This is a genomic window from Collinsella sp. LCP21S3_A9 (genome assembly GCF_052118785.1).
Lineage (GTDB): Bacteria > Actinomycetota > Coriobacteriia > Coriobacteriales > Coriobacteriaceae > Collinsella.
The window spans coordinates 1-54,514 of record NZ_JBQKGN010000014.1; the positions used below are offsets into that span (position 1 = coordinate 1).

The following is a 54,514-nucleotide window of genomic DNA, read 5'->3' on the forward strand; positions in this document are numbered from 1 at the left end:
GGACATGTCGAAGCTGGAGGAGATGGACGAGCTGAGGGGAAAGGCGGAGGGCTAGAAGAGGACGGGGCGGGAGACGACTAAATCAATTTGCGAAAGAATCTTGACGGTACCGATGCCCCTTTTTCAGCCGTATAAATTCCGTGCCCGCTTTTAACCGCTCGGACAGAATGTGTGTCCGGTTGCCTATCGTTCCCGCAGGCAGATAACCTTTTCCGGAACCGTTAAAAACCCTTTCGGAAGAGGTGCCCATGAAGACCGTCTATTGCTCCTACTGCGGCGGGCGGGGGCTCAGGCGCAGGACGGCACAGTTCTGGGAGGTCTGGCCCATGCTCGAGTGCGTCGACGAGGTCCACAGGGTCGTCTTCGTCGACGGCATATACCTCGCCAGGGACCTCGTCGTCCTCATCGCGCGGTTGCGGAGGTGTGGCCGCAAACCATGGTCCAGCGCTGCCTTTGGCATGCTTTCTCCCAGGTGAACAGGCACATGACTAGCAGGCCGAGGCTGAGGGCGGGGATGCTTCGTGGTCTTGATGGGGTGGGTGCCTAATTCGCAGGAGGCAGAATCTGGTTTGATGGTGCTGAAAAGTAACAAATATTGTTTTATTAGAGGGGTAATTGCATTCAAACGACGCATAGCCAACAAAGGCTCGGTTATTATTCACCATATGGAAATAGAGTTTGTAGGTTCTCAGACCGATTGTGGCACATCGAAAAATGCGATTCGTGTAACGCTCGACCCGTCTATTGCCGAATACTACAACATCGTGAAGAACGAAGGTAAATTGACGGTCGAAAAGCGTCCGGTCACCCTGACCTCCGCGAGTGGTTCCAAGGAGTACGACGGCAAGCCCCTGACCAATCACAAGGTCACCGTTGGGGAGGCTGCCCGGGATACTGGTTGGGCCGATGGCCAAGGTGCCACCTATTCTTTCACCGGCTCGCAGAAGATCGTCGGCTCCTCCGAGAATGCATTCGAATGCATCCCCAACGAGGGAACCAATCTGGACAACTATCAGATCAAGAAGACGTACGGAACCCTGACCGTTACCGATCGTAGCGAGAAGTACCAGATCACCCTCACTCCCAATTCCAAGTCCGTGACCTACGACGGCACCGAGAAGTCCGTATCCGGTTTCGAGACCCTGGAGTTCCAGATCAATGGTCAGACCTTCTACGTTTCCGGCGTTGAGGCTTCTGCAACGGGCACCGATGCAGGCGAGTACCCTGTCAAGGTTTCCGGCCAAGCTGTCGTCATCGATTCCGACGGCAACGATGTGACCGACCAGTTCATCGTGAACATCGACGATGCCAAGCTGACCATCGTCGGGGTCGACTCCGATAAGTCTGTATCCAATCTCCCTCACACCGGCTGCGGCCGCCCCCTACGGGATCAGCCGTCTTCGGCCGTTCTTCATCCCTTCCAGAACAGCTGGGTGAGTTCTTGGCGGGTGGTGGTGCCGGTTTTCTTCAGAATGTTGTGCACATGGGCCTGCACGGTGCCCAGGGCCAGTTGCGGCGAACTGGCGATGTTCTGGTTGTCCTTGCCCTGCAGCACCTCTTTCAAGATGACGCGCTCGCGCGCGGTCAGGTGACAGTGCTCGCAGAGGGCGAGGAGCAGCTCGTCTACGTATTCTTGGGCGTCGGGCGCGTCGGTTCCTTAGAACGGAGGCGCAAGGTGTTGACAGCGGCGCACAGGGCGAAGAAACCAGTTCAATATCAATCCGTCTAGGCGTTAGGACTAGTTAGGATTAGTTAGGATTAGTTAGGATTAGCCAGGGTAAGGTGTGCGGTGAGCTAATGTAATCTGAAAATAATCCTGGTTATTTCTTCTCAAAACTACGGGTGCGCCCCATGCTGTGTGGCGCAAGGGAGCGTCTCGCTCATTTCGGGGCGCTTCATGGGGGGCGCGGTCCGCAAGGGGCGGTCCGGCCAACGAATTTTGAAGGAGATTTCAATGGTCAAAGATTACATCGACACCAACGACTTCACAAAAGAAGAGCTGCTCGGCATGGTAGATCTGGCCATCGCCATGAAGGGGCTCATCAAGGAGGGCGGCGAGTACCCGCACCTGCTGAAGGACAAGACCCTCGGCATGATCTTCCAGCAGGTGTCCACCCGTACCCGCATCTCCTTCGAGACGGCCATGAGCGACCTCGGCGGTCACGCCCAGTTCTTCGGCCCCGGCTCCATCCAGCTGGGTGGCCATGAGTCCATCGAGGACTCCGGCCGCGTTATGGGAAGCCTCGTCGACATCCTCATGGCCCGCGTCGATCGTCATAAGGATGTAGTGAGCTTGGCGAAGTACTCCGCGGCCCCCGTCATCAACGGCATGAGCGAGTACAACCATCCCACCCAGGAGCTCGGCGACCTCATGACCATGATCGAGAACTTGCCCGCCGGTAAGAAGATCGAGGACTGCAAGTTTGCCTGGATCGGCGATGCCACCCAGACCTGCGCGTCGCTCATGTTCATCTGCACGAAGATGGGCATGGACTTCGTGCAGTTCGGACCGAAGGGGCATCAGATTCCCGACGGCTGCCTGCATATTGGCACCGATGAGGAGCGCGCCGAGTTCGGCAAGCATCTCATGGCTATCGGCGAGGAGAACTGCAAGGTCTCCGGCGGCACCATCACCATTTCCGACGACATTTCCTGCATCGAGGGCGCCGACTTCGTGTACACCGATGTGTGGTACGGCCTCTACGACAGCGAAGTCTCCAGCTCCAGCTACATGGATGTGTTCTATCCGAAGTACCAGGTGACCTGGGATATGATGAACGTTGCCGGTCCGAACAGCATGTTCATGCACTGCCTGCCCGCCAACCGTGGCGAGGAAGTCGTCGACGAGGTCATGGACGATCCCGAGCGCTCCCTGTGCTGGGTCGAGGCCGAGAACCGCAAGCACTCCATTCGCGCCATCCTGGCCACTCTGTGCCCCCAGAGCGAGCCCGACGAGCAGAAGGCTGCGGCATACCGCGCCACCATCAATGAGCGCATGGCCGCTCTCGGTAAGCACGGTCTGTAAGACGTACCAGGTCGGGCGAGCTACGGCTCGCCCGCCTTCGCAGGAGATGGGCGACCTCATGGCCATCGGCGAGGAGAACTGCAAAGTCTCCGATGACAACCGAGTGCATCAAGGGCGCCGACTTCATCTACACCGACGTGTGGTATGGCCTGTACGATGCTTTCTGATGGGCGGCAGCAGATGCTTGTCTCTTGCTGCCCATCATCTGCGCCACTGCGCGTAAGCACTGGCGCCCTGTCTGAAAACGACTGAGCAAAGGATTAAATATGAGTGACGGAAAGAAAAAGCTTTCCTTCCTGACGGTCATTTCGACCATCATCTGCGTCGTCTTCGTTTGCGAGGCCGCCGCTCCTGCTGCTGCCATTGGCAACCAGCAGTTCTTCTGGTGGATCTTCCTGATCCTGACCTTCCTGCTCCCTTACGGCATGGTCGTCGCCGAGCTCGGCACCACCTATGACGGCGAGGGCGGCATTTACGACTGGGTACGCGATGGCCTGGGCGACAAGTGGGGCGCCCGCATTTCGTACTACTACTGGGTCAACTACCCGCTGTGGATCGCCTCGCTGGCGACCATGTTCCCCGACATCCTGGGCATGGTCTTTGGCGTCGAGTTCAACCTGATCGCCAAGATGGGCATCGAGCTCGCCTTCGTGTGGATCGTCTACCTCATGGGCCGCTCCAAGGCGGCCGACTCCGAGTGGGTCCTCAACGGTGGCGCCCTGATCAAGGTCGCCGTTGCCGTCATCGTCGGCGCCCTGGGCATCTGGTATGCCATGGAGAACGGTTTCGCGAGCGACATGTCCGCCGCCACCTTCCTGCCCGAGCTCACCAACACCAACGCCCTGGGCTACCTGTCCATCATCATCTTCAACTTCATGGGCTTCGAGGTTATCTGCACCATGACCGATGATATGGCCGATCCCGCTCGCGATATCCCCAAGGCTATCGTCGTCGGTGGCGTGGCTATTGCCGTCATCTACCTGTTCGCTGGCTTCGGCATCGGCGCCGCCATCCCGGCCGACTCCATCGACCCCGACTACGGCATGATCTTCGCAGTCCAGACCATGGTGGGCGATTCCGTGCTCTTCAAGGTCATCTGCATCGCCTTCCTGATCACCCTGTTCGCCAACATGGCCGCCTGGTCCTTCGGCGTCAACTCCGTCGCCCGCTACGCCGCCGAGCACGGCAACATGCCCAAGGTCTTCGCCTCGATGATCTCCGAGGACGACATGCCCAACGGCGCCAACCTGGTCAACGCCGTCGTCGCCTCCCTGGTCCTCTGCCTGCAGCTCGTTCCCGTCGACGCCATCTCCAACGGCGTCTTCTGGATGCTCTTCGGCACCTCCGTCGTCTTCCTGCTGCTCACCTACATCCCGATGTTCCCGGCGTTCCTCAACCTCCGCAAGAACGACCCCAACCGCGAGCGCATCTTCACGTTCCCGTTCAAGGGCGCGATGATGAAGGTCATGCTGGCCATCCCCTGCATCGAGCTGATCCTGGCCATCGTCGCGACGCTGGCGCCGTTCTCCGCCGCCGAGATCGGCGAGAAGGTCCCGATGATCATCATCTTCATCGTGCTCATGCTCATCGGCGAGGTCGTCCGCGTCGTCAGCGCCAAGGGCCGCGAGACCGAGTACAAGGGCCTCACCCCCGAGCTGGCCGCCCAGCGCCTCGCCGAGGAGGCCGAGGAGAACTAGGGCACCCGGTTCCGGGCACCCCGGCCTCCTCGGAGGTGTGCCCGGGCGACGGGTCCGCCAACCATTCCCCGGGGCGGGTGCAGGCGATAGCTCCGGCAGCCGCCGACCGCCCCGACCCCTCTCCCGTATCCCTCGTGCGCCCTGTCTCCGCGCACCTGGCTACGTCGTCGCCCGCCGGTGCGACCCCGTGAAAACCGGCGCCGGGCGCCCCGACCTCTGCCGGGGGACGGGCGCCCGCCATCTCTTGGTCCTAGGCCGCGGGCAGCCCGCCCGCGGCAGACGATCGTCCGGTTTGGAGGAAATCTTATGCGTACGATCACCGAGTCCGAGTCCACCCCTAGGGCCGACGGCTTCTTCATGCCCGCCGAGTTCGCCCCCCAGGACCGCGTGTGGATGGGCTGGCCCCACCGCACCGACACCTGGGCCCACGGCGCCAAGCCCGCCCAGAGGCAGTATGCCGCCATCGCCCGCGCCATCTCCGAGTTCACCCCGGTCTACATGTGCGCCAACCAGGTCGACTACGCCAACTGCAAGGCCGTCTTCGAGAACGACGAGAACGTCACCGTCGTCGAGATGACCACCGACGACGCCTGGTTCCGCGACACCGGCGCCACCTACGTCATCAACGGCAAGGGCGAGAAGCGCGCCAACCACTGGCACTTCAACGGCTACGGCGGCCTCATCGACGGCCTCTACTTCCCGTGGGACAAGGACGAGCAGATCGCCCTCAAGATGGCCGAGCTCTCCGGCTGCCGCCGCTACCGTCCCGACGACATGATCCTCGAGGGCGGCTCCATCACCGTCGACGGCGAGGGCACCCTCGTCGTCACCGACCAGTGCCTCCTGTCCCCCGGCCGCACCTGCTCCGCGGTGCTCGAGGAGGAGGACCCCGAGTCCATCTGGCCCAAGTACCGCAAGAAGTTCGAGCCCTGGAGCGAGGAGCTTCGCGGGTACATGACCGAGCACCTCAAGGACTACCTCGGCGTCGAGAAGGTCATCTGGGTCAAGGAGGGCATCGACCCCGAGGAGACCAACGGCCACATCGACGACGTCGCCACCTTCATCGCCCCGGGCGTCATGGTCTGCATCTGGACCGACGACCCCGAGTACCCGTTCTACGAGCAGTGCCACGCCGCCTACGAGACCCTCTCCAACGCGGTTGACGCCAAGGGCCGCAAGCTGAAGGTCTACAAGCTCTGCATGCCCGTGAAGCCGCTGTACATGGACCAGGCCTCCTGCGACACCATCGACGCCGACGAGAACGCCGAGCCGCGCGTCCCCGACGAGCCGCTGATCGCCTCCTACATGAACTACCTCGTGACCAACCACGGCGTCATCGTCCCGCAGTACGGCGACGAGAACGACCGGCTGGCCGTCGACACGCTCCAGGAGATCTACGACGAGGTCTGGGGCGAGGGCGTCTACAAGTGCGTGGGCGTCCAGTCCGACCAGGTCGTCTACGGCGGCGGCAACATCCACTGCATCACGCAGCAGGAGCCGTCCGCCTAATGGCCCGGCCTGCCGGGGCGCGGCGCCCCTCTTTCACGGGGATCCGCCGCACCCCGGAGGCCTGGCCGGCCGGGCGAACGGGGCCGCCTGGCCGGCCGGGCTTTCCCCCGGCGCTCCGCTGCCTCCGCACCGGAGCGCCCTTCCCCTTCGATTGGATACCCGCCTGGCCTGGGACCTATCGCGGGTTAGGCCAATTGTTCGCTTGGATATCCCAGGTCAGGCGCGTATCCAATTGCCGAAAGTTCCCGGTCGTATACGCGGCCGTCTTGATCGGAGTATCTATGTACCAGCGTATTTAATTACTGCGCTGGAATAGAACACATGCTTGATAAATTAATTTAGCATCAGACAGCGGGCGCAGTTTCAGCCGAATCCGTGCCCGCTGCTGTATGTGTGAACAGTGCGAATAGGGGACGTAGCCCTGTTCACACCTGGACCCATGTCGGCACCGGTCAATGCCCACGATGCTTCTGCTTACGCTTCAACTTCCGCTGCTCGAAGCGCGCCGCTTGGGGCTCGGGTCGCTTCTGTCCATCAGGGATGCATTCACGAAGGTCCTCATCGCCCGCGCGGGAGTTCGAACGCGCGCAAATCGATCCGGACGCAAGCGAAGCCCCAGTCAGCTCCATGACTTATGGGAAAGCCGCCCTTTGCAGGCTTCTTACCCTTGTTGTGGCGGTTGTTGTTACCAGTGCTGTTTGCATTCGCATTGGCAGAGGAGCTGTCGCCGTTGCCCCCCGTATTCGTCAGTACCGGGCTGGGTGGTTGCCTTTCAGTCTGCATGCAAGGTGAGCTCGGGCCCAGCGCCGTCTTTTTATAAGCGCTTTGGCGAAAACGTCTTGCTTATCAGGAGGATTTAAGTCCCAATTAAGAAAGGAGCGGAAAGAGAGCCATATGCAATAGCAATGATTTCGCTATTGCATCTATTACTTGCATTTGCCTTAATAAACCCTATATTAGAATAAGGCGCAATCGTATCCTTTTACCAAATCTGAGCAAGCGCATGTATGCCCCAGCTCAGATTCAAAAGACTTTGAAAGCGAGATGCCCTGAGCAAATGCTCATGTACGGTAAAGAAGCAAGCAACCGAAAACAATAGATAGACCGCCAGCACTACACTATTCCGAACCAAAGACCAAAAGATAAGCATTTTGAGAAAATCTAAACTTTTGGATTTTCCTACAATGCCGACTACGGCGGAATCCCTCCCACTCCTTATATATTTCTTTCTGTATACATTGAATTTGTATTTAGTAAAATGCAGACAACACCACGGATCGGCTTTTGGCTGGACAATTCCAACCAAAAGCCGCAGCAGACAGTAGAAACCATTCTGAACGTTAGGAAGCCGGTATGATTGTTACATATAAGGGGAAGAAAAATTTCTTTTAGATACTTGTTTTCCTAAAACTGATGTGATATAATAATTCAAGTCCAGAAAAGGAGTAAAAAATATGCGGCAAGGTATTCTTAAATAAAACTATAATCAAATAGTGGGAACAAAGGATTATGATAGTCCCTTTTGTAGGGGCTTAGTTTTTTGTACCCAATTTAAGAATACTTTTGCCTTATCAATTTTGACATATCCCCAAAAACAGCACTCACAAACAGGTGTATGCTGTATACGTGTATGTCCGCAATTATCATCCCCAGTGGTAAAAGTATTTTACTGCTGGGGATTTTTATGCCCTTCGGGGCAGTAAAGGGAGGACAATCACATGAAAATAATCAATATCGGGATTCTTGCCCATGTAGACGCTGGAAAGACAACCTTGACGGAGAGCCTGCTATATGCCAGCGGAGCCATTTCAGAACCGGGGAGCGTCGAAAAAGGGACAACGAGGACGGACACCATGCTTTTGGAGCGGCAGCGTGGGATTACCATTCAAGCGGCAGTCACTTCCTTCCAGTGGAACAGATGTAAAGTCAACATTGTGGATACGCCCGGCCACATGGATTTTTTGGCGGAGGTGTACCGCTCTTTGGCTGTTTTAGATGGGGCCATCTTGGTGATCTCCGCTAAAGATGGTGTGCAGGCCCAGACCCGTATTCTGTTCCATGCCCTGCGGAAAATGGACATTCCCACCGTTATCTTTATCAACAAGATCGACCAGACTGGCGTTGATTTGCAAGGCGTGTATCAGTCTGTTCGGGATAAGCTCTCCGCCGATATTATCATCAAGCAGACGGTGTCGCTGTCCCCGGAAATAGTCCTGGAGGAAAATACCGACATAGAAGCATGGGATGCGGTCATTGAAAATAACGATGAATTATTGGAAAAGTATATCGCAGGAGAACCAATCAGCCGGGAAGAACTTGCGCAGGAGGAACAGCGGCGGGTTCAAGACGCCTCCCTGTTCCCGGTCTATCATGGCAGCGCCAAAAAGGGCCTTGGCATTCAACCGTTGATGGATGCGGTGACAGGGCTGTTCCAACCGATTGGGGAACAGGGGAGCGACGCCCTATGCGGCAGCGTTTTCAAGGTGGAGTATACAGATTGTGGCCAGCGGCTCATCTATTTGCGGCTATACAGCGGAACGCTGCGCCTGCGGGATACGGTGGCTCTGGCCGGGAGAGAAAAGCTGAAAATCACAGAGATGCGTATTCCATCCAAAGGGGAGATTGTTCGGACAGACACCGCCCACAAGGGCGAAATTGTCATTCTTCCCAGCGACAGCGTGGGATTAAACGACGTATTGGGGGACAACACCCGGCTCCCTCGTAAAAGGTGGCGTGAGGACCCCCTCCCCATGCTGCGGACGTCGATTGCGCCGAAAACGGCAGCGCAAAGAGAACGGCTGCTGGACGCTCTTACGCAACTTGCGGATACTGACCCGCTTTTGCGCTGCGAGGTGGATTCCATCACCCATGAGATCATTCTTTCTTTTTTGGGCCGGGTGCAGTTGGAGGTTGTTTCCGCTTTGCTGTCGGAAAAATACAAGCTTGAAACAGTGGTAAAGGAACCCACCGTCATTTATATGGAGCGGCCGCTCAAAGCAGCCAGCCACACCATCCATATCGAGGTGCCGCCCAACCCGTTTTGGGCATCCATCGGACTGTCTGTTACACCACTCCCGCTTGGCTCCGGTGTACAATACGAGAGCCGGGTTTCGCTGGGATACTTGAACCAGAGTTTTCAAAACGCTGTCAGGGATGGTATCCGTTACGGGCTGGAGCAGGGCTTGTTCGGCTGGAACGTAACGGACTGTAAGATTTGCTTTGAATACGGGCTTTATTACAGTCCGGTCAGCACGCCGGCGGACTTCCGCTCATTGGCCCCGATTGTATTGGAACAGGCATTGAAGGAATCGGGGACGCAGCTGCTGGAACCTTATCTCTCCTTCATCCTCTATGCGCCCCAGGAATACCTTTCCAGGGCTTATCATGATGCACCGAAATACTGTGCCACCATCGAAACGGCCCAGGTAAAAAAGGATGAAGTTGTCATTACTGGCGAGATTCCCGCCCGCTGTATACAGGCATACCGTACTGATCTGGCCTTTTACACCAACGGGCGGAGCGTATGCCTTACAGAGCTGAAAGGATATCAGGCCGCTGTCGGTCAGCCGGTCATCCAGCCCCGCCGTCCAAACAGCCGCCTGGACAAGGTGCGCCATATGTTTCAGAAGGTAATGTAAAGATACATAATCGTCAAGACGGCAACAATCAGAAGTTATGGAGGGTAACGGGCGATCATACGGCAACAGTGCTTGGCGCTGCTCTGACCGGAACGGATGTGCTTGCATTGGCAGCTGCAATCTGCGCGCGCAAAAGAAAGCGCATCTGATAAAACTAGGCGCTCTCATTTCGCTTGCCACAAGAAGTCGGTACCGCGCGGATGCGAACTGCGGCCCAAACTTAGACGGCTCAATAAATAAATAAGCTGCAAGGGACTGGCCCCGGATTTTCTCCGGGGCCAGTCCCTTCAATTTGACCCGACCCCTCCGAGCGTTTCAGTGGGTTGCGTAGGCGTCGAGGTCAGTCATCCCTAAAGGGTCCGAAGTCGAATCACGTCCGCTCCGATCCCGTCCTTGATATAGCCGAAGGCCTGTTCGGCCGGCTCGCTATCCAGGCGGCTGTCCTTGACACCTATTCCGAAGGAGGCATGCGAGCGATATCAAGTCGTCGCGATTCCCAATGCTCATCTTGACCGCGTGCCATCTGGGCAGGCGGCGCAACCATGGCTCCCTTGTTGGTTTTCGACGTTGTATAAGGCAATCGCAATCGTCTTGAGCTTCTTTAGGGAACTTGAACAAGAGATATGGCCTGCTGGCGATTGATTAAGTCCATTCGTTTTGGTTACAAGAAAACACACTGCGCGCCTGCAGCATGAAGAAGAGGGAATCCATATGAATATCGTTGTATTGAGTGGTAGCCCGCGCAAGGGTGCCAATACCGACATTATGGTCGAGGCGTTTGCCGAGACCGCGCGTGAGGGCGGCCATACGGTCGAGGTCATCCGCGTTGCCAGCAAGAAGATCGCCGGCTGCCTGGGATGCCAGTGCTGCTTTACCCATGAGGGCACTTGCGTGCAGAAGGATGACATGGCCAACGTGATCGAGTCGCTGCAAGACGCCGACATGGTCGTCTTCGCTTCGCCTATCTACTGGTTCGATATCACCGCGCAGGAGAAGGCTGCCATCGACCGCCTGTACGCCTTCGGTGCTACGGGCTTCCCGTTCACCAAGACGGCCCTTTTGCTCGATAGCCACAGCGAGGGCGTCTATGATGCGGCGATCGCTATGTACAAGTCAACCTGCGCGTACTGCAAGTGGGAGGACCAGGGCATTGTCACCATCAGCGGTATGACCGAGCGCGACAGCATGGCATCGTCGCCCAAGTTGGAAGAGGTCCGAGAGCTCGCTCGCAAGCTCGCCTAAGGCAAGAAGAGCGCATGGCAATCGGTGTTATTTGAACTGCTTGCCGTCCTTGCCAGGTGAATCGTTGATTGCCATGCGCCGTTGCCCTTGCGGACAATCTCGGCGTGCTAGGAGGCCTTCTCACTCAGGAACTCCCTGAATGCGGGGATGTCAAAGCCAACGAGACCACGCCCGCGCTCTCCGATGACGCCGTCCTCGAGGAGACGGCGTTTATATTGGCTTGCATAGTTGCCGGCAACGCCCATGCGTTTGGCTATCTCCGAGACCCTGCTGGGGCCAGAGTCGGGCAGCATCGCGAGCAAAAACTCAATGTCTTTATCGGAAAGCTCCCGATAGGTCGTTTCGAGAATTCGATCGCGCAGCTCCATACGGGCAAGCAGAGAACCTTGCTGGACATCAGGTGCGCTGATTTTGGGCGAGTTCTCCGAAACATCCCATGTGCGATATCCGACGAGCTGCATCATGTAGGGGAATCCGTCGACGGCCTTCACAGCATCCTCGAGCGCTTCTGGTGTGATTGAACGTCCTCCGGCCTCAACAGTTTTGCGAAACGCGTTTGCAATTTCAACGTCAGTGATTCGTCCTAACTGATGATATTGGGAACGCCTGAGGAACGAGACGGAATCGTTACGCAGCAACGCCGATACTTTGTAGGGCAGTCCTGCCATGAGTAGGGCAACTTTTTTACCTTCGCGTACAAAGTGCTGGTAAATAGAGGCAAATTGAAGCATTTCTTCGAGATCGACGGTGACTTCATCGATGGTGATGAGAAGTCCGATGTCATGTTTTTCGAGTTGCTTAAAGATACCATTCATGCGTGTGCGCCAGTTGCCCTGGGCCTCTTGAGCATATGTCCAATCGATGCCCACTGGACCAATTTGAACGCCGTTTATGCGCGCGTGAGGCTGTGAGAGATAGCTATCTGCGGCTTCTTTGGTTCGCTCGATAATATCTTCGAGCATGCCTGGCATGGCGGAGACATTTGCTGCGATCCAGCCGTGTTCAAGCGCCGTTTCTGAAAGGAGCGAGAGAAGCGCCGTCTTGCCCGTTCCCCTTGCGCCCGTAAAAATAGTCGACAGGTTGGGATCTCCCGGGCCGTTGATAAAGCCACGGTTGATGTCGCGCAGGATATGCTCGCGACCCGCTAGAAAGGGAGGGACGCTTCCAAATGTTGGGGTAAAAGGGTTCTTGCTGTACTCCATGGTAGCTCCTTTGCAAGTTTTGCTAATTTTTGCAAGTTTTGCTAACTTTTGCAAGTTTTGCTAACGACAGACCAAAGGGCATCGAAGCAGTGGCGCTGACATGTTTTACGCAGAAAAATAAGCAGAAATCAATTTATCTGCGTTAAAAAATAGTTGAGAAGAAAAACGACGAGTCCCGGGCGCAATGCCGTTGCGTTCCGGGCCTCGTCGCTTTGCGAAGTGTCTAACGATCTCGTTGCCGTTGTCCTAGTCAAACAAACTCGGCATGTCGTTTTCCTTCATGAGGGCACCGGCGGAGGGGAGGCTCTGCGCGGTGAACTTCTCGGCCGAGACGCCGGCGCCAAGAATCCCCTCGGTCGTGCCGACGGTGGTGACCGAGCGACCCTTCTTGGCGGTAAAGGCCTGGACGCCCTGCGTGTTGGTGGTCGTCTTGGTCTTGAGCAGCGACGTGTTGAAGTTCATCAGGCGGTAGTCGCTCGAGACCAGCGCGAGGTCGCGATCCTCCTTGAGCACCTGTGCATACAGCAGTTTGCTGCCGCCGTAGATGGCGTTCTTGAGGCGCTTGCGGTTGGTCTTGGTGACGTATCCAGAAAGCGCGACGCGCACCACACGACCGTTCTCAAAGACGAACAGCACGTCGGCCTTGTAGTCCTCGGGGTCGATGACCCAGATGACGCTCTCGTCGGGTTCCATCTCGAGGTCGGTGGGCAAGTACGAGCCCAGCTGGGCCGACTTGGTGTCCTCAAACGCTGCGACCTTGCACTTGTACACCTGGCTCTTGTTGGTAAACACGAGCAGCTCGTGCGTATTGGAGGACGGGAACTCGATAAAGGGCTTATCGCCGTCCTTGTACTTGAGCGTCGCAGCCTTCTTGAGTACGCGGTCCGTCATCTTCTTAAGGTAGCCCTCGCGCGAGAGCATGATGGTAACCGGATATTCCTCGACCTCGGGCTCCAGGCTTACCTCGATGACCTCGTGAGGCTCAATCCTGCCCGTGCGGCGCGGCATCACGTACTTCTTGTTGACCGCAGCCAGCTCGTCGCTGATGACCTTCTTGATGTTCTCCTCGCTGGAGAGGATCTCCTCTAGCTCGGCAATCTCACCCTCAAGCTTAGCGATGTCCTTGGTGCGGTTGAGGATGTACTCCTCGTTGATGTTGCGGAGCTTAAGCTCGGCAACAAACTCGGCCTGGGTCTCGTCGATGTCGAAACCCTTCATAAGGTTGGGCACGACCTCAGCCTCGAGCTTGGTGCCACGGATGATGGCGATGGCCTTGTCGATGTCGAGCAGAATCGCCTCGAGGCCGTGCAGCAGGTGCAGGCGCTCGGACTTTTTGCCCAAGTCAAAGTTAATGCGACGACGCGTGGACTCAATACGCCACTTGACCCACTCGTGCAGGATCTGGCGTACGCCCATAACGCGGGGGTAACCATCGACCAACACGTTAAAGTTGCACGAGAACGAATCCTGCAGCGTAGTCGAGCGATAGAGCTTGGCCATGAGCTTATCGGGGTCGACACCGCGCTTAAGGTCGATGGCGATACGCAGGCCCGAGAGGTCAGTCTCGTCGCGGATGTCAGCGATCTCCTTGACCTTGCCCTCTTTGGAGAGCTTGACGATGCGATCGATGATGACATCGGTCTTGGTGGTGTAGGGGATCTCGTAGACCTCGATGATGCGCTCTTCGGGAATCCAGCGCCAGCGGGAGCGGATCTGGAAGCTGCCAAGGCCGGTCTCGATAATCTTTTCCATCTCCTCGCGGCGGTAGATAATCTCACCGCCGGTCGAGAAGTCGGGCATGGGCATGTACTCGAGCAGATCGCAGTTGGGATCCTGCAGATAGTGCATGGTGGCGGTGCAGACCTCGTTGAGGTTGAAGCCGCAGATGTCGGACGCCATGGCGACGCCGATGCCCTTGTTGGCCGAGACAAGGATGTTGGGGAACGTGGTGGGCAACAGACGCGGCTCCTTCATGGCGCCGTCGTAGCTGTCGACGAAGTCGACCGGGTCTTTGTCGATGTCCTTGAAGATCTCGGCACTGATGGGGGCGAGCTTGGCCTCGGTGTAACGTGAGGCGGCGTAGCTCAGGTCGCCCGAATAGTACTTGCCAAAGTTGCCCTTCGACTCCACGAAGGGGGCGAGCAGCGCCTCGTTGCCGGTGGCCAAGCGCACCATCGTCTCGTAGATCGCGGCGTCGCCGTGCGGGTTGAGCTTCATGGTTTGGCCCACGATGTTAGCGCTCTTCTGGCGCTCACCTTTGAGCAAGCCCATCTTGTACATGGTGTAGAGCAGCTTGCGGTGCGAGGGCTTAAAACCGTCGATCTCGGGGAACGCACGCGAGACGTTGACGCTCATGGCGTAGGGCATGTAGTTGACCTCGAGCGTCTGCGTGATCGGCTGATTGGTGACCTCGGAGTGCAGGCCGATGACGTTCTCGGCGTTGACCTGCTTTTTCTTTGGCTGGTTCTTCGTCTTCTTCTTTGCCACGATTTCCTCTTGAACTTCTTATGGGCCGTCGTTATCGATTTGCTGCTACTGCAGGTCCAGCTGGTCCAGGTATTCCTTGCCGTGCTCCGAGATATGGCGCTTGCGGCCCGCCTCGTCGCTGCCCAGCAGAAGGTTGAACATGGTCTCCATCTTGGTGACGTCTTCGGACTCGACCTTGATCAGACGACGCGTCTCGGGGTTCATGGTGGTGAGCCACATCATGTCCGGGTCGTTCTCACCAAGACCCTTGGAGCGGTTGATGGAGCACTTCTGGTCGCCGATCTCCTTAAGAATGCCGTTCTTCTCGAGCTCGGTGTAGGCAAAGTAGGTCTTTTCTTTGCAGTTGATCTCGTAGAGCGGCGACTCGGCGATATACACGTAGCCTTCGTCGATAAGCGTGGGCACCAGGCGATAGAGCATGGTGAGCACGAGCGTACGGATGTGATAGCCGTCGACGTCGGCGTCCGTACAGATGATGACCTTGTTCCAGTTGAGGTTGTCCAGGTCAAAGGCGCCCAGGTTCTTGATGCGCTTGTCCTTGATCTCCACGCCGCAGCCCAGCACGCGCATGAGGTCCATGATGATGTCGGACTTAAAGATGCGCGGATAGTCCTCCTTTAGGCAGTTGAGGATCTTGCCGCGGACGGGCATAACGCCCTGGAACTCGGCATCGCGCGAGGTGCGAATGGCGCCTGCTGCCGAGTCGCCCTCTACGATGTAGATCTCGCGACGGCTCTTGTCCTTGGAGCGGCAGTCGATGAATTTCTGCACGCGGTTGGCCATGTCGGTCTTCTGCTGCAGGTTGGTCTTGATGCTCTGGCGCGTCTTCTCGGCATTCTCGCGCGAGCGCTTGTTGATGAGCACCTGCTCCATGATCTTGTTGGCGGCATCTTTGTTCTCGATCAAGTAGGTCGAGAGGCGCTCCTTAAAGAATGCCGTCATGGCCTGCTGGATAAAGCGGTTGTTGATGGCCTTCTTAGTCTGGTTTTCGTAGGACGTTTGGGTGGAGAAGCAGTTGGTTACCAGCACCAGACAGTCCTGGACATCTTGCCACTTAATGCCGCTCTCGTTTTTGTTGTACTTGCCCTGTTGCTTGATGTAGGCATCGATGGCGCTGGTCAGGGCGCTACGGGCCGCCTTTTCGGGTGAGCCGCCGTTCTCGAGCCAGGAGGAGTTGTGGTAGTACTCCTGCATCGTGAAAGTGCGCGAGAAGCACATGCAAGCAGTGATTTTTACGTTGTAATCGGGCAGATCCTCGCGATCGCGACCGCGACGGTCGGCCTCGATAAAGAAGGGATCGGTAAGGTAGTCGGCACCGACCTTCTCGAGCACGTAGTCCTCGATGCCCTTGGGATAGCAGAAGTCCTCTTGGGAAAACTCGCCGTCGTCGCCCTCGATGCGCAGCCGGAAGGTCACGTTGGCGTTGACCACGGCCTGGCGGCGCATGGTCTCGCGATACCAATCGTGGGGGATGCTGATGGAGGTAAAGACCTCAAGATCGGGGCGCCACTTGATGGTGGTACCGGTGCGGTCCTCGTCGCTGGGCTCAACCTCGAGTGCTTTCTTTTTGGCGCCGACGACCTTGCCCTTCTTAAAGTGCAGGGAGTACTTGTTGCCGTCGCGCCAAACCGTGACGTCCATGTATTCGGAGGCGTACTGGGTTGCGCACGAGCCCAGGCCGTTGGTGCCGAGCGAGAAGTCGTAGTCGCCGCCCTGGTTGTTGTTGTACTTACCGCCGGCGTAAAGCTCGCAAAAGACGAGTTCCCAGTTAAAGCGCTTCTCGGAGGGGTTCCAGTCAAGCGGGCAGCCGCGGCCGTTGTCCTCTACCTGAATGGAGCCATCGCGAAAGGCGGTAAGGGTGATGAGCTTGCCGTAGCCCTGGCGCGCCTCGTCAACGGCGTTGGACAGGATCTCGAAGGCGGCATGCGCGCAACCGTCGAGCCCGTCCGAGCCAAAGATGACGGCGGGGCGCAGGCGTACGCGCTCCTCGTCCTTGAGCTGGCGGATACTGTCGTTACCATAGTTTGCGGTGTTTTTTGCCATACTCGCTCTCTCGGTGCTCCTTTGCTGCGTTTAAGTCATATAGATAGTCAAGGTAGCATAGCCCAGCCCACAGACGATTCCAACCAACACGAAATCCATCGAACAATCGTTCGGAGTTCGATGAGGTTTCGTTTACTCGCACAAAACCGAGTCGGTATTGTGCGAGTAAGTTTGAATTGCGAACCGAAGTTGTAATGTCCGCATAGCGATGACGAATGAGCCGAGTCGGCGTCTCTCATAAAAGTAACTAGGAGCTAGCGGGGCCTATCCGAATTGACCTCATTGGCGGTATCGGCTTCGAGCGCCGTGCGGCGGGTGCTGTAGGCGACGAGGCCGGCGCCTGCCGCGGCGAGTGCTGCAGCGGCTGCCGTAAGGGGAGCGCATGTATCGCCCGTGCCCGCAAGCGCGCCCGCTTTTCCGGGGCGCTTGCTATTGTTGTGGTCCTTGCCGCTGCTGGAGCTGCTTCCGCCGGAGCCGCCGCCCTTGTCAGTACCGCCGCCACTCGAGCCGCCACCGTCGTCCGCCGTCATCGGTGCATCGTGAAGTCCCGTCGTATCCGCGCTGTCGCATACGCCGACCTGAACTTCGGAGCGTTCGCATGCCGCGTCGGGCACATGAAGCTCGTGCAGTACGGCACCCAGCGCCGAGTTTGCACCCGGTCGAATTTCCTCGAGCGTTACGGGATCGAGCGCCACCAGATTATGCGCCTTCGCATACAGCGTTACGCGTTTGCCCACATCGTCGCTCCAACTCTCGGGGATGGCGAAGCTCATGCGGAACTGTGCCGTGCAACCCGGTGCCAGCACGGCGTTGCCGTTGTCGGCTACCAGCGGGTGCGTTGCAAAACGTGCGCCCAGCGTCTCGAGCGCGTACTTCACGTGTGCCATGTCTTTGGCCGAAGCATCCTCGGCAAGCTCTGGATCGTAGATCGAAACCATGCGTGCGTTCAGTCCGAATCCGATGGATGCGCTGGAGAACGGCTGGCTGGAGCCCTCTCGGTACAGATCGATCGTGCCGGCGGTCAGCAAGGTGTTGCCGTCGTTTCGCACCGTGACCATGAAGGATTCGCCTGCTGCTCCGGGTACCACCGCGCCCGAGGTAGCGACCGCGCCCGTCGGAGTGGCACACGCCACCAAGGGCACTTCGATGCCGTGCAGCTCTGCCTCGCTCTTCTCCGCGCTCACAATGTGCGTGGCGAGTGCGGAGAGTATGCCTCCCGACGTCAAAAATGTCGTTATCTGATCGACGGGATGGTCCAGCTCGCACATCACGAACGGCTCCGTGAACAGATCGCCTGCCAAGGTGCTGGCGAAGATGCGGAAGTGCTTGCCCATCACTGCTACCGGGTTGCCTTCTTCGTCGTAGGTTTGTCCCACCTTGCCATCGGTGTTCTCTACATAGAGCACGCACCTGCCGTTGTTGCTTACGCTAAACGATGCCGGGCCACAGCCTGCGGCACCCACGGGCTGCGTTGCAAATGCCGATGCGCCTCGCGTCCAAGTAATATGCTGCAGTTGCTCGTTGACGGTTGCCAAAAAGCCCGAATGTTGTGGCCATGGCACCGCATGAGGTACCGTGGCGTCTGGTGACATAACGTCCCAGCACGCAATGGACTGGCCGATCACGGCGTACGATGCGCAGCCGCAACCGTCTGCGGTCTCGTACGCAACGGACACCACCATTTTGCCGTTGATATTCTCGGGCTTGCCCAGCTCGATACTCGACGGTGCTTGCGGAAAGCGGAGGATCTGACGGAACGTGAGACTGTCGCCCAAATCATCCGACCACAAGGTAAAGCATTCCAGCGCAACCTCGGCCTCGCTGCCGAGCGCCTTTTCTGCGGTGGTTCCGCGGCGGTGGAGGTAGGCACCCGACAGGCGCCCGTCGACGAGCGTCTTGCCCACCGTGATACGCGGGCACTGCAGACAATGGTAGCCATCCTCCTGAAGGCGGCCGCGCGAGATGCTGCGCCACGACGTATACGACACCACGCGAACTTCGCTATTACTTATGCGCAGGCGCACGACGGACAGTATGCCGGCTGTGCTTGCCGTATCGAAAAGGGTGTTGTCACCGGCGGGGCGCTCGCCCGAGATCAGCAGCACGTAGGCGTCCTGGTTTCCTCTTCCGTCCGTATATTCCACCACGTCGAAGTCGTAATCGAATATGCCGTCGCGCTCCACGTCGCCCTCGCCAAACCCAAGGGGAAAGTCCACGGGAGTGGGAGCGGACCACGTGCCGTTTGCCTTTGTGTGCACCACCAGGCGCGAGCGGCCATTGTCGCCGTAGCGCACCGAGGCGATACGGAACAGACATTCTACGCCGGCAATCATTGCCAGCTTCATGTGAGCTTCGCTGAGCACGCCAGCAAACAGCACGTTGTCGCTCGAGGGTTTTATGCCGCCACGCTCGTCCTCCGATACACCAGCAGAATTGGCGTTGGGGTCCGCAACGGCGTTCGTCGCCTGCCCGATATAGGTGTACTCATACATCGGCGCGGCGTTTTCTATCAGTGTATGGACGAAATGCTCGATCTGTCCCGTGTCGTCGCTTTCTGCATCCGCCTCGAGCTTAATGCGCGTGACCGCTTGATCCCAATCGCGCACGACAGGCGCGACGTTTACGGCAGTGGCCTTAACCTCGGCGCGTGCGAGCAGCTCGGCGTTGGTGACGATGGTGGCCGATGCGATAAATTGCGGCACGCCGCCTGCCTCGGCGTTGCCGGCCGTGCCGAAGCGGGCATCCAACGTGTAAGGCGTATCTCCACCCAATGCGAGCTCAGAGCGCTGGAGCACATACTGGTTGCCATTGTTCACCGACATATTCCACGAATCGAGGAGTGTGGGCCACGACCCCGACCAAGCCTTGGTGGTCCACTTGAACATTACGAACTGGAGTATCACATCGACATCGACGTCTGCACCTACGCGCAGTCGCGGAAGCTGGTGTCCATCTGCCTTCTCGTACCCAATGAACAGCGTGAGGGATGCGGCGCCGCGCACGGCAGACGAAGCGACGCCTGCAACGCCGGCGCCAAAGGTGACGGCAAGCCCGATCTGGATGGTGAACGAGCCCGAGGTGTTTGAATAGTCGAGCGAAATGTTTTTAAAAAACGCCGCGCCGCTGCCGTGCGTGTGGGCACCCACGGCGAGCGCCAGCTTCGCCAGCACCCAGGGGTTGACGTTTAGGAAAAACGGCACCGGTCCTAGGGTAAACTGCTCGGTCCAATTGAGGTCGGTTCTTACCTGGAAGAGGGCCTTAATATTGCCAAATGCGGGGTCGTTGTTGTCACCCCAGGTTTTGCCCACCCAGTCGTAGGCGAGCGATCCGTACAGCTGTGTGGCGATATCCATCGTAAAACGCGGCGTGCAGTGGTGACGAAGCAGCTTAGTGTTCCTTGGATCGGTGCCCGAACCGGCGCTCATACTTTTGTACTGATTCCACTTCCCCTCCATCTCGTCGAGGTAGCGGTTTGCCTGCTTGGCGCCCGACTCGCGCGGTGACTTCTTCCAGTACTCCGGATCCGGATTGCCCGAATCGTTCATGTAGCCGATCGGTTTGTATCCTCCGCCAAACAGCACGTATCCGGCAAAAGAGAAATCGAACAAAATGGGGAACGAGGGCATCCAGCACGTGAACTTATTGCCGCCGATGCCGGGAAACGCCGCCGGGAAATCAAACGGAGTAATCTCTTGGTCCATGGTGGTGGGGACGATAGTGGTCGAGCCCGATTCTGCCTTTGCGGCCGGCGCGGTAACAACGGCCATGGGGGAGGAGAGTGTATAGGTCTTGCCCTGATAGTCGAGGACAAAGCGCAGCTTGCATCCTTCCTCCAGAAGGCCCGAAGCTGCATCGAGGAACGTGTCTTCGAGTGTGAACGTTGCCAGATTATCCGAACCCGATGCACTGGCCTTGACTTGGCCAATTTGCGTGACGGTTTCGGATGAGCTGCTCGTGGCGGGCATTACCTTGTTGATGCACAGCGTTGCCTGTCCACCCTGTGGCAGATGTGCCTGCACGGTAAAGGCGTGCGTGTCGGGTTGGTCGTTTCCGGCGTCGTCCTTCGGCAGTGCCATGAACGTGGCGTCGGCGTACTGGATGTCCCACTCGTCGAACGTAAGCTGGCGAAAGTACGGCTCACCGTCGGAAAGCGGACGTGTGGGCGCGGTAATGGCGGTGCCGCCCTGGATGCGCGTGAGGGGGATCTCGACATCACGGTAGCCCGCCATGCTGATGGAGATGCCACCGTTAAAGTCGTACGCGTCGAGAAGCGTTGCCTGGTCCACGTAGCCTTCCGAAAGCGGCGCGACCTCAAAGATGGCCGTGCCCTCGTCGTCGGTAGTGGCGGAGAGCTGCTTGCCCGCGGCATAACGTGACGCGAGCGTGACCTGGGCTCCCTTGATGGGCATATTCTTGTTGGCGACGTCGACCACGACCACACCAAACATGGTGCGCGAGAGAACGAGCACCTTGAAGGGGTCTTCTTCGTCGGCATAGGCCTCGGTGGGGGCGAATGGCAGTATGAAGGCGTTTGCGCTGCTCGACACGCGAGGCAGCATGATGCCTGCCAGCGAGGATGCTCCGGCGACAAGTAGCGAACGACGATCAAGCATTTTGGGCTCCCATCCCGCAAATAACGGAGGAAATAATCCTATTTTGCGAGAAGGTGCCCCGTGGCGGTAGTGCCGTTCAAGGGTCAAAATGTCCAAATTGATCGAGCGAAGCGCCGGGTTCCGGAATGCGTTCGATGCGCTTGGCAGCCCGGTCGCTAACGCAACATATGCGCGACCAGCTCGGCGCGAGTTCCGATACCAAGCTTGGCATACACTCCTGATAGGCGGTTTTTAACAGTGCCCGGCGATACTTCCATGTGGCGTGCGATTTCGGCGTTGGTCCATCCGCGGCAGGCGAGCATGGCCATGGTGAACTCCGTGGTCGTTAAATCGTCGGCCACGTCCTCGCCCGAATCGGGGTTGTGGATGCGCCGCCAGCCGTAGCTGAATCGATACGTAATCTCGATGATGCGTGCGAAATCGTCAGGGTATTGAGCTTTTAGGCACGCCTCTATGAGCCCCTGTAAAAGGCCGTGGTGCTCGCCAATGAGCTCGATAAGGCCGTCGGGGCGCGCAATGTCCCAAGCGGCTCCGAAATGTGCCTTTGCGGCGTCGATGTCCTTGAGGCTCATGCATGCCATGGAAGCCGCCAGGTGCAGGAACAGTTCCGAGATGGGATAGCTTCCCTGTTTCATGATCAGGGCATTTTCCACCATGCCCAGGCTGCGGCCGTATTCGCCGCACAGATACAAGGCGTGCGCCATCACGTAGCTGGCGAACAGGCGCAGGCCTTCGGGCAAATGCGCCGCAAGCGGATAAAACTCTTCGGCGGAATACGGGGAAGGCAAGTGCAGCAGGACGCTCGCGGCCGAGGCGAACAGGATATGCACGGCGTGGACGGCAGGCGATTCCTCGTCGGCCGGCGTATCGAGGATGCCAGTAAGGCACCGGCGGGCATCGGCGATACGGTTGAGCGACAGACTGGCGTATCCGCAGATAAAGCATGCGGAATAGCGCAGTGCGGGGTCGGTGGCGTCAAGATAGGGGCGCGCCGTCTTGGCAGCGAGGGTGGCCTGTCCGCGAAAGTACAGCGCTTCTGCTGTGGCAATGGCGCGCGAATCGGGGTCGGAAATGCCTGCAACCGCAGCGTCAATCTGCCCCGGCACAAAGGCGGTGCACATCAACGGCATGGGAACGCATGGGTAGCCATCGCAGTCCATCTTCCATCTCCCAACAGCTGGCAACAATAGCAGCAATTGTACTCCTGTTGCTCGGGACTGGAATTTGCGGGTATGGCATACGATTACGCAGAACGTATAAAGGAAGAGTCTATTGGCGATGCTGCCAAGGTGGCTACCGAAGCCTAGCTGGCCTCGACAATAGGAAAAATTGCCACCCCTGCAAAAAGCTTTGTCGCAGCGATGGGAAACACATCTTGTTCTGCATATAATGAGGTCATATGACGGTGCGTTTGCATACGTGTGACGCATTCCCATCGAACCGAAAAGGAGGCCCGCAAGGTTGGCGACGAGGTCAGCTTCCTCGCCCAGGGAACCATCTACCCCGACATCCTGGAGTCCCAGGATGGCGTGAAGGCCCACCACAACGTGGGTGGCCTGCCCGAGGACCTGCAGTTTGAGCTTTGCGAGCCCGTCAAGCTGCTGTACAAGGACGAGGTCCGCGTCGTGGGCCGCGAGCTCGGTCTGCCCGAGAACATGGTCGAGCGTCAGCCGTTCCCCGGTCCCGGCCTGGGCGTCCGCTGCCTTGGTGCCATCACCCGCGACCGTCTTGAGGCGCTGCGCGAAGCCGACGCCATCGTGCGCGAGGAGATCGACAAGGCAGGTCTGACCATCTGGCAGTACTTCGCCGTGGTGCCCGACTTCCGTGCCACCGGCGTGCGCGAGGGCAAGCGCGCCTACGACTGGCCCTGCATCATCCGCTGCATCAACACCGTCGACGTGATGACCGCCGAGGTGCCTGAGCTCGACTGGGCACTGCTCAAGCGTATTACCGCTCGCGTCACAGCCGAGGTTCCCGGCATCTGCCGTGTGTGCTACGACCTCACGCCCAAGCCCGTCGGCACCGTTGAGTGGGAATAAGCTTTTTGGGCTGCTTTGATCATAGTTCCATGAATGGGGAGGCCTCGCGCGATTGCGCGGGGCCTTCTTTTTCGAAAAGAGCTGCCGTCGTGGTGTTGCCACTGTCCATCGTGCTTGCCATCGCCTCTGGTGTTGCTCCTGAGCAGGGCTGGTTTGCGACGAGAACTGGCAGGGCTTGTTAGTGGCACGAGTGAAGCAGGTTGTTTCGCATTGAGCGCTCCGGGCAGAAGAAGGCCATAATGGAGTGCGCGCACAATTTGTTTTAGAGGAGGATGCCGCATGGCAAAAGACGAACAAACAGGCTGGATTGTTGAGATGCTCATGGCCAGTACGTCGGTGGCGCCCGCGGCTCTTTTGGAAGAGGTTATGGCAGATGAGCGCTGCGTGGCTTTTGGCCCCATCCACCATTTTATTGTGGGCGCGGTGCTGCTTGCGTGCTGGCGCAACGCCGAAGCATCTGGGGAGCGAGATGCGATGCTCAAAGACGATCTTGCCGATTTGATGTCTCGTTCGGATTGCGTGCCGGGGGCGACGTGTGCCCGCTGGGGCATGTGCGGGGCAGCTGCGTCTGCGGGCATGGCATATGCAATCGTGCGCGGCAATGCGCCGCTGCGCAGTGAAGGCTGGCAGGAGGGGCAGCTTATGGTTTCGGAGCTGCTTGCCGCCATCGCGCGCTCGGGAAGCCCACGGTGCTGCAAGCGAGATGCGCGCGTGGCGATTCGTGAGGCCGTTTCGTTTTTTAACGCGCTCGGCGGACCACAGCTTAAAGCATGGGAGAAGACGCCAACCTGCGATAGCTATGCGGTCAATACAGTGTGCATGGGCGAAAAGTGTCCGTATCATCCGTCCTTTATCATCCAATAGGGAATCGGGTGCCCCAATAAGGGTTGGGCAGATGTGACAAAGTAACAGTTCCTTTGTCACATTATCGACGGTATGCGCGGGATGGTGCGCCACGCGGCGTGCCGTCCCGTTCGTTTTTTGGTGCGGTTTGTTACATTCCTCACTGGCGCCGGTAAAAAATGGGGATAGAGTAGGACAAACGCGTCGAATACGAACGGCGGGGGAGAGCGGGCAAGGTGCCTGCGCAGGAGAGGTTGCCGTCCATGCTGGAGCTCAAAGGAATTTGCAAAAGGTACGTTACGCAGTCGTTTACGCAGGTGGCGCTCGACAGCGTGAGCCTGTCTTTTCGGGATAACGAGTTCGTGGCCATTCTGGGGCCCTCGGGTTCGGGTAAGACCACGATGCTCAACGTTATCGGCGGACTCGACCACTTTGACTCGGGTGACCTGCTGATCGACGGTATTTCGACCAAGGACTTTCACGATCGCGATTGGGATGCCTATCGCAACAACCGCATCGGTTTTGTGTTCCAAAGCTATAACCTCATTCCGCATCAGACCATTTTGGAAAACGTGGAGCTGGCGCTTGCGCTCACGGGCGTGGGGCACGCCGAGCGCCGCCAGCGTGCGCACAAGGCGCTCGAGGCCGTTGGTCTGGGCGAGCACGTGAACAAGCGCCCGAGTCAGCTTTCGGGTGGACAGATGCAGCGCGTGGCCATCGCCCGCGCCCTGATTAATGATCCCGAGATTGTGCTGGCAGACGAGCCGACTGGCGCCTTGGATTCCACAACGTCCGTGCAGGTCATGGACTTGCTCAAGGACGTCGCGCGCGACCGTCTGGTTATCATGGTCACGCATAATCCCGATCTGGCGTACGAGTACGCCACGCGCATCGTCAACCTGGCGGACGGCAAGATTACCGACGATTCTGATCCTTTCGATGTCGCTGACGCCACGCGCCGCGAGGCCAAGCCTACGCGCAAAACCTCGATGAGCTTTGTGACGGCGCTGGGGCTTTCTGCCCGAAACCTTATGACCAAGAAGGGCCGTACGGCCATGACGGCCTTTGCGGGCTCGATTGGCATTATTGGCATCGCGGCGATTTTGGCGCTGTCCAATGGCGTAAACGGCTACATCAAAAAGGTCGAGGAGGATACGCTTTCGAGCTACCCGCTTACCATTTCCAAGCAGGATTACGACCTGTCGTCCATGATGGGCGAACAGGGGGCCACGGATGACGATACGTCCAAGAACGAGGGTTCGTCCGACGACGGCACCGACGGCAAGGCTCAGGGAACCAAAAAGATTCCCGTGGTCACGGCCGTAAAGGATATGTTTGCAAGTGTTAAGTCCAACGATATGACGAGCTTTAAGGCATGGCTTGACGGCGGCGGCGACGGTATCGACAAAGAGGTCAACGCCATCCAGTACGGTTACGGCGTGACGCCGGTTATCTATCGTGCCGGCAAGGGCGATGAGAAGCCTGTCCGGCTGGTGCCCAACGCTATGACCGAGGCCATGAGCGGTGGTGCGAGCTCGGCGGCAACGGTGAGCATGGACTCCATGGGGACCTCGGTCTTTAACGAGATGATCGACGATCAGAGTCTGCTCGACAGCCAGTACGATGTCGTCGCCGGCCATTGGCCTACGTCTGCTCACGAAGCCGTAATGGTGCTTTCGAGCCGTGGAACGGTGGGCGACTATACGCTTTACAGCATCGGTGCGCTGGATATCGATGAGCTCAACGACCTGGTGAACAGTGCCATGGCCGCCGACGGTAAAATTGAGACGCCTGAGAGCGGCGCCGACTTTACTTACGACGATGCGCTGTCCACGACGTTTAAGGTGTTGTCGCCGGCCGATGCTTATCGCAAAAACGAAGAGACCGGCATGTGGACTGACATGTCCGGCGACGCCGACTTTATGACGGCCAAGGTTGCCGACGGTATTGACGTGCACATTGTGGGCGTGGTGCGACCTAACGAGACGGCCAATGCGAGCGCGTTGTCTCCGGGCATTGCCTATACGCATGCGTTGACTCGCCAGCTTATGGAGCGCGCCGCCGATTCGCAGATCGTGCAAGAGCAACTTGCCCATCCCGAGACGGATGTCTTTACGGGCAAAACTTTCGACGAACTGCAAGGCGAGGCCAAGCAAGGCGTGGATCTGGGCAGTATGTTCAGTGTGGACGAGGCGGCGCTCAAGAGCGCGTTCTCGTTCGATGCGTCTGCACTCTCGGGTGCTGCCGGTGGCATGGATTTTTCGGGCATCGATTTGTCGGGCCTGGATATTGACCTTTCGGGCGTTGGCAAAGACATCGACTTAAGCGACATCATGGCCAAAGCGCCGACCCCCGATTTCTCGGGCATCTTTGACGGTCTGGAGCTCACGCCCGAGCAAATGCAACAGGTGGGAACGCTTGCCAACCAACTATTTGAGGGCTTTTTGCAGTCTGATCAGTTTAGGGCGCTGTCACCCGAAGATCTCAAAGACGCGTCAAAGCTTGCTGCCGCATTCTCGGCGTATCTCGAGAACGATGTTGTGGCGCAGCAGTGCCTGGCGCAGCTCAAGGCGCTCGGCGGCGATGCCCTGGCCGAGCGCCTGCAACGGGCGATGACCGACTATGTCCAAAATCAGTTGGCTCCGTATCTGCAGCAGGCTATGGATCAGGTGATGAAGGCGATCAGCGAGCAGGTGGCAACGACCGTGTCGACCCAGCTCAAGGCCGGCGCGGCAGGGCTCATGGACCAGATGGTGACGCAGATGTCTTCGAGTTTTGCCAACCTGGCGAGCGCCATGCGCGTGGATGCGAGCGCCTTTGCTCGTGCGATCCACTTCAACATGGACGCCGAGGACCTGAGCTCGCTCATGATGAGCTATGCCAAGGCGTCGAAGCTCACCTACGACAACAATCTGACCACGTTGGGCTACGCGGATGAAGCGGACCCCATCTCGGTCAAGATTTTCCCGCGCGACTTTGAGGCCAAGGAGCGCGTACTCGACCATATCGATGCGTACAACAAGCAGGTCAAAGCCGCCGGCCACGACGAGCAGGCAATCTCGTACACCGACTACATGGGCATCATCATGGGCTCGGTGACTGATATCGTGAATACCATCAGCTTGGTGCTCATCGCGTTCGTGAGCATCAGCCTGGTCGTGAGCTCCATCATGATCGGCATCATCACCTACATCAGCGTGCTGGAGCGCAAAAAGGAGATTGGCATCCTGCGCGCGATCGGCGCGTCGAAGCGCAACGTGGCCAACGTATTCAATGCCGAGACCTTTATCGAGGGCCTCATTGCCGGTGTCTTTGCCATTGTCGTTGTGGTGCTCGTGAGTTTTCCGGTTAATGCCTGGGCGCTTGCTGCCAAACAGGTACCCAATCTGATGAGCTTGCCCGTGCAGGATGCGCTGGCGCTCATTGCAATTTCGGTGCTGCTGACGGTCGTTGCCGGCCTGCTGCCGGCCCGCAGCGCATCCAAAAAAGACCCCGTGGAAGCCCTGCGCTCCGAATAATGTGACAAAGGGACTGTCCCTTTGTCACATTGAGTGACATGTAAATCGAGGTCTAATACTTTTCCCGAGAAGTGAACGAGTCAAAATGGACCCCCGAAGCATCGACACTTATTGAAGGCGGTTTCCTGCGGTTTTGCCAGCCAAATCCTGCGGGTTTGGCGTCTAAAAATGTCGATGCTTCGGGGGTCCAAATATAGCCGTTCACTTCTCGGGAAAAGTATTAAACCTTGAGATATAGACGGCGTTTGCGAGCGTCAATTAGAGCGTAAGTTGCTAGTCCTCCTTTGCGGAGAGCATGAGGCTAATTTCCGGATGGGTGTACTTGTCGAACTCTTCTTTGGGCTCGGTGTCAAAGGTGTAGTACGACTTGATAGATTCGTCCTCCGTCTTGATGCTGATTTGTTCAGACATGGCGGTCAGCAGCGTGCTGTTGGTGATCGCTTGATCGCGAACGTCCTCTTTTGGACAAGGAAAAAGTGGCGAGTGAGGGAGCTGCTGTGGGGCGGCCCTGCTTGCTGTTTGTGGGCGCCATTCACCTTCGTTGCACAGGGATGGTCGGAGGGCTGGCTGACATCAAGTAGCCGCCTCCGCCTTGTGGGCCGCCTCGGGGACAAGGCATAATGCATGTGACAAAGGGGCGGTTCCTTTGCCGCATTGATTTGAGAGTAGATGTTGATGATTCTATCGTTGGCCCCCATGGAGGGGATTACCGGGCATGTGTTCCGTCGCGTGCATGCGGAGTGCTTCGGTGCGCTCGACTGCTATTACACGCCGTTTTTGCCGCCGCCGCGGATGGGCAACCGCTTTGGCGGCAAGGCGTTTAAGGAAATCGATCCGGCTAACAACCAAGGGCTTAACGTGGTGCCCCAGCTCATGTCCAAGAACGCGGATGAGTTTGTGTGGGCGGCGCGCGTGCTCGCCGACATGGGCTACCGCGAGGTTAATCTCAACCTTGGCTGCCCCTCGGGTACGGTCGTTGCCAAGGGTAAAGGATCGGGCTTCTTGCGCAACCTCGATGGGCTCGAGGTGTTCTTGCTTGATGTGTGCGAGCGATCGCCCTTGCCGGTGTCGGTAAAAACCAGGCTGGGGCTGGAGAGCGACGACGAATACGAGCGCGTGCTCGACCTGTACTGTCGCATGCCGCTGGCAGAGTTGATCGTGCATCCGCGCGTACAGAAGGATCGCTATACGGGCTCGCCGCGCAAAGGGTTTTATGGCGAGACGTTGGAGCGGGCACCGTTTCCGGTGGCATACAACGGCGATATTTTTGATCTTGAGGACATGGAGGCGCTGGTGGAGGCCTATCCCGGTACACGCCATGTGATGCTGGGGCGTGGCTTGCTTGCGAACCCCGCGCTGGCTCGCATGGTCAAGGGCGGCCCTGCTGCCACGGCAGCCGAACTGCAGCGCTTCCACGACACGCTGTTTGCGGCATATGCAGAAGAGATTGGCGGCAACGCGGTCTTTCGCATGAAGGAGTGGTGGTTCTACGCTAAATGCGCCTTCGCCGATCCTGCTACCGTTCACAAACTCGTACGCAAGACTAAAAAGGTCGACGAATACCGTGCCGCCGTCGAGCGCGTCTTTCGCGAGCAGCCACTTGCGCCCATAGCCCGCTTCCACGGTTAGCTAGTCATTGGGGACGTTCTTTAACGGCTAGTCATTTAAGAACGTCCCCAATGACTATGTTGCAAAAGCTGTACGTCAGCATCCAAAGATATCGAAAAATGTCGACTTTGGATGCTGGCGTACATGTTTGGATTCGGTGGGGGACTAGGCAATCATTGCGTCAAGGGTAATGAGTTCTCTGAGTCGCTCTGTGCGTGTTTGCCCATGGCGCTTTGCCTTCTCGTCAAACGCTTCAAGAACCGATTCACCCACACGTGCCGATAAAACAACGCTTGGCTCATCAGAGATCGACGGCCTTCCCAGCTTGATGGTGCGACCCTTCGGCCACTCATCTTTTTCGTATGCCTCCGCGGCTTTCTCCAACTCTCCGGGGGCAAATCCGATCATCTTTTCGAGTTGCTTAGCGTCCATAGCGCCTCCTATCGATCGATCCCGATTTCCCTGAGCACCTTGCGCGTAGGAGGGACAAGGGCGTGGTAAATGATATAGCCATCTCGATTGGAGCAATATCGAGCGATGAGCTCCATGAGACGGCTTCTTCCATCAAGTCCAACGAGAACGTAATCGATACCTCCGTTTTCAAGATCACGCCTGAACCATGCAAAAGCGGAGTTCCAGGCGCAGGTGATATCCGTCTCCGTCAGCCCGTGTTTGAGGGCGTGGGGGTGGATTGCGATGAGCTCCATAAGGGCCTCTCTTTTTGTATACAGTTTTGTAAACAAAAATGCAAGCAGTTAATAGGCTTAAGCGACTTGTTTTGATTGGACTTTTCGATGTAAAGCCGACATCGGAGGCTCCACTACTCCTTCGCTTTTTAGTTCGGTATGTGAACGTCCGTTGAACTCCCAGAGGGGAGCGTTTTCATAGATTATCGAGAGGAGCTTGGAGACTTCGGCTGTTTTCTTGCGTTCGTAAAACTCGGGCCGTACGACAATCAATAAGAAAGCTGCGTCTTCGGTAATTTGCTGTGCTGTCGGCATACCGTTGAGTCCAACGGAACGCAAAAGCTTTGTCATGATGAAATCGAACTCATCTTCTCTTGCATGGAGATCGGATGCCTTAATCTCAGGGTCTCTCAGGACGTACTGCTTGAGTCGTTCGACAGATCGACTGCACTTTATATGCCCGCAGATGACTTCGTCATAACTGAGCCTTTTGATTGGGAGACGTTCGTGACCGGCGAAGATGGCTGCCACTCTGATGCCAACGCGCCGTTCGCGCAGCGCGCGCATCTCACCGGTGTATTCGCTGCGTCGTTCATATTTTCGATAGGAGTATCCGTAGTCATCGTAGTAATAAGGGGCTTCATCGACAGCGTCATCGAGCTCAGGCGCTATGAGATAGAGTTTTCCATCTCTGGATATGACGCAGGGATTGTCGATTTGCCCCGATTCGTTCCTGATTTGCCAAATAGTTTCATTTATCTCAAATCTCGAGACTGGATTGGGGGCACAGGAGTTGTAGAGCTCAATAAGTTCATCGAGTGAAATGATTCCACAGGCATCTGTGTAGGCGCGGGCGAAGCGCCGTACTTCTTGATTTGATTCAAGCACACGGCGCTCCCAAGCATCCAAAACGTCCTGCGGACTTCGATAGCGGGCATGACGATCGATGCGCGATGCGCTCCAACGGTTATCAGCGGCAACGTTCATCAGATCCAAGCGCAGATCTTTGTCGGCGATGCGAGCGAGCGACTGATAGTGTTCTAGATCAAGCTCCGGTCGAAAACTCATGTCTTCCGGAACAGTTCGTGCGAGCTTTATGCAACGCTTGAGATAGGTCGGGCCCAGGCTTGGGCTAAAGTGCTGCTTGAGGTGGCAAGCGATGGGCGAGAGTAGGCCATTTAGATTGGAAATGGGGTATCCGGCAATCTCTTGCTCGAGACGGCGCCCGATGAGCAGAGCCCCTTCCGAAGAGGCCTCATGGTCGGTGCCTTTCTGGCCGAGGTGTTTGGCCTCGACAATCCTGCTGATATCCGAGCAGGTGTTTGAAATAATGTCGGGTGAAAGGGTTGGTATCTTTTTTGCCATAGCGATGCGCTCCTGTGTGACTCACGGAAAAGAAACAGTCTGATTGTGAGTGCCGTTCTTTGATGGCGACGGCGAACAGGAGCGCAGCCTGTCTGAGATGGGCGAGTGCGGTAACCACCGATCTTACTTACCGAGCTCGCTCCAGCGTGTCATTGGGGACCTCCGCAGGAGCTCTCGACCAGTCTCATGCCTTGGGATGAGTATAACACAGAGAGCAAACATATGTTCTATATATTTGAGAAACCGAAGCCCTACCCACTCATTTAAGAACGTCCCCAATGAGTACTCGCACGCTAGAGCAGGTTCTCCTGTACCCATGCGATGATGTCGCTCGATTCGTAGAGCGGTTTGCCGTCGATGAACAGACAGGGAACCTGGCGTTTTCCGCCGACGGCGATGAGCGTCTGCTCGGCTTCGGTATCGGTCGAGATATTGCGCTCGGGAACGGTCACGCTGTTATCCGCCAAAAAGCGCTTGACCTTCATGCAATACGGGCAGCCGGTCATAACGTACAGCGTGAGCTCATGTTTAGTAGCCATAGGTCTCCAATCGGTTGAGGTTTTGATTGAAATACCCAAAGCCGCCGCGGTCTATGCATGAGCTGACGACGACTCGATGGCCTGTACCAGAAACGCCGTGGCTCCGGTGCCGCAGGGCTTGTCGTAGTAGTCGATAAAGCGCTGGTCAGCAAGATAGCCGTGGGCGAGGCCCAGGTATGCTTCGTCTTGGGGCTTGTGCCCCCAGTTAAGGCCAATCCATCGACGGTGCATCGCGACAAGTTTGCGGGCCTCGCTTCCATCCGCATCGCCGTCGCCCATGGCAATCGAAAGCTGACCCAGAATAGCGCGTTCAAGTTCCTTCATGTCGTTCCATGTCTCGGGGTCCATGTCCAGCAGTGCTTCGTTTGCTGCGTCGATCGCCTCGTCGCCATAGCGCGCCCGCGCCTCGGCACCGTAGCGCTCCTCGTTTTCCTGCACGGAGCGCCAGCGCTCCAGTTGCGGCAGGACGGCGCCCATGAGCGAGACGGCTTCGTCGAGCGACATGCCGGTGTTTTGCGCCAGCCGCGGGGCACAATCCTCGATCATCGCCTCCATGGTGGTGTCGTAGGTGTACTGGCCGTGGTCGTAGCACCACTTGCAGTAATGGTCGGTCGTGGCGCCCACAGCATCGGTGCCGCAGTCGTCGGGTGTGAGTATCATGCCGCAGCTCTGGCAATAGTGCTCGGGCATTTCGAGCAGGTGGGACAGCGGTTCTCCGGTTACGGCGGCAATGAGCTTCATCATGTCGATGCCCGGGGTGACTTCGCCGCGTTCCCAACGGCTGACGGCTTGGCGTGTGACGAAGAGCTTGGCGGCGAGCTGCTCTTGGGTAAGGTGATGGGCGCGGCGAATGGCAATGAGCTTTTCTGCAAAGGCCATAGCGACTCCTTTCTGCTGGTTGATGGCTTAAGCATACGCGGCGGCCAGCTTCCTTCCAAGCAACCGTTGGTTGCACGAAGGGAGACCGCGGCGAAGAATTGCGCGCTGCACCCCACACCTCCATGCCGTACAATGACCGGCATGGAACCTATCGCACACATACATACCGACCTGCCGCAGAAGTTCGGCATTCCGCGCAACAGCTTTTTGGCGCCCCACCTGCAGGGACGCATCGTCTTTGAGCCGGAATTTGCCTTCAACGCAGCAGTTGAGGGTCTGGACTCCTTCTCTCACCTATGGCTGCTGTGGCGCTTCGAAAACGGAACGCCCGGCGGCGCGGCTAAGGATATAGCTGCCGATGCCAAGATGCAGGACAGGTCCGGCACCAACGTCAAGTGGTCGAAGACTGTGCGCCCGCCGCGTCTGGGCGGAGCCGAACGCGTGGGCGTGTTTGCCACGCGGAGTCCGTTTCGCCCCAATCCCATCGGTCTTACCTGCGTCAAGCTCAGCCGCGTTGAGCGCACCGACGACGGCCCCATCATCCATGTACTGGGGGCCGACCTGCGTGACGGCACGCCCATCTACGACATTAAGCCCTACATCCCGTTTGCGGACTGCCACCCGGGTGCGACCGGCGGCTGGATTGAGGGTGCTCCGTGGCAAGAGCTCGATGTTGAGTTCCCGCAAGCGCTTCAAGACATGGTCCCGCCCGCAAAGCTCCCCGGCCTGGTCGAGGTTCTTCGCCAAGATCCGCGCCGCGCGGGCAGCAAGCACGAGCCAAACCGCGTTTACCACTTGGCTTACGCCGGACTCGACATATCGTTTACGGTTGACGGGGCCAGGTTGACGGTAACCGCCATCAACGACGCGCGAGACTAACCAGCCATTCGTCCTCACCCGTCAAATTAAGCGCCAAACCCCATGCCAAAATCGCCTACGCTGGTGGACAATAACGCCTACCGAATCATTCCGCTCTGCACGGGGGCTCAGCATGAAATACGACTTCACTTCAATCATCGACCGCCACGGCATGGACTCCATCGCCGTTGACTCTTGGGGTGAGATTCCCGGTATGGCTCCGAACGCACCCGACGAGGGCTTCGACCGCATTCCCATGTGGGTGGCGGACATGAACTTCGCCACGGTGCCTACAGTCCAGGAGCACATCATTCAGCGCGCCCAGCACCCCATGTTTGGTTACTTCAATCCGCGTTCCGAGTACTTCGACCGCATCATCGAATGGCAGAGCCGCCGTAATGGCGTCGAGGGCCTGGCGCCTGAGCATATCGGTTACGAAAACGGCGTGCTGGGCGGTGTCGTGTCGACGCTGCGCGCGTATGTCCAGCCGGGCGATGCGGTGTTGGTCCACAGCCCCACCTACATCGGCTTCACCAAGTCCATCGAGGCCGCGGGCTATCGCATTGTCCACAGCCCGCTTCAGCTCGACGACCAGAGCGTGTGGCGCATGGACTTTGAGGACATGGAGCGCAAACTCGCCCAAAACCACATCCATGCCGCAGTGTTCTGCTCGCCGCACAATCCCTGCGGCCGCGTATGGGAGCGCGACGAGGTCGAGCGCGCCATGGACATTTATCGCAAGCACGATTGCGTGGTGATCTCGGACGAGATTTGGTCCGATATCATTCTGCCGGGACACAAGCACATCCCGACGCAGTCGGTGAGCGAGGATGCCCGCATGCGCACGGTTGCCCTCTATGCGCCGAGCAAGACGTTTAACCTGGCGGGTCTGGTCGGCAGCTACCACATTGTCTACAACGAGACGCTGCGCGACCGCATGTGCGCTGTGTCTAACAAGACCCATTACAACGAGATGAATGTCCTTTCGATGCATGCGCTTATCGGTGCCTACCAACCGCAGGGCTACGAGTGGGTGGACGAACTCAACCAGGTGCTTGCCGACAATATCGAGTACTTCTGCGATTACGTGGACGAGCATTTTGAGGGCGTGTCCTATTCGCGTCCGCAGGGCACGTACATGGTGTTTCTGGACTGCACCGAGTGGTGCCGCGAGCATGGCCGTGATATTCAGTGGTTGCTCGACGAGGGGGCACGCGTGGGCGTGGGGTATCAGGATGGACGTCCGTTCCATGGCCCCTACCACATTCGTGTGAATCTGGCACTGCCGCTTTCGCGCGTAAGGGAAGCGTGCGACCGCCTAGACCGCTACGTTTTTGGGGTATAGGGGTCGCACGATTCGGGTACTGCGGATTGCGCCCGTGTCGTCAACGTGCGTGGGCGCATAGGGCGCAGAGGGTTGCGAGCGCGTTTTCCACGTTTGCTACTTTTCTTGAATTTGCTTGCCGCAAAGGTGTTCAACCGTAATTTCATACAGCTGGACGCCCCTGATACTTTGCTTGATCTCCTCTTCGACCTCTTCGGCAGAAGGATAGTACTTGAGGGCAAACTGTCGGACTTTGTCTTCGACAAACGCCGGGTCATCGTTCACGAGGCGGCAACGGCCAAAAACCACAGTGCTCTGAACATAGGGTGCCCAGTCGTCGTCTTTGTACCAATCGTTGCCATAGACGGTAAAGCAGACTTTGTCGCTGCGTTTGAGTGCATCGACCTTATGCCCCGCCTTGGCTCCATGAAAGTATATTTTGTCGTGCTCGGGGTCAAAGTAGTAGTTAACGGGAATGGCGTAAGGATAGCCGTCGTCTCCGTTGACGGCAAAAATGCCGCGTTTGCAATTAACAAGTAGCTCTCGTGCCTCTTGATCGGTGATAGCACGCTTCTTTCTACGAAGAGGTCTAAACATCGTGGGTTTCCTTTCTTTCCGCGTGTTGCGTGCACGGCGGTGGGTGGTATGTCTATATCAAGATACTAGTTCAGGCTGCGAGGCCGACGGGAACATCCTATTTGTCGCAGATTGAAACGCACTTTTTGTTGTGGAAGGATTGTCCCTCACAACTCGTCGTCTAGGGGCATTCTCGATGGCTGGTTCCGTTTGCGGGGGAGGCGTGGGACAATACCGACCAAAAGCGTTTGCTTGTCCTGAAAAAGGGGGTCTCGATGAAAAAGCTGAGGACGCTGGCCGATGTGTTGCGTCAAGCCGGTTTCGTGCGCATCACGGGCCTTTTTCTCGTCTTTTATCTTCTGTGTTCAATGGCTGTTTGGCTCTCTGAGCCAACAACTCTTACGTTTGGCGATGGCCTTTGGTTTAGCTTTGAAACCGTATCGACGATCGGCTTTGGCGACATTCCGGCCGAAACGCCGGTCGCCCGTGTCATCACGGTCGTCCTGAGCGTTATCAGCATTTTTTACATTGCCATGCTCACGGGCGTGGCGGTGAGCTACTGCAATATGCTCATCAAGATGCATCAAAAGGACACTATGGCGCGCTTTATGGACGATCTTGAGCATTTGGAAGAGCTCGATCGTGACGAGCTTGCCGATCTGTCGCGCCGCGTGCGCGAATATCGCCGGCGCCAGCGCTAAAACGGGCGCCGCGCGTCACCATGAGGGGGACTGAATTTGAATATCACCGTGTATCTGGGTGCCAGTATCGGCAATGACCCGGCGTTTCTGCCTGCGGTGCAGGAGCTGGGCAACTGGATTGGCGCCAACGGGCACGCGCTCGTGTACGGCGGATCCAAATCGGGCCTGATGGGCGCGCTCGCCGATAGCGTGCTTAATGCCGGCGGGCACGTGACGGGTGTGGAGCCGAGCTTTTTTATCGAGGCCGGGTTTCAGCATGACGGTATCGACGACCTCATCGTGACGAGCGATATGGCGGAGCGTAAGGCAAAGATGATCGAGCTCGGCGATGCGTTCATTGCCTTTCCCGGTGGGACGGGCACGCTCGAGGAGATTGCCGAGGTTATGTCCGCGGTGTCGTTGGGGCACCTGAGTGCTCCGTGCATCCTGTATAACCTGGACGGTTACTACAACGACCTCAAGGCGCTGCTCGGACACATGATTGATAAGGGTTTATCAAGCCCACGGCGCCAGCAAGGCATTTACTTTGCCGAGGATCTGTACGAAATCGCATCAATTATCAACGGATAAGCCTTGAGCCTGTCCCGCTGTGGCCCCCGGTGGCTCCGTTTGCAGCGCAGACGGTTGGCTCGTCTGGGCCACACTCGCTCTACAATAAAACGTATCTATGTCGACTTTGACCGCGGGAGGACCCGATGGATAAGCTCGCTAAACCCACAAACCGCGCGCTGTTTTTAGTTAGTGTTGCCGTGACCGGTGCGTTCGCAGGTGCCGCGGTCTGGCTGTTCTTTTTTGTGATGGAGCACGGCATCGACTATCTATGGACCGAGATTCCGCACGCACTGGGCGTCGCTTCGCCCGAGCTCACCAGCGGCCCGTTTGGCTTTCTGCCGTACCCGTTTTTTGTCTGCCTGCTGGGCGGCCTGTTAATCGGTCTGTACGAAAAGATGACAGACACCAAGACCGATAACCTCAATCAGGTGATGGCTAAGGTCAAGCAAGATGGGCGCTACCCGTACGACAATCTGGGCAAGCTTTCGCTTGCGGCATTGCTGCCGCTGCTGTTTGGCGGAAGTATTGGACCGGAGGCCGGCCTGACCGGCGTTATCGCGGGCCTGTGCAGCTGGGTCGGCGACCGCATGCGTCGCTTTGGCGCCGAGTTTAGGGAGCTCACGCTGCTAGGTACCCAGGCTGCCCTGACGGCGCTCTTTACCGCGCCTGTCTTTGGCTTTGTGGCGCCGCTCGCCGGTAGCGCCGACGGCCAGGGCGAAGATGCCGACGATGAGTCCGCGTCCGACGAGATCACCATCAAGCTGCCCAAGGCGCAAAAGACCGTGGTCTACGGCATTGCGATTGCCGGCGGTCTGGGCACTTACCTGTTGCTTGGCCAGCTCGTGGGCGGCGGCATGGGCATGCCCAGGTTCGAGTCCGCCGAGGTGGGCAACCTGGAGCTTGCCTGGCTCATTCCGCTGGCGTTGCTCGGCACCGTTTGCGGTTGGCTGTACTTTGTCTCCGAGCATGCAAGCGAGGCGCTGTCCCATGCAATAGGGGAGCGTCCTGTCGTCAAAGCCATGCTGGCCGGCCTGGCGCTCGCCATCTGTGGCACGCTCCTGCCCTACACCATGTTTGCCGGCGAGACCCAGGCCGATGTGCTCATGGAAACCTATCTGACCATTCCCGCCGGCGTGCTTATCGCGACCGGTCTTGTCAAGGCTATGCTGACCCCCGCCCTCATCAATATGGGCTGGCGTGGCGGTCACTTCTTCCCGGTTATCTTCTCGGGCGTAAGCCTGGGCTATGGCCTTGCCATCCTCACCGGCGCCGATCCGGTCTTTTGCGTCGCCGTCTGCACGGCATCGACGATGGGCGCCGTCATGCGCCAGCCTGTCATGGTTGTGGGCCTGCTGCTCATGTGCTTCCCGCTCAAGGGCATCGTCTGCATGATCATCGCCGCAGCCATCGCCGCCGGCATTCCGCTGCCCAAGCCGCTGCGCAAGTAGCATATTGCGCTTTGCGTTTGTTCAGAACTCGTTTTGAAGAAGCCGCGCGAGGCCATTTGTTTACGGCCTCGCGCGGCTAATGTTTAGAGCTTCCTCAGCACAATGGCGATGGTGTTGAGGTATTCGAGCGCACCGGCTTCAACGGCAGCGCGGTCGCCTGCTGCGTACTCGTTGTCGCAGGCGAGCCAGTCTTTCCATGCTTCGTCCGTGCAGAGCATAGGCTGCATCGAGACAATCTCGACGCCAGGGGTCGGCTCGATCATGGCGCGCCACCAGGCTATGTCGTGCATATAGTCGAGCTGCTCGGGTGTCCAGGATTTGAGCAGGCAAACGGGCAGGTTGTCGTGGCAGTCGCGAACCATGCCGGGGATGCTTAAGTAGAGCATCCCGCCTTGCTTTACGTAGGGGAGTAGGCGCTCACCCAGATAGTGTGGGTCACGGCCGTAGTAGTTGTACGAGTCGATACTTACGACCGCATCAAAATAGTCGTGCTCAAACGGCAGCCCCTGCGAGGCGTCTGCCTTAACAGGGTGAATCGTGTCGCGCGAGATACCGAGCGAATCGAAGAACGCACGGTTTTCGACGGGGTCGCTCCACAGATCGACGGCGTAGGTGTCAAACCCGTATTCGCGGGCGAGTAGGGCGCTGGTGATACCGGTGCCCGATCCAAGGTCGCAGACGCGGACGCCGCAGGGGATATGCACATCGCGAAGCAGCTCTTCGCAGAGCTTGAGGGGATTAGGGCCCATAATCTTAGAGCGTACGAGTGTCGCGCCGAAGCTAGTTGCTTTTGGGAAGGATTGAGATTCCTGGGTTTGCATTGTTCTTTCCTATCAGGTGCAAAAATGGCAGATGACGGAGGCGGAACGGCGCAACAAACCACGGCCGTTGGACGGCCGTTTTCGTGGTTCTATGCGATTGACCGTTCCCTAAAGAACAATGACCAAAAAGACATCCCCTTGGATGATCGAGACTGAGCCGAGGCCCGTGACGTTTATATTGTAAAACGTCACGGGCGTGCCGGGATATGCCGTTTGTCACGGATTTGCGAGCGTCTAGATCTCGCTTGGCATCGGCGCTATTTCCAAATCGCGAGCGCGGCGGTGCCCAGGACGATGAAGGCGAGACCGATGGCGCTGCGCCGTGAGAGTTTTTCGTTGAATGCCAGGTGCGCAAATAGTACCGATACGACAATCGATAGTTTGTCGATCTGCACCACGACGCTCACCTGGCCTGTGGCGATGGCGTAGTAGCACAGCAGCCACGATGCGCCAGTCGCAATGCCCGATGCCGCGAGAAATACGAGTTCGTAGCGGTCTACGTGCACGGCTTGGTCCATCTTGCCTTTAGCTGCCACGATTGCCCATGCCATAACCAGTACCACACAGGTACGGATTGCCGTGGCCAGGTTGGACTCGACGCCTTCGATGCCAACCTTGGCAAGGATGGACGTGAGCGCCGCGAACACGGCGGCGCCGAGGGCGTAAGGGAGCCAGGTCCGGTCTTGCTGCCGCTCGGATCCGGCAAACTGCTTCTTCTCGATCATTAAAAACGTGCCGAGGGTGATGACAGCGGTTCCCACGAGCTTAAGTCCGATGATACCGTCCCGCCATGAAGCTTTGATATCGCTGTGGTGAGACAGGGGCCATAGTTCGAGAGGGCATTTGGTTAAGGCTCGAATCGAAGTTGAATGGTTTTCCGCGAAGTGAACGAGTAAATCTGGACCCCTGGAACATGCACACTTTTTCGAACAAAACTGCAGGATTCTTAGACAAAAACCGCAGGAATTGAGTCCTTAAAAATGTCGATGCTACAGGGCACTGTTTTTACTCGTTCACTTCTCGGAAAAGTATTCACCTTCGATATGCTGACGGTGTCTTTTTGGTTGCCAAGAGCTAGACGGCCTGCTGTGAAGGGCGGTGGTGACGCCATGCCGCCTCGTTTCATTGAAAAAATAAGCGGGGTACCACCTAAGCTTTTTTAGCCGTCGATTACAGATCGCGTACTCGATAAACCTTGGTGCTGACAGCGCAGCTGATTACACATAGTGCGAGCGCCAGTACTGCAGTTCCTGCGCACAGACAGCCAAGGACGGCGGGATCGGGATTCGCCCCGGCAATCGACATGAGCCAGTTGCTGATGGGGTTGGAGGAGCTTAGCGTGGCCATGGCAAGGCATCCGAGCAGGGCAAACAGGCCAACGGATAGGCGCAGCGCCTCCATGTGTCCAAATCGAAAGAACAGCGGCTGCGCCAAAAACACCATCATGAGGGAGATGAGCATCGATGCTGCCGAGGCGATTGCGATTTCAAAGACCGTCTGTCCCGTCGAAGGAATGCCCGCGCTGTTGAAGAGCGGGATGGCGACGATACTCAAAAGCGTGGCGGCGCACGTCATGACGGCCGAGAAGACAACGATGCTCAGGTAGCGTGCGCAGATGATGTCTTTGCGCGTGAGGGGCAGCGTTGCCCGATAACGCTCCCATCCGTTTTGATTGTCGAAGCCTGCCAGCGAGCTCATGACCATGATAGGCGACATGGCGCTGAGCGCGCAGGCGCCGGCACTCATGCCGGAGTCGCCACCTGACGTGTTGGCGAGGGTCAGCACAACGAATATGAACAGGCCGACGCCCGCTATGCTTGGGACAAGCGTGCGAACGATGGCGAGCTCGGACATAAAGGCGCGTTTCATTTCGAAGCCCCTTTCAGCGTGAGGCGTAGATAATCGTCAATGGTTGCCCGATCGCAGGGAATCTCGGGGAAGGCCTCGAGCGTTTCGCGACGGTTGGGCACGAGCACGTCCACGCTGTAAGCGTGGTGGGAGGCACGGGCGCCTTCGACGCAAGCCATAAGCTCGACGGCCTGCGCTTGGGTACAGTGGGCGATGCCGGCGCGGTCGGTAATGTCCTCGCGCGGCAGGTCAAACACAATCGAGCCGTTATCGATGCAAATGATGCGGTCGGCAGCGCGATCGAGGTCGGACGTAATGTGGCTCGAGAGCAGCACGCTGCGCTGGCCGTCGGCGACAAAGGCAAGCAGCTCATCGAGCAGCTCCTCGCGTGCCATGGGATCAAGACCCGCGGTGGCTTCGTCCAAAACGAGCAGCTTGGCCTTGTGACTGAGCGCACAGGCAAGCTGCAGCTTCATGCCCATGCCGCGGGAGAGGTCCTTGACCTTCGCCTTGGGATCCAAGCCAAATCGGTCGATGAGGCTGGCGAAGGTGTCGTGGCTCCAGGTGGGGTACGCCGGGCTTACGAGTGCCTCAACTTCGGTCACCTTGAGTGTGGAAGGGAAAGGACACGTGTCCAGCACGAGGCCGATACGGGTGCGCAAGCAGCGCTGCACTTCACCGGGCGCGTCGGCGCCACAGCACTGCCCAAACAAGTGCACCTCGCCGGCATCGAGCTTTATAAGCCCGAGCGCGGCGCGAATGGTCGTTGTCTTGCCGGCGCCGTTTGCGCCCACAAAGCCAACAATCTGGCCGGGCTCCACGGCGAGCGTGACATCGCGTAGTGAAAAGCGGTCGCTTACAGCGCGTGAGACGCCTTTGAGTTCAAGCAAGTTTTGCATGGTATAGCCTTTCTTGCAGATGGCTACTGCATGGTTTCGGGGGCTACCAGGTCGAGCATTTCGTGCAGTTTGTCGCGCGTGACGCCCAAGGTTTCGGCTTGGCTCGCCGCTTTCGCAAGCAGGTCTTCGATATGGCATAGCTGGTTTTCGCGCAAGAGCTCCTGGTTGCCCTCGGCGACAAAACAGCCCTTGCCCTGCACGGTGCAGATAAACCCGAGTTGCTCTAGGTCGGCGTAGGCGCGCTTGGTGGTGATGACGCTCACACCCAGGTCGCTCGCGAGTGCACGGATGCTGGGGAGTTTGGCTCCCGCAGCGAGCGTGCCCGATAAGATCTGAGCTTTGACTTGCGAGGTTATCTGCTCGTAGATGGGCTTGTCGCTCGAATTGGATAGGATGATGTCCACAGCGGCTCCTTAGCTGTTGGGCTACACGTGTATATAACCGGTAAGCACAGTATATATACACTATGCACAGTTATGCAAGAGGTAAATAGGGATTGTCCGCTCGTTCATTCATCTCAATCTGTAACATCTGGAACCGATTTGGACGGCTACCTGTTACAGATTGAGATTTTGCTGGTGGGCCCCACCTGGTTGTCTCAATCTGTAACAACTGGAGAAGTTTTTGGCTGCTAGATGTTACAGATCGAGATCTTTCTGGGGCGCCCACCTGTTTGTCTAAATCTGTAACAGGTAGAGGTTCAAAAACCGTCTAGATGTTACAGATCGAGACAAACTGCTGCGGAGTGCCGTCATCGACTGCTACACAGGCCCCAACTGATGAATTTGTCCTGATAGGCGCCCTAGAGTGAGATTTCGCGGCTACAATAGTGCGGTTACAACGACGTAATGCACTCAATGCAAGAAAGGATCCGCATGGCAAGCCTGTCGGATGAAATTTCGTCGCGCCGCACATTCGCGATCATCAGCCACCCGGATGCCGGTAAGACCACGCTTACCGAGAAGCTGCTGCTCTATACCGGCAGCATCCAGACCGCCGGCTCGGTCAAGGGCAAGAGCTCGGCCAAGCATGCCGTCTCGGACTGGATGGACATCGAGAAGGAGCGCGGCATTTCCGTCACCTCCTCGGTGCTGCAGTTCACTTACAACGGCGCCTGCGTCAACATCCTCGATACCCCCGGTCACCAGGACTTTTCGGAGGATACCTACCGTACCCTTATGGCCGCTGACGCCGCAGTCATGGTCATCGACGGCGCCAAGGGCGTCGAGGCCCAGACCAAGAAGCTCTTTAAGGTCTGTACGCTGCGCCACATTCCCATCTTCACCTTTGTGAACAAGCTCGACCACGAGGCTCGCGATCCGTTTGAGCTCATGGAAGAGATCGAGAATGTCCTGGGCATCAATACGTATCCCATGAACTGGCCGATCGGCAGCGGCCGCAATTTCCGCGGCGTGTTCGATCGTCAGACCCGTCGCGTCATTGCCTTTGAGGGCGACGGTCACGCCAACGCCACCAAGAAGGTCGCCGAGGTCGAGGCCGAGCTGGGCGATTCTTCCATGGATGAGCTCATCGGCGAGGAGAACCATAAGAACCTGATGGACGACATCGAGCTGCTCGATGGCGCCGGCGACGAGCTCGACTTGGATGCCGTGGCCTGCGGCAAGCTGAGCCCGGCGTTCTTTGGCTCGGCGCTTACCAACTTTGGCGTGGAACCCTTCCTTAAGGAGTTCCTGCGTCTGGCCCCGACGCCGCGTGCCTATACCGATACGCTTACCAGTGAACCGGTCGATCCCTGCCGCGACGACTTTAGCGGCTTTGTGTTTAAGATCCAGGCCAACATGGACAAGAACCACCGCGACCGCATCGCCTTTGTGCGCATTTGCTCGGGTAAGTTCGAGCGCGGCATGGATGCCTTCCACGTGCAGGGCAACCGCAAGCTCAAGCTTGCCACGGGCACGTCGATGATGGCCGACGACCGCGCCATCGTGGACGAGGCGTACGCGGGCGATATCGTGGGCCTGTTCGACCCGGGTATCTTTAGCGTCGGCGACACCGTGTGCTCCGGCAAGCGCCATGTGCAGTATCCGCAGATCCCGACGTTTGCCCCCGAGATGTTCGCTCGCATTACGCAGGTCGACACGCTCAAGCGCAAGCAGTTCGTCAAGGGCATGGAGGAGCTTGCCCAGGAGGGCGCCATCCAGATCTTCCGCGAGTTGGGTGCCGGCATGGAGAGCGTCATCGTGGGCGTGGTCGGCGTGCTACAGTTTGAGGTACTCGAGCGCCGCCTCAAGGCCGAGTACCGTGTTGAGGTTCGTCGCCAGCCGCTGCCCTATACGGACATTCGCTGGATCCAGAACGACCCCGACACCATCGATATCCCGGGCCTTTCGCTCACGCGCGACACGCTGCGCGTCGAGGACATGCGCGGTGGCAAGCTGTTGCTATTTACGAGCCCGTGGAACGTGGATTGGGCAACCGACCACAATCCCGACCTTATCCTGTCGGAGTTTGGCAACGTAGTCTTTTAACGCATCGGCGCGGTGGCCCTGCGGGGCTGCCGCGCTGCCTGCTTGCCTGATGCCGCATGAGCGGCTATCATGCCCACCGTCGCCTCAAGACCGGGGCGTCCGAGCAGTTCGGGTCCGATATCCTGCTCGTTAAACCTAAAACCAAAGGAGTACATAATGATCAAGAAGGTCATGGAGGACTACAAGGTCCTGTTGCGGAGCATTCCCGCGGCAACGGTTTCGCTGTTTTTCGTGAGCGTTATCATGATGAACCTGCTGGCCAACAAAGAGCTCATCAGCCTGCCGTATCTGGCACTCGATTGCGGCTTTGTGGTGAGCTGGGTCTCGTTTTTGTGCCAGGACATGATCTGCAAGCGCTTTGGCGCCAAGGCATCCATCAAAATCTCTATCCTCGCACTGGCGGTCAACCTTGCCGTGAGCCTGTGCTTTTGGGCATGCTCGCTCACGCCCGGCATGTGGGGCGCCTACTACGATACGGGCATGATCGAGGTCAACACCGCCCTTAACGCCACCATCGGCGGCACCTGGTACGTGGTGCTGGGCTCTTCGCTGGCAATGTTCGTTTCTGCCGTGGTTAACTCCACGCTCAACCAGTCGCTCGGCCGTATGCTCAAAAAGAATAACTTTGCGAGCTTCGCCTTCCGCTCCTATGTGTCCACGGGTGTTGGCCAGTTTATCGACAACCTGGTCTTTGCCATTGTAGTGAGTCACACGTTCTTTGGTTGGACCTGGGTGCAGGTCCTTATGTGCTCGCTGACCGGCGCTGTCGCCGAGCTGCTGTGCGAGGTCTTCCTGAGCCCCGTGGGCTACAAGGTCGTGCGCGGCTGGGAGCGTGAGAATGTGGGCGCCGAGTACCTTGAGCGTCACGCAACCGCCTAAGGAGCAAGTATGCGGGTTTTGATTACGGGCGCTTCGGGCGGTATCGGAGCCGCGTGCGTGCGGCGCTTTTTGGACGAGGGCCACGAGGTCGTGGGCTTTGATCTGCTGCCGGCGGTGATCGAACACGAGCGCTACCGCCATCTGATTGTTGATGTCCGCGAGCCGGGCTCGTTTCCAGGCGACCTTGAACCCCAAGTGATCGTGAACGTTGCGGGTACGCAGGATTCGGTCGACGATATCGCCGCCAACCTGTGTGGCACCATCAACGTGACCGAGCGCTACGCCTTTGTGGGGGAGGGGCTTGCTGCCAAGCCGGCGCCCGCTATCAAATCCGTGGTCAATGTGGGGTCGGCGAGCGGGCATACGGGATCGGAGTTTCCCGCCTATGCTGCCAGCAAGGGCGGCGTTATCGCCTACACCAAGAACCTTGCAAACCGCCTGGCACCGCAGGCCATCGCCAACAGTGTGGACCCGGGTGGCGTTATCACGCCGCTCAATCGTTGCGTGATGGAAGACGAACACCTGTGGAACCAGATTATGGAGCTTACGCCGCTTAAACGCTGGGCAACCGCCCAAGAGATCGCCGAGTGGATCTACTTTGTGGGCGTGACCAACCGGTTTATGACCGGGCAGAGCCTGCTCATTGATGGTGGCGAGGCCGGCCGCACACAATTTATTTGGCCCGAATAGGAAACGCGCCCGATGGAAAGCCGTCGGGCGCGTTTTTGATGTATCGATTTTAGCCGAGACAAGTCCAGTTGACGGGGGTCGAGCCGTGCTGTTCGAGTAGCCGATTGGCTGCCGAGAAGGGTCGCGACCCCATAAAAGCGGGGAGTTCTGCCGTGGCACGGTTGGCCGAAAGCGGCGAGGGGTGCGTGGAGGCAAGGCAGAACTTGCCGGTTGTTTTGCCCGCGTCGATCGCGGCGAGCTTGCCCTCAACCATCTGCTGGGCAAAGCGGCCCCATGCCAAAAAGACTACCGGTTGGGGTAGCTGGCAGCAGCGTTCGACAACGTAGTCGGTGAGCGTACTCCAGCCCAGCTTGGCGTGTGAGTTCGCGGCATGCTCGCGCACGGTGAGCGTAGTGTTGAGGAGCAGGACGCCCTGTTGTGCCCATGGCGTCAGATCTCCCGTGGCGGGAATGGGACAACTCAGATCGGCTTTGAGTTCCTTATAGATGTTGCGCAGGCTTGGCGGCAACTTGGTTTGCGTCGCGGGGACCGAGAACGATAACCCCATGGCCTGGTTGGGCCCGTGATAAGGATCTTGGCCCAAGATGACAACTTTGACCTGGTCGGCCGGCGTGTAGGCGAGGGCATTGAGGATGTCGTCTTGTGCCGGGTAGATGGTCTGCTCGGCACGCAAAAGGGCGATGCGCTCGAGCAGCTGGTTCGTAGTGTCACGTACCGGCTGCGGCGCATCGTCCAACCAAGTTGCTATGTTGCGGTCGCGAGTTGCGGTGTTCATGGAGCTCCTTTATGGCAAATGCTATGTTGGCATCTATTGTAAAGGCGCACCGGTTGCCTTTATGCCGCGGCTGCATGAAGAGCGGGGTCTACGAGGCGCGTTCGGGCACTCCTGCCATATGAGCGCGTCCATGTGCGCGGAGGTGCGGAAGCTCGACGGTTGCCGCCATGACGCCGGTGAGGATGAGAGCTGCACCCAGGAAGGCGATGGGGCTCAGGACCTCGCCGACTAGGAAGAACGAAAAGACGGCGGAGCAGACTGGCTCGAGCGAGAAGGCAAAGCCGGTGGTCTCGGCGGGCACGTGGGGCTGCACGAGCGTCTGGGTGATAAAGCCGTAGGCAGAGCAGATGAGTGCGAGTGCGACGACGACCACGACCTCGCCCGGCGTGCCGGGGAGTGTGAAACCGCCAAAGGTGAATGCGGCGATGCCCGAGAATAAGCCGCCAAAGCCCAGCTGCCAAACGCCCAGAGCAAGCGGATCGACTTCTTCGACAAAGCGCTTGGCCACGATAATGTGGCCGGCATAGACAAAGGCGGAGAGCAGCATGATGAGCGCGCCCGGGTTCAGGCTGGTGAAGTCGGCGCCCGAGAGCAGCAACATACCGCAGGTGACGATGGCGGTGCCGACGAGCACTTTGCGCTCGGGGGCGCGGTGCAGCAGGGCGGCGTTGGCAAACGGCACGATCACGACCGTCAGGCTCTGCAAAAAGCCGGCAGTGGAGGCAGAGGTGAGGCTGGAGCCCAGGCACATGCAGGTGAGCTCGGTTGCCATGATGGCGCCGATGATGGCGGCACGGACCATAAGGTCGCGGTTAATGCGCAACGCGCGCTTGTGGAAGAGCAGCAGGCAGGCCACAAAAGCGATGATACAGCGTAGCGCGACGATACTCGTGGCGTTCATGCTGTCCATGCCGATCTTCATGAGGGGATACGAAAAGCCCCATGCGACGGGAACGGAAAATGAGAGCGCGATTGCTTTTTTGCGATCCATGGGACTCCTTTTGTTGCAGAACGGTTTCGTAAAAAGGATTCTGCTCCCAGATTTGGATGTAGTAAAGCGAATGTATCTTCAGTATGATTAAGAAATGCTAATGTCATTAGGAAAAGCACTGGCAAAACGTTTTACGGCTGCATTGTTGTGGAGGCACGATGGCGTCGCGGTATCAGATTGTTTGTATGGTGGTCGATTGCGGCAGCCTTAAGGGCGCGGCGGACGAGCTGGGCTATACGCAAAGTGCGGTGAGCCAGGCCGTCAAGGCACTCGAGCGCGAGCTGGGTACCACGCTTATCGAGCGCGGTAAGCAGGGCGTTTCACTTACGCGCGACGGTAAACAATATCTGCCGTATCTGCGCCAGATTGTGACTGCCGAGGCTGAGCTCGAGGGCAAGCGCCAGGAGCTGCTGGGGCTTTCGTCGTCCGATATTCGCATCGCGACGTTTACCAACGTGAGCCGAACCGTGTTACCGCGCGTGATCCGCGACTTTGGGGCGCTGCACCCGGGCGTACGCTTTACCCTCAAGCAGGGCGACTACACGCGCAACGCCCAATGGGTGCACGACGGCGTAGTGGATTTTTGCTTTACGGCACGTGGGTTTACCGCAGGGCTCGAGAAGCGCGTGGTCTATCACGACGAGTTGGTGGCACTGTTGCCTGTCGCGCATCCGCTGGCGGCAAAGGAAAAAGTGACGCTCGCCGACCTGGCTTCCGAGCCGTTTGTGCTGCTGGATGAGGGCGAACAGAGCCTGGTGCTCGATGCATTCGCGGCGCATGGCCTGTCGCCGCACGTGACGAGCGAGGTGACCGACGACTACACCATCATGGCGATGGTGGAGGAGGGTCTAGGCGTGAGTATGCTCTACCGTCGTACTGTGGAGGGCATGCGGGCCGATATTCGCGTACGTCCCATCGTGCACGCCCCCTCGCGCGACGTAGTGGCAGCCTGGCGCAGCTGGGACACCATGCCTATCGCCACGAGGCGCTTTATCGACTATATGAGCTCGCATATTGTCAATTAATGACTGGCGTGGCGTTGAGTGCGGTGTTTAGCAGGCTGTCGCTTTGGCTTGGGTGGCGCGATAGGTGCGTGTCGGGTGGCAGAGTAGTACCGCCACGACCATAAAGAACGCCGTGGTGCCCAGGCTGATGGGGTAGACCATCATGATGTTCGCAAAGGTGCGGAAGTGCGGGAACACGCAGAATACCCAATAGAAGCGGATGCCGCAGACGCAGATCATGGTGATAAGGGCGGGTATGAGCGAGATACCAAAGCCGCGCAGGTAGCCGGACATGTTCTCGTAGAACATGCTAAAGGCGTACGCAGGGAAGATCGAGCACACGCGGATATAGCCGATCGAGACGATGTTGGGATCGCTGTTGAACAACGACAAGATCTCGCGCCCCAGGCCGACAATAACAATAATCGTGGTGAGCGCGACGATACCGCCTTCGACCAGGCAGACCTTAAGGGTCTTGGTGCAGCGGTCGATCTGGCGGGCACCGTGGTTTTGCCCCACAAAGGTGGTGCAAGCCTGGCTAAAGCTGTTGAGCAGGTTGTAGCACACGTACTCCAGGCTCATGGCGGCGCTCGAGGCGGCCATGACCTCGGTGCCCAGGCTGTTGATGGCGAACTGGATGATGATGTTGGCGACGGCAAAGACGGCGCTTTGGATGCCGGCGGGCAGGCCGATCTTGACGATGCGCTTGAGGGCGATGGGGTCGATAGCAAGGTCGCGCGGGGTGACGCGGACGACGGAGTCGGTCTTGAGCAGGCGGATAAAGAGTGTAGCGGCGCTGACGGTGTAGGCGATGGCGGTGGCGATGGCGACACCCGCTACGCCCCAGTGGAGTACGGGGACAAAGATGAGGTCCAGGCCAATGTTGAGGACGGTGGACACGGCAAGCGCTTGCAGCGGCATGCGGGTGATGCCGACGGAGCGGAAGATCGCGGCCTCAAAGTTGTAGAGCAAGATTGAGGGCATGCTGAGCAAAAAGACGCGTAGATAGAGCGAAGCGAGCGGCATGGTCTCGGCGGGAACGTTGAGTGCGGCGAGCATGGACTCGGCAAAGATCTCGCCCAGAGCGATGACGACAAAGCCCACGAGCGCCATTAAAATCGAGGTATGGACGGCGCGTTTGACCATATTCTGATCGTTGCGGCCGATAGCGTTGGCGATGACCACGTTGGAGCCAAGCGACATGCCAATAAACAGGTTGAGCATAAGGCTGGTAAGCGGAACATTGGAGCCGACTGCCGCCATGGCGAGGGTTCCCTGGTCGCCCGAGAAGTTACCGATAATGACCGTGGCGATGAGGTTTGACAGCTGCTCCAAGATGCTCGTGGCGGCCACGGGCAAGGCGAACAGGGGGATATTGCGCCACAGTGAGCCGGTGGTCATGTCGATGTGCTTAGATGCGGTATCAGCCATACGCTCTCAATTTCTAACGTGCTATTTCGTGCTTATTTGCGTAGACGATGATACTCCTAATCACCTAGTCATTGGGGGCGTTCTTAAACGACTAGTCATTCAAGAACGTCCCCAATGACTAGGTGGGGAAGGCGTGCGACAATGGGGTACGTTGTGTTGTTCGCGCTAAGGAGTTGCCATGTTGTTGTGTCCCGTTTGCCATGAGCCGTTGGTGGACGACGAGCGCGGTGCCGCATGCGCGGGCGGACACCGGTTTGACCGTGCGCGCGAGGGTTATCTATATCTGCTACGTTCGTCCAAGAGCGGCGACTCCATGGGCGATCCCAAGTCGCAGGCACGCAGCCGTCGTGACTTTTTGAACCGTGGCTACTATGCGCCGCTGCGCGATGCAATGGTCGAGCTGGTGCGCAAACGGGTTTCTGGGCGTGCTGCGTCTACAGGCGGTCCCATGACGCTGCTCGATATTTGCTGCGGCGAGGGTTACTACACCAGCGCCATGGGCGCGGTGCCGGGCGTGGACGCTTATGGCTTTGACCTGGGCAAAGAAATGGTACGCCTGGCCGCCAAGCGCGGCGATGCGACCTATTTTGTGGCCAACATGAAAGACATCCCAGTGGCCGATGGCGCCTTCGATATGGTGACCGAGCTCTTTGCTCCCTTTAACGAGCGCGAGTTTGCCCGCGTGTTGGCGCCGGAGGGCTCGCTCTACACCGTGGTGCCGGGTGCCCGTCATCTCCTTGGGCTCAAGGAGGTGCTCTACGACACGCCGTACCTCAACGACGAAAAGCTTCCGAAGACGATGGAGCTTAAACTGGTCGGCACACAGCGGGTGTCCGCGAATATTACGCTCCAGACCCAGGCCGACATCGAGGCGGTGTTCCAGATGACGCCGTACTACTACCGCACACGCCCTACCGACAAAGAGCGCCTGGCAAACCTGGACACCCTTAAAACCGACATCGACTTCATCATTGCCGAGTACCGCCACAGCTAACCAACCTGCCAAAAAGGGACAGGTTTATTTTGGCAGGTTTTATCTGGGCAAATGTAAAGGACCGACCGCGTTACTGCGCGATCGGCCCATGTTAGTTGCTTGGCTGCAGGGGTTATGAGAAGCGAGTGCCTACAGGCGGTCCTTGTTCTCGGCCTTAACGGCGTGCGCCTGCTGAACAAAGAACAGGTCGTAGACCACGATGACAAAGGCGCCGATATTGACGGCGCTGCCGCCGAGTGCGGGAAGCGTGAGCACGGCCTGCGCAATCGTGGCGATTGAGGCAACGATGCCGAGCTTAAACGCGCTATCCACCTGCGAGGGCTTGTTGGCGCCCTTGATGCCCGCAACACCTGCGGAAAGATCGACAATGCCCTTGACGACAAGCACGACCGCGGCGAGCATGGCGTTCGACCCGTACGTGGAATCGAGGCTGCCCCTGGCGATACCGATGCCGGCGATGACGAGGCTGGCGATGCCCAAAACAAAGTAGACGAGGGCAAGGATTTTGAGAGTCTTGCGAGCGGAGCTCATGGCTGGTCCTTTCGATATGAGTACGCCGATCTGGCGTAGCCCATGTGCTGCACATATGGTGAAGCACATTGTAGTTCAACGCAGCGATGCGTGCGCCTGAAAGCGCTTTGAGCCCGCGCAGCCCAATTCGACCTTTCAAAAAGGAAAGCTGGACGTAAGCCAAATCGATGGCAGCTCATGTGCGGCGCTGCGATGATGAGACCGTAACAAGGAGCTGTTCTTAAGGAGGAGCCATGATGTACGGAGCGGGGCGAGTGCATGAGCCGCGGTCGTTGGGAAGGCGCATGGGCGATTCTGTGATCGCTGCCGTGTGCACGGGATTGATGGCGGTGCTTTGCATTGGGATGCTGTGGGCCATGTCGCATGTGGGACAATAGCGGACGGTTGGGTGCTGGCATAAACGGCGCTCACGTATTCATTTTGCTTGTTAAGGAGTACCCATGGGCGTCGTCGATCCCTTTTCTGTTGCTCGGGCCGCGGGGCTTGAGCTGATCGGGAAGTCCGCGGGCCTCACGCTCACCGACGGCACGATGGAGTTGCGTGCCGATTTTGTCCGCATGCTGCCACGGCTCAAACAGGGCCGTCTGCAGCAAGAGCTGTTGGTAAAGGCTGCGCGCGCAAAAGGCGTCGAGTGCCCATGGGCGATTGATGCCACGGCAGGCTTTGGCGAGGATTCGCTGCTGCTGGCGGCTGCGGGCTTTACCGTCGATCTGTATGAGCAGGATTGCGTGATCGCGGCGCTCCTCAAGGATGCCTTGGATCGCGCGGCAGATAATCCGGCGCTTGCGACTGCCGTGGCCCGCATGCGCTTACATGCGGGCGAGGACAGCATTGCCGGCCTTCACCATATAACTGAGTTGATCGGGCAGGGCGAGCTCACCGCTCCCGACGTGGTGTATCTGGACCCCATGTTTCCCGAGCGCACAAAGAGCGCGGCGGTTAAAAAGAAGTTTCAACTCTTGCATCATCTGGAACAGCCGTGTGCCGATGAGGAGACGCTGGTCGAAGCTGCGCTTGCGGTGCGCCCGCGCAAGGTCGTTATCAAGCGGCCGGTGAAGGGGCCGCTGCTTGCTGGCGTTAAGCCGAGCTATCAACTTGCGGGCAAGGCCGTTCGTTACGATGTTTTGGTGCCGCCGCGCCCGTAGCTTGCGTGCGATGGTTGGCGCTCGGTCAGTGTCGTGCCGATGCGGGGTCTATTTCCAAGGGTGCGACGTCAGGTGCCAGCCGCCGCAGTATTCGCATTTGTAGCAGGCCAAACCACGCCGCCCGCTGCTTTCGCAGTCGGCCATAACGGCCTCGGCCTCGGCGCGTGTGCCGTAACGGTTTTTGCGCTCGCACGACTTGTAGCGCCAGGCTTCATCGCGCTCGGCGTTCAGGGCGTCGCGGCGCTCGTCCTCGCGCGCAAACAGGTCGCTCATAGCGCCACCGGTGGCAGCGCCCAAAAACTCGCTTTTGGCCTTTGACCAGGCGGCTCGCTTTTTGCTTCCCATCTGCTTCTCGCCCCTCTTCAAACGCTGGTATCATTGCTCAATCAAAGTGATACCAATAAACGTGAGGTCGCCGCGTGATGATCAGAAAAACCCTCGATACCGACATTCCCGCCGTCATGGCTATCTATGACGCGGCCCGTGCCTTTATGCGCGCGCATGGCAACGCCACGCAGTGGCCCGAGGGCACGCCTTCTGCCGAGCAGCTGGCTGCCGATATCGCCGCCGGTGGTAGCTATGTGTTCGAAGTCGACGGCCGCGTGGTGGCGACGTTTGCCTTTTTACCGGGCCCGGACGAGTGCTATGACGTAATTGAGGACGGGCAATGGCGTAGCGACACTCCGTACGCCGTGCTGCACCGTGTGGCGTCCGACGGCACCGTGCACGGTATCGCGGCTGCGATGTTCGCCTTTGCCAAAGAGCGTGCCGACCATCTGCGTATCGATACGCATCGGGACAACCTGCCCATGCAGGGCGCGAGTATTAAAGCGGGGTTTGAGCGTGCCGGCGTCGTGTATGTGTCGGACGGCACGCCGCGTGTTGCGTTTGACTGGCTGCGCGAGGCATAAGAGCGGGGGCGCGTATCTACGCTCCATGTAAGCGAAAATGGCCCCGGGTGGGGCCATTTTTGATCGCTGCGCTGTTTTGCAAGGTGGTAGATGTCGCTCGCTGTCGGCTCTAAGGCACCTACGCTCGGGGCAGCTCGCTTCCGCAGTGGCAACACTTGGTCGCGCCTTCGTGCACCTCTTCCAGGCAATACGGACAGACGGGCGCCGGTGCGGCTTCCTCGGCGGTGGCACCGGCGAGCCTGTCGCCGATCTCCTGCGCCTTGTTGAATGCCTTGACGATGGCAAAGACGATTGCCGCCACAATCAAAAAATTGATGCACGAGCCGATAAAGGCGCCAAAGTCGATATTAGTGCCCGGCACCACCAGCCCCGAGATCTCGGTAGCGCTACCGCCGGCAATCACGGAGATAAGCGGGTTGATGATGTTATCGGTAAGTGAGGTCACGATGGCGGTGAATGCGCCGCCGATAATCACGCCGACGGCCATGTCCATCACGTTGCCGCGATTGATGAATTCCTTGAACTCGTTGAGCAATGTCTTCATGGTGACTCCTCGCTGTTGTGGGGTTCGCGTTATTGCCGCCCCGGATGAGCCCGGGCAGGCAAGACGATATGAGAAAGCCATTTGGGTCGCCTCCCCCGCGGCGCAGCTTCTTTTCGCGGGCTCGGGATGCCACAATGGGCTTTGAGTATCGGCCCGTGCGGTAGCCCTTA

47 protein-coding genes are annotated in these 54,514 nt (G+C 58.2%); 22 read left to right on the forward strand and 25 right to left on the reverse strand.

The genetic code is table 11. From position 1 onward, the window contains the following. Positions 1-248 precede the first annotated feature (248 nt). Positions 249-476, forward strand: a complete 228-nt coding sequence (locus ACTQ05_RS06690; RefSeq protein ID WP_441538498.1) for a hypothetical protein — start codon at positions 249-251, stop codon at positions 474-476. A 12-nt stretch (positions 477-488) separates the two neighbouring features. On the opposite strand, the gene ACTQ05_RS06695 is transcribed toward ACTQ05_RS06690, so the two are convergent. Together ACTQ05_RS06695 and ACTQ05_RS06700 are read right to left on the reverse strand one after the other, a co-directional pair. Then, entirely contained in the window at positions 489-1,364 is an 876-nt protein-coding gene (locus ACTQ05_RS06695; RefSeq protein WP_441538500.1) for a hypothetical protein, read from the reverse strand. A 47-nt stretch (positions 1,365-1,411) separates the two neighbouring features. Then, on the reverse strand, positions 1,412-1,555 hold the full coding sequence (locus ACTQ05_RS06700; RefSeq protein WP_441044900.1) for a LuxR C-terminal-related transcriptional regulator: 144 nt from the start codon (positions 1,553-1,555) through the stop codon (positions 1,412-1,414). A gap of 399 nt (positions 1,556-1,954) precedes the next feature. Here ACTQ05_RS06700 and ptcA point away from each other — a divergent pair, with 399 nt between their 5' ends. The 5 genes from ptcA to ACTQ05_RS06725 all read left to right on the forward strand — a co-directional run bounded on the left by ptcA (position 1,955) and on the right by ACTQ05_RS06725 (position 11,111). After that, positions 1,955-3,025: a putrescine carbamoyltransferase gene (gene ptcA, locus ACTQ05_RS06705; protein WP_441056337.1), complete on the forward strand. Its 1,071-nt coding sequence runs from the start codon at positions 1,955-1,957 to the stop codon at positions 3,023-3,025. A gap of 266 nt (positions 3,026-3,291) precedes the next feature. Then, positions 3,292-4,722, forward strand: a complete 1,431-nt coding sequence (locus ACTQ05_RS06710; protein WP_441064158.1) for an APC family permease — start codon at positions 3,292-3,294, stop codon at positions 4,720-4,722. A 306-nt stretch (positions 4,723-5,028) separates the two neighbouring features. After that, entirely contained in the window at positions 5,029-6,231 is a 1,203-nt protein-coding gene (locus ACTQ05_RS06715) for an agmatine deiminase family protein (RefSeq protein ID WP_441538502.1), read from the forward strand. Positions 6,232-7,949: 1,718 nt separating this feature from the next. Then, positions 7,950-9,869: a tetracycline resistance ribosomal protection protein Tet(W) gene (tet(W), locus tag ACTQ05_RS06720; RefSeq protein WP_441538504.1), complete on the forward strand. Its 1,920-nt coding sequence runs from the start codon at positions 7,950-7,952 to the stop codon at positions 9,867-9,869. Positions 9,870-10,580: 711 nt separating this feature from the next. Next, a complete protein-coding gene (locus ACTQ05_RS06725; RefSeq protein WP_441538506.1) occupies positions 10,581-11,111 on the forward strand; it encodes a flavodoxin family protein in 531 nt (176 codons plus the stop codon). A gap of 107 nt (positions 11,112-11,218) precedes the next feature. On the opposite strand, the gene ACTQ05_RS06730 is transcribed toward ACTQ05_RS06725, so the two are convergent. From ACTQ05_RS06730 to ACTQ05_RS06750, 5 genes are all read right to left on the reverse strand, one after another. Beyond that, positions 11,219-12,313, reverse strand: coding sequence for an ATP-binding protein (locus tag ACTQ05_RS06730; protein ID WP_441538507.1), 1,095 nt, complete (start codon positions 12,311-12,313; stop codon positions 11,219-11,221). Positions 12,314-12,559: 246 nt separating this feature from the next. After that, entirely contained in the window at positions 12,560-14,800 is a 2,241-nt protein-coding gene (locus ACTQ05_RS06735) for a DNA gyrase subunit A (RefSeq protein WP_441538508.1), read from the reverse strand. A 45-nt stretch (positions 14,801-14,845) separates the two neighbouring features. Continuing rightward, positions 14,846-16,843 carry a DNA gyrase/topoisomerase IV subunit B gene (locus ACTQ05_RS06740; protein ID WP_441064028.1) on the reverse strand — a complete coding sequence of 666 codons (1,998 nt, stop codon included), beginning with the start codon at positions 16,841-16,843 and terminating at the stop codon, positions 14,846-14,848. Between the two features lie 254 nt (positions 16,844-17,097). Continuing rightward, a complete protein-coding gene (locus ACTQ05_RS06745; protein WP_441538510.1) occupies positions 17,098-21,456 on the reverse strand; it encodes a hypothetical protein in 4,359 nt (1,452 codons plus the stop codon). A 155-nt stretch (positions 21,457-21,611) separates the two neighbouring features. Further along, entirely contained in the window at positions 21,612-22,616 is a 1,005-nt protein-coding gene (locus ACTQ05_RS06750; protein WP_441538512.1) for a helix-turn-helix domain-containing protein, read from the reverse strand. 261 nt (positions 22,617-22,877) lie between these two features. Here ACTQ05_RS06750 and ACTQ05_RS06755 point away from each other — a divergent pair, with 261 nt between their 5' ends. The 3 genes from ACTQ05_RS06755 (at position 22,878) to ACTQ05_RS06765 (ending at position 27,856) form a co-directional block, all read left to right on the forward strand. Then, positions 22,878-23,495: a GMP synthase (glutamine-hydrolyzing) gene (locus tag ACTQ05_RS06755; RefSeq protein ID WP_441538514.1), complete on the forward strand. Its 618-nt coding sequence runs from the start codon at positions 22,878-22,880 to the stop codon at positions 23,493-23,495. A 279-nt stretch (positions 23,496-23,774) separates the two neighbouring features. Then, positions 23,775-24,359 (forward strand): DUF5714 domain-containing protein, encoded by a 585-nt coding sequence (locus ACTQ05_RS06760; protein ID WP_441048551.1) that lies wholly within the window; start codon positions 23,775-23,777, stop codon positions 24,357-24,359. A 242-nt stretch (positions 24,360-24,601) separates the two neighbouring features. Then, the gene (locus ACTQ05_RS06765; RefSeq protein ID WP_441538516.1) at positions 24,602-27,856 is read left to right on the forward strand and encodes an ABC transporter ATP-binding protein/permease; all 3,255 of its coding nucleotides are present in this window, start codon (positions 24,602-24,604) and stop codon (positions 27,854-27,856) included. Between the two features lie 273 nt (positions 27,857-28,129). Here ACTQ05_RS06765 and ACTQ05_RS06770 read toward each other — a convergent pair whose 3' ends face one another. Beyond that, positions 28,130-28,267, reverse strand: a complete 138-nt coding sequence (locus tag ACTQ05_RS06770) for a hypothetical protein (RefSeq protein WP_441538518.1) — start codon at positions 28,265-28,267, stop codon at positions 28,130-28,132. Between the two features lie 264 nt (positions 28,268-28,531). Here ACTQ05_RS06770 and ACTQ05_RS06775 point away from each other — a divergent pair, with 264 nt between their 5' ends. Continuing rightward, the gene (locus tag ACTQ05_RS06775; RefSeq protein ID WP_441538520.1) at positions 28,532-29,485 is read left to right on the forward strand and encodes a tRNA dihydrouridine synthase; all 954 of its coding nucleotides are present in this window, start codon (positions 28,532-28,534) and stop codon (positions 29,483-29,485) included. Between the two features lie 144 nt (positions 29,486-29,629). Here the strand turns inward: ACTQ05_RS06775 and ACTQ05_RS06780 are convergent, their stop codons facing one another. The 5 genes from ACTQ05_RS06780 to ACTQ05_RS06800 all read right to left on the reverse strand — a co-directional run bounded on the left by ACTQ05_RS06780 (position 29,630) and on the right by ACTQ05_RS06800 (position 32,933). Continuing rightward, positions 29,630-29,896 carry a ribbon-helix-helix protein, CopG family gene (locus ACTQ05_RS06780; RefSeq protein WP_154516940.1) on the reverse strand — a complete coding sequence of 89 codons (267 nt, stop codon included), beginning with the start codon at positions 29,894-29,896 and terminating at the stop codon, positions 29,630-29,632. Positions 29,897-29,904: 8 nt separating this feature from the next. Further along, positions 29,905-30,171, reverse strand: a complete 267-nt coding sequence (locus ACTQ05_RS06785) for a hypothetical protein (protein WP_154516943.1) — start codon at positions 30,169-30,171, stop codon at positions 29,905-29,907. Between the two features lie 57 nt (positions 30,172-30,228). Beyond that, positions 30,229-31,515 (reverse strand): hypothetical protein, encoded by a 1,287-nt coding sequence (locus ACTQ05_RS06790; RefSeq protein ID WP_441016494.1) that lies wholly within the window; start codon positions 31,513-31,515, stop codon positions 30,229-30,231. A 293-nt stretch (positions 31,516-31,808) separates the two neighbouring features. Beyond that, on the reverse strand, positions 31,809-32,054 hold the full coding sequence (locus tag ACTQ05_RS06795; protein ID WP_441538521.1) for a glutaredoxin family protein: 246 nt from the start codon (positions 32,052-32,054) through the stop codon (positions 31,809-31,811). A gap of 51 nt (positions 32,055-32,105) precedes the next feature. Then, a complete protein-coding gene (locus ACTQ05_RS06800) occupies positions 32,106-32,933 on the reverse strand; it encodes a TipAS antibiotic-recognition domain-containing protein (RefSeq protein ID WP_427794277.1) in 828 nt (275 codons plus the stop codon). Positions 32,934-33,074: 141 nt separating this feature from the next. On the opposite strand from ACTQ05_RS06800, the gene ACTQ05_RS06805 reads away from it, so the two are divergent. After that, positions 33,075-33,812: a TrmO family methyltransferase domain-containing protein gene (locus tag ACTQ05_RS06805; protein WP_441538523.1), complete on the forward strand. Its 738-nt coding sequence runs from the start codon at positions 33,075-33,077 to the stop codon at positions 33,810-33,812. A 112-nt stretch (positions 33,813-33,924) separates the two neighbouring features. Next, complete coding sequence (locus ACTQ05_RS06810) at positions 33,925-35,136, forward strand: MalY/PatB family protein (protein ID WP_441538525.1); 1,212 nt, start codon at positions 33,925-33,927, stop codon at positions 35,134-35,136. 96 nt (positions 35,137-35,232) lie between these two features. Here the strand turns inward: ACTQ05_RS06810 and ACTQ05_RS06815 are convergent, their stop codons facing one another. Beyond that, positions 35,233-35,712 (reverse strand): pyridoxamine 5'-phosphate oxidase family protein, encoded by a 480-nt coding sequence (locus tag ACTQ05_RS06815; RefSeq protein WP_154516961.1) that lies wholly within the window; start codon positions 35,710-35,712, stop codon positions 35,233-35,235. Positions 35,713-35,966: 254 nt separating this feature from the next. On the opposite strand from ACTQ05_RS06815, the gene ACTQ05_RS06820 reads away from it, so the two are divergent. The 3 genes from ACTQ05_RS06820 (at position 35,967) to ACTQ05_RS06830 (ending at position 38,392) form a co-directional block, all read left to right on the forward strand. Further along, the gene (locus tag ACTQ05_RS06820) at positions 35,967-36,392 is read left to right on the forward strand and encodes a potassium channel family protein (protein ID WP_154516963.1); all 426 of its coding nucleotides are present in this window, start codon (positions 35,967-35,969) and stop codon (positions 36,390-36,392) included. A gap of 36 nt (positions 36,393-36,428) precedes the next feature. After that, positions 36,429-36,962: a TIGR00730 family Rossman fold protein gene (locus ACTQ05_RS06825; RefSeq protein WP_441538527.1), complete on the forward strand. Its 534-nt coding sequence runs from the start codon at positions 36,429-36,431 to the stop codon at positions 36,960-36,962. Positions 36,963-37,087: 125 nt separating this feature from the next. After that, positions 37,088-38,392, forward strand: coding sequence for a chloride channel protein (locus tag ACTQ05_RS06830; RefSeq protein ID WP_441538529.1), 1,305 nt, complete (start codon positions 37,088-37,090; stop codon positions 38,390-38,392). Between the two features lie 83 nt (positions 38,393-38,475). Here the strand turns inward: ACTQ05_RS06830 and ACTQ05_RS06835 are convergent, their stop codons facing one another. The 5 genes from ACTQ05_RS06835 to ACTQ05_RS06855 all read right to left on the reverse strand — a co-directional run bounded on the left by ACTQ05_RS06835 (position 38,476) and on the right by ACTQ05_RS06855 (position 42,364). After that, on the reverse strand, positions 38,476-39,213 hold the full coding sequence (locus tag ACTQ05_RS06835; RefSeq protein ID WP_427747524.1) for an SAM-dependent methyltransferase: 738 nt from the start codon (positions 39,211-39,213) through the stop codon (positions 38,476-38,478). A gap of 257 nt (positions 39,214-39,470) precedes the next feature. Next, positions 39,471-39,974: an EamA family transporter gene (locus ACTQ05_RS06840; protein ID WP_441538531.1), complete on the reverse strand. Its 504-nt coding sequence runs from the start codon at positions 39,972-39,974 to the stop codon at positions 39,471-39,473. 409 nt (positions 39,975-40,383) lie between these two features. Continuing rightward, positions 40,384-41,082 (reverse strand): ABC-2 transporter permease, encoded by a 699-nt coding sequence (locus ACTQ05_RS06845; RefSeq protein WP_441538533.1) that lies wholly within the window; start codon positions 41,080-41,082, stop codon positions 40,384-40,386. Then, positions 41,079-41,960 (reverse strand): ABC transporter ATP-binding protein, encoded by an 882-nt coding sequence (locus tag ACTQ05_RS06850; protein ID WP_441538535.1) that lies wholly within the window; start codon positions 41,958-41,960, stop codon positions 41,079-41,081. The genes ACTQ05_RS06845 and ACTQ05_RS06850 overlap by 4 nt, the downstream gene beginning before the upstream one ends. 23 nt (positions 41,961-41,983) lie before the next feature. Then, positions 41,984-42,364, reverse strand: a complete 381-nt coding sequence (locus ACTQ05_RS06855) for a GntR family transcriptional regulator (RefSeq protein WP_441538537.1) — start codon at positions 42,362-42,364, stop codon at positions 41,984-41,986. Positions 42,365-42,835: 471 nt separating this feature from the next. On the opposite strand from ACTQ05_RS06855, the gene ACTQ05_RS06860 reads away from it, so the two are divergent. The 3 genes from ACTQ05_RS06860 (at position 42,836) to ACTQ05_RS06870 (ending at position 46,018) form a co-directional block, all read left to right on the forward strand. After that, complete coding sequence (locus ACTQ05_RS06860; protein ID WP_427719358.1) at positions 42,836-44,449, forward strand: peptide chain release factor 3; 1,614 nt, start codon at positions 42,836-42,838, stop codon at positions 44,447-44,449. A gap of 156 nt (positions 44,450-44,605) precedes the next feature. After that, complete coding sequence (locus tag ACTQ05_RS06865) at positions 44,606-45,328, forward strand: VUT family protein (RefSeq protein ID WP_427728338.1); 723 nt, start codon at positions 44,606-44,608, stop codon at positions 45,326-45,328. 9 nt (positions 45,329-45,337) lie between these two features. Then, positions 45,338-46,018, forward strand: a complete 681-nt coding sequence (locus ACTQ05_RS06870; protein ID WP_427747520.1) for an SDR family NAD(P)-dependent oxidoreductase — start codon at positions 45,338-45,340, stop codon at positions 46,016-46,018. 49 nt (positions 46,019-46,067) lie between these two features. Here the strand turns inward: ACTQ05_RS06870 and ACTQ05_RS06875 are convergent, their stop codons facing one another. Both ACTQ05_RS06875 and ACTQ05_RS06880 read right to left on the reverse strand, forming a co-directional pair. After that, the gene (locus ACTQ05_RS06875; protein ID WP_441538539.1) at positions 46,068-46,793 is read right to left on the reverse strand and encodes a uracil-DNA glycosylase; all 726 of its coding nucleotides are present in this window, start codon (positions 46,791-46,793) and stop codon (positions 46,068-46,070) included. An 88-nt stretch (positions 46,794-46,881) separates the two neighbouring features. Beyond that, the gene (locus ACTQ05_RS06880) at positions 46,882-47,784 is read right to left on the reverse strand and encodes a DMT family transporter (protein WP_441063997.1); all 903 of its coding nucleotides are present in this window, start codon (positions 47,782-47,784) and stop codon (positions 46,882-46,884) included. Between the two features lie 158 nt (positions 47,785-47,942). On the opposite strand from ACTQ05_RS06880, the gene ACTQ05_RS06885 reads away from it, so the two are divergent. Beyond that, positions 47,943-48,809 (forward strand): LysR family transcriptional regulator, encoded by an 867-nt coding sequence (locus ACTQ05_RS06885; protein ID WP_441063995.1) that lies wholly within the window; start codon positions 47,943-47,945, stop codon positions 48,807-48,809. Between the two features lie 27 nt (positions 48,810-48,836). Here the strand turns inward: ACTQ05_RS06885 and ACTQ05_RS06890 are convergent, their stop codons facing one another. Next, positions 48,837-50,219 (reverse strand): MATE family efflux transporter, encoded by a 1,383-nt coding sequence (locus ACTQ05_RS06890; protein WP_441063994.1) that lies wholly within the window; start codon positions 50,217-50,219, stop codon positions 48,837-48,839. 178 nt (positions 50,220-50,397) lie between these two features. Here ACTQ05_RS06890 and ACTQ05_RS06895 point away from each other — a divergent pair, with 178 nt between their 5' ends. Then, positions 50,398-51,213 carry a putative RNA methyltransferase gene (locus ACTQ05_RS06895; RefSeq protein WP_441063992.1) on the forward strand — a complete coding sequence of 272 codons (816 nt, stop codon included), beginning with the start codon at positions 50,398-50,400 and terminating at the stop codon, positions 51,211-51,213. 129 nt (positions 51,214-51,342) lie between these two features. On the opposite strand, the gene ACTQ05_RS06900 is transcribed toward ACTQ05_RS06895, so the two are convergent. Then, entirely contained in the window at positions 51,343-51,744 is a 402-nt protein-coding gene (locus ACTQ05_RS06900) for a hypothetical protein (RefSeq protein ID WP_441063990.1), read from the reverse strand. Positions 51,745-52,184: 440 nt separating this feature from the next. Between ACTQ05_RS06900 and ACTQ05_RS06905 the strand changes: the two genes are divergently transcribed. Beyond that, a complete protein-coding gene (locus ACTQ05_RS06905) occupies positions 52,185-52,889 on the forward strand; it encodes a class I SAM-dependent methyltransferase (RefSeq protein ID WP_427794261.1) in 705 nt (234 codons plus the stop codon). Between the two features lie 48 nt (positions 52,890-52,937). On the opposite strand, the gene ACTQ05_RS06910 is transcribed toward ACTQ05_RS06905, so the two are convergent. Then, a complete protein-coding gene (locus tag ACTQ05_RS06910) occupies positions 52,938-53,234 on the reverse strand; it encodes a hypothetical protein (protein WP_441063986.1) in 297 nt (98 codons plus the stop codon). A 77-nt stretch (positions 53,235-53,311) separates the two neighbouring features. On the opposite strand from ACTQ05_RS06910, the gene ACTQ05_RS06915 reads away from it, so the two are divergent. Continuing rightward, the gene (locus tag ACTQ05_RS06915) at positions 53,312-53,800 is read left to right on the forward strand and encodes an N-acetyltransferase (RefSeq protein WP_154517003.1); all 489 of its coding nucleotides are present in this window, start codon (positions 53,312-53,314) and stop codon (positions 53,798-53,800) included. A gap of 118 nt (positions 53,801-53,918) precedes the next feature. On the opposite strand, the gene mscL is transcribed toward ACTQ05_RS06915, so the two are convergent. Continuing rightward, a complete protein-coding gene (gene mscL / locus ACTQ05_RS06920; RefSeq protein WP_154517006.1) occupies positions 53,919-54,344 on the reverse strand; it encodes a large conductance mechanosensitive channel protein MscL in 426 nt (141 codons plus the stop codon). Positions 54,345-54,514: the final 170 nt, after the last annotated feature.

What these genes read in the sequence shown, in the direction of transcription:
- ACTQ05_RS06690 (WP_441538498.1), top strand. Translation starts at nt 249, where the DNA reads ATGAAGACCGTCTATTGCTCCTACTGCGGCGGGCGGGGGCTCAGGCGC.
- ptcA (WP_441056337.1), top strand. Translation starts at nt 1,955, where the DNA reads ATGGTCAAAGATTACATCGACACCAACGACTTCACAAAAGAAGAGCTG.
- ACTQ05_RS06710 (WP_441064158.1), top strand. Translation starts at nt 3,292, where the DNA reads ATGAGTGACGGAAAGAAAAAGCTTTCCTTCCTGACGGTCATTTCGACC.
- ACTQ05_RS06715 (WP_441538502.1), top strand. Translation starts at nt 5,029, where the DNA reads ATGCGTACGATCACCGAGTCCGAGTCCACCCCTAGGGCCGACGGCTTC.
- ACTQ05_RS06725 (WP_441538506.1), top strand. Translation starts at nt 10,581, where the DNA reads ATGAATATCGTTGTATTGAGTGGTAGCCCGCGCAAGGGTGCCAATACC.
- ACTQ05_RS06730 (WP_441538507.1), bottom strand. Translation starts at nt 12,313, where the DNA reads ATGGAGTACAGCAAGAACCCTTTTACCCCAACATTTGGAAGCGTCCCT.
- ACTQ05_RS06740 (WP_441064028.1), bottom strand. Translation starts at nt 16,843, where the DNA reads ATGGCAAAAAACACCGCAAACTATGGTAACGACAGTATCCGCCAGCTC.
- ACTQ05_RS06745 (WP_441538510.1), bottom strand. Translation starts at nt 21,456, where the DNA reads ATGCTTGATCGTCGTTCGCTACTTGTCGCCGGAGCATCCTCGCTGGCA.
- ACTQ05_RS06750 (WP_441538512.1), bottom strand. Translation starts at nt 22,616, where the DNA reads ATGGACTGCGATGGCTACCCATGCGTTCCCATGCCGTTGATGTGCACC.
- ACTQ05_RS06760 (WP_441048551.1), top strand. Translation starts at nt 23,775, where the DNA reads ATGGCAAAAGACGAACAAACAGGCTGGATTGTTGAGATGCTCATGGCC.
- ACTQ05_RS06765 (WP_441538516.1), top strand. Translation starts at nt 24,602, where the DNA reads ATGCTGGAGCTCAAAGGAATTTGCAAAAGGTACGTTACGCAGTCGTTT.
- ACTQ05_RS06770 (WP_441538518.1), bottom strand. Translation starts at nt 28,267, where the DNA reads ATGTCTGAACAAATCAGCATCAAGACGGAGGACGAATCTATCAAGTCG.
- ACTQ05_RS06775 (WP_441538520.1), top strand. Translation starts at nt 28,532, where the DNA reads ATGATTCTATCGTTGGCCCCCATGGAGGGGATTACCGGGCATGTGTTC.
- ACTQ05_RS06780 (WP_154516940.1), bottom strand. Translation starts at nt 29,896, where the DNA reads ATGGACGCTAAGCAACTCGAAAAGATGATCGGATTTGCCCCCGGAGAG.
- ACTQ05_RS06785 (WP_154516943.1), bottom strand. Translation starts at nt 30,171, where the DNA reads ATGGAGCTCATCGCAATCCACCCCCACGCCCTCAAACACGGGCTGACG.
- ACTQ05_RS06790 (WP_441016494.1), bottom strand. Translation starts at nt 31,515, where the DNA reads ATGGCAAAAAAGATACCAACCCTTTCACCCGACATTATTTCAAACACC.
- ACTQ05_RS06795 (WP_441538521.1), bottom strand. Translation starts at nt 32,054, where the DNA reads ATGGCTACTAAACATGAGCTCACGCTGTACGTTATGACCGGCTGCCCG.
- ACTQ05_RS06800 (WP_427794277.1), bottom strand. Translation starts at nt 32,933, where the DNA reads ATGGCCTTTGCAGAAAAGCTCATTGCCATTCGCCGCGCCCATCACCTT.
- ACTQ05_RS06805 (WP_441538523.1), top strand. Translation starts at nt 33,075, where the DNA reads ATGGAACCTATCGCACACATACATACCGACCTGCCGCAGAAGTTCGGC.
- ACTQ05_RS06810 (WP_441538525.1), top strand. Translation starts at nt 33,925, where the DNA reads ATGAAATACGACTTCACTTCAATCATCGACCGCCACGGCATGGACTCC.
- ACTQ05_RS06815 (WP_154516961.1), bottom strand. Translation starts at nt 35,712, where the DNA reads ATGTTTAGACCTCTTCGTAGAAAGAAGCGTGCTATCACCGATCAAGAG.
- ACTQ05_RS06820 (WP_154516963.1), top strand. Translation starts at nt 35,967, where the DNA reads ATGAAAAAGCTGAGGACGCTGGCCGATGTGTTGCGTCAAGCCGGTTTC.
- ACTQ05_RS06830 (WP_441538529.1), top strand. Translation starts at nt 37,088, where the DNA reads ATGGATAAGCTCGCTAAACCCACAAACCGCGCGCTGTTTTTAGTTAGT.
- ACTQ05_RS06835 (WP_427747524.1), bottom strand. Translation starts at nt 39,213, where the DNA reads ATGCAAACCCAGGAATCTCAATCCTTCCCAAAAGCAACTAGCTTCGGC.
- ACTQ05_RS06845 (WP_441538533.1), bottom strand. Translation starts at nt 41,082, where the DNA reads ATGAAACGCGCCTTTATGTCCGAGCTCGCCATCGTTCGCACGCTTGTC.
- ACTQ05_RS06850 (WP_441538535.1), bottom strand. Translation starts at nt 41,960, where the DNA reads ATGCAAAACTTGCTTGAACTCAAAGGCGTCTCACGCGCTGTAAGCGAC.
- ACTQ05_RS06860 (WP_427719358.1), top strand. Translation starts at nt 42,836, where the DNA reads ATGGCAAGCCTGTCGGATGAAATTTCGTCGCGCCGCACATTCGCGATC.
- ACTQ05_RS06865 (WP_427728338.1), top strand. Translation starts at nt 44,606, where the DNA reads ATGATCAAGAAGGTCATGGAGGACTACAAGGTCCTGTTGCGGAGCATT.
- ACTQ05_RS06870 (WP_427747520.1), top strand. Translation starts at nt 45,338, where the DNA reads ATGCGGGTTTTGATTACGGGCGCTTCGGGCGGTATCGGAGCCGCGTGC.
- ACTQ05_RS06875 (WP_441538539.1), bottom strand. Translation starts at nt 46,793, where the DNA reads ATGAACACCGCAACTCGCGACCGCAACATAGCAACTTGGTTGGACGAT.
- ACTQ05_RS06880 (WP_441063997.1), bottom strand. Translation starts at nt 47,784, where the DNA reads ATGGATCGCAAAAAAGCAATCGCGCTCTCATTTTCCGTTCCCGTCGCA.
- ACTQ05_RS06885 (WP_441063995.1), top strand. Translation starts at nt 47,943, where the DNA reads ATGGCGTCGCGGTATCAGATTGTTTGTATGGTGGTCGATTGCGGCAGC.
- ACTQ05_RS06890 (WP_441063994.1), bottom strand. Translation starts at nt 50,219, where the DNA reads ATGGCTGATACCGCATCTAAGCACATCGACATGACCACCGGCTCACTG.
- ACTQ05_RS06895 (WP_441063992.1), top strand. Translation starts at nt 50,398, where the DNA reads ATGTTGTTGTGTCCCGTTTGCCATGAGCCGTTGGTGGACGACGAGCGC.
- ACTQ05_RS06900 (WP_441063990.1), bottom strand. Translation starts at nt 51,744, where the DNA reads ATGAGCTCCGCTCGCAAGACTCTCAAAATCCTTGCCCTCGTCTACTTT.
- ACTQ05_RS06905 (WP_427794261.1), top strand. Translation starts at nt 52,185, where the DNA reads ATGGGCGTCGTCGATCCCTTTTCTGTTGCTCGGGCCGCGGGGCTTGAG.
- ACTQ05_RS06910 (WP_441063986.1), bottom strand. Translation starts at nt 53,234, where the DNA reads ATGGGAAGCAAAAAGCGAGCCGCCTGGTCAAAGGCCAAAAGCGAGTTT.
- ACTQ05_RS06915 (WP_154517003.1), top strand. Translation starts at nt 53,312, where the DNA reads ATGATCAGAAAAACCCTCGATACCGACATTCCCGCCGTCATGGCTATC.
- mscL (WP_154517006.1), bottom strand. Translation starts at nt 54,344, where the DNA reads ATGAAGACATTGCTCAACGAGTTCAAGGAATTCATCAATCGCGGCAAC.